At 71.4% G+C, this 56,574-nt stretch carries 52 protein-coding genes, 1 tRNA gene and 1 riboswitch (1 of these 54 only partly in view); of the genes, 28 read left to right on the top strand and 25 right to left on the bottom strand.

Features of this window, described 5'->3' with window-relative positions; translation table 11 throughout:
- Positions 1–1,078: the 3' portion of a tyrosine-protein phosphatase gene (locus KDL01_RS00260; RefSeq protein WP_212526200.1), read on the top strand. The gene continues 59 nt to the left of window position 1, outside the view; only the last 1,078 of its 1,137 coding nucleotides appear in the window; the start codon falls outside the window, past its left edge; its stop codon occupies positions 1,076–1,078.
- Between the two features lie 76 nt (positions 1,079–1,154).
- On the opposite strand, the gene KDL01_RS00255 is transcribed toward KDL01_RS00260, so the two are convergent.
- Positions 1,155–1,514: a YbjQ family protein gene (locus KDL01_RS00255; protein WP_212526199.1), complete on the bottom strand. Its 360-nt coding sequence runs from the start codon at positions 1,512–1,514 to the stop codon at positions 1,155–1,157.
- Between the two features lie 103 nt (positions 1,515–1,617).
- On the opposite strand from KDL01_RS00255, the gene KDL01_RS00250 reads away from it, so the two are divergent.
- The 3 genes from KDL01_RS00250 (at position 1,618) to KDL01_RS00240 (ending at position 4,495) form a co-directional block, all read left to right on the top strand.
- Entirely contained in the window at positions 1,618–2,520 is a 903-nt protein-coding gene (locus tag KDL01_RS00250) for a glycerophosphodiester phosphodiesterase (protein ID WP_212526198.1), read from the top strand.
- 330 nt (positions 2,521–2,850) lie between these two features.
- Entirely contained in the window at positions 2,851–3,474 is a 624-nt protein-coding gene (locus tag KDL01_RS00245; RefSeq protein WP_212526197.1) for an ATP-binding protein, read from the top strand.
- Between the two features lie 64 nt (positions 3,475–3,538).
- The gene (locus KDL01_RS00240) at positions 3,539–4,495 is read left to right on the top strand and encodes a DUF5926 family protein (protein WP_212526196.1); all 957 of its coding nucleotides are present in this window, start codon (positions 3,539–3,541) and stop codon (positions 4,493–4,495) included.
- 161 nt (positions 4,496–4,656) lie between these two features.
- Here KDL01_RS00240 and KDL01_RS00235 read toward each other — a convergent pair whose 3' ends face one another.
- Positions 4,657–5,274 (bottom strand): TetR/AcrR family transcriptional regulator, encoded by a 618-nt coding sequence (locus KDL01_RS00235; RefSeq protein WP_212526195.1) that lies wholly within the window; start codon positions 5,272–5,274, stop codon positions 4,657–4,659.
- A 122-nt stretch (positions 5,275–5,396) separates the two neighbouring features.
- Positions 5,397–6,023, bottom strand: coding sequence for a hypothetical protein (locus KDL01_RS00230; RefSeq protein ID WP_212526194.1), 627 nt, complete (start codon positions 6,021–6,023; stop codon positions 5,397–5,399).
- 263 nt (positions 6,024–6,286) lie between these two features.
- Between KDL01_RS00230 and KDL01_RS00225 the strand changes: the two genes are divergently transcribed.
- Positions 6,287–7,027, top strand: a complete 741-nt coding sequence (locus tag KDL01_RS00225) for a glycosyltransferase (RefSeq protein ID WP_212526193.1) — start codon at positions 6,287–6,289, stop codon at positions 7,025–7,027.
- 103 nt (positions 7,028–7,130) lie between these two features.
- Here KDL01_RS00225 and KDL01_RS00220 read toward each other — a convergent pair whose 3' ends face one another.
- Positions 7,131–7,469 (bottom strand): rhodanese-like domain-containing protein, encoded by a 339-nt coding sequence (locus tag KDL01_RS00220; protein WP_212526192.1) that lies wholly within the window; start codon positions 7,467–7,469, stop codon positions 7,131–7,133.
- 77 nt (positions 7,470–7,546) lie between these two features.
- On the opposite strand from KDL01_RS00220, the gene serS reads away from it, so the two are divergent.
- Positions 7,547–8,815 carry a serine--tRNA ligase gene (gene serS, locus KDL01_RS00215; protein ID WP_212526191.1) on the top strand — a complete coding sequence of 423 codons (1,269 nt, stop codon included), beginning with the start codon at positions 7,547–7,549 and terminating at the stop codon, positions 8,813–8,815.
- 124 nt (positions 8,816–8,939) lie between these two features.
- Positions 8,940–9,932, top strand: coding sequence for a phosphotransferase enzyme family protein (locus KDL01_RS00210; protein ID WP_212526190.1), 993 nt, complete (start codon positions 8,940–8,942; stop codon positions 9,930–9,932).
- 208 nt (positions 9,933–10,140) lie between these two features.
- Here the strand turns inward: KDL01_RS00210 and KDL01_RS00205 are convergent, their stop codons facing one another.
- From KDL01_RS00205 to KDL01_RS00180, 6 genes are read right to left on the bottom strand one after another with little or no spacing between them, the layout of a single operon-like run.
- Positions 10,141–10,698, bottom strand: coding sequence for a bacterial proteasome activator family protein (locus tag KDL01_RS00205; protein ID WP_281415152.1), 558 nt, complete (start codon positions 10,696–10,698; stop codon positions 10,141–10,143).
- A gap of 28 nt (positions 10,699–10,726) precedes the next feature.
- Positions 10,727–11,704: an NAD(P)H-quinone oxidoreductase gene (locus KDL01_RS00200; protein ID WP_212526189.1), complete on the bottom strand. Its 978-nt coding sequence runs from the start codon at positions 11,702–11,704 to the stop codon at positions 10,727–10,729.
- Between the two features lie 9 nt (positions 11,705–11,713).
- A complete protein-coding gene (locus tag KDL01_RS00195; RefSeq protein ID WP_307845988.1) occupies positions 11,714–12,760 on the bottom strand; it encodes a potassium channel family protein in 1,047 nt (348 codons plus the stop codon).
- A 40-nt stretch (positions 12,761–12,800) separates the two neighbouring features.
- On the bottom strand, positions 12,801–13,076 hold the full coding sequence (locus tag KDL01_RS00190; RefSeq protein WP_212526188.1) for a DUF6457 domain-containing protein: 276 nt from the start codon (positions 13,074–13,076) through the stop codon (positions 12,801–12,803).
- Entirely contained in the window at positions 13,009–13,662 is a 654-nt protein-coding gene (mobA, locus tag KDL01_RS00185; protein WP_212526187.1) for a molybdenum cofactor guanylyltransferase, read from the bottom strand. Before mobA ends, KDL01_RS00190 begins: the two co-directional genes overlap by 68 nt.
- 13 nt (positions 13,663–13,675) lie before the next feature.
- The gene (locus KDL01_RS00180; protein ID WP_212526186.1) at positions 13,676–14,131 is read right to left on the bottom strand and encodes an ATP-binding protein; all 456 of its coding nucleotides are present in this window, start codon (positions 14,129–14,131) and stop codon (positions 13,676–13,678) included.
- 224 nt (positions 14,132–14,355) lie between these two features.
- Between KDL01_RS00180 and KDL01_RS00175 the strand changes: the two genes are divergently transcribed.
- The 3 genes from KDL01_RS00175 (at position 14,356) to KDL01_RS00165 (ending at position 17,018) form a co-directional block, all read left to right on the top strand.
- Positions 14,356–15,027: an SCO family protein gene (locus KDL01_RS00175; RefSeq protein WP_212526185.1), complete on the top strand. Its 672-nt coding sequence runs from the start codon at positions 14,356–14,358 to the stop codon at positions 15,025–15,027.
- A gap of 64 nt (positions 15,028–15,091) precedes the next feature.
- The gene (gene pheA / locus KDL01_RS00170; protein WP_212526184.1) at positions 15,092–16,018 is read left to right on the top strand and encodes a prephenate dehydratase; all 927 of its coding nucleotides are present in this window, start codon (positions 15,092–15,094) and stop codon (positions 16,016–16,018) included.
- A gap of 208 nt (positions 16,019–16,226) precedes the next feature.
- On the top strand, positions 16,227–17,018 hold the full coding sequence (locus tag KDL01_RS00165) for a hypothetical protein (RefSeq protein ID WP_212526183.1): 792 nt from the start codon (positions 16,227–16,229) through the stop codon (positions 17,016–17,018).
- 150 nt (positions 17,019–17,168) lie between these two features.
- On the opposite strand, the gene KDL01_RS00160 is transcribed toward KDL01_RS00165, so the two are convergent.
- The gene (locus KDL01_RS00160; protein WP_212526182.1) at positions 17,169–17,990 is read right to left on the bottom strand and encodes a hypothetical protein; all 822 of its coding nucleotides are present in this window, start codon (positions 17,988–17,990) and stop codon (positions 17,169–17,171) included.
- Between the two features lie 243 nt (positions 17,991–18,233).
- Here KDL01_RS00160 and KDL01_RS00155 point away from each other — a divergent pair, with 243 nt between their 5' ends.
- Positions 18,234–18,509: a TfoX/Sxy family DNA transformation protein gene (locus KDL01_RS00155; protein WP_212526181.1), complete on the top strand. Its 276-nt coding sequence runs from the start codon at positions 18,234–18,236 to the stop codon at positions 18,507–18,509.
- A gap of 48 nt (positions 18,510–18,557) precedes the next feature.
- Here KDL01_RS00155 and KDL01_RS45010 read toward each other — a convergent pair whose 3' ends face one another.
- From KDL01_RS45010 to KDL01_RS00140, 3 genes are all read right to left on the bottom strand, one after another.
- The gene (locus KDL01_RS45010; RefSeq protein WP_212526180.1) at positions 18,558–19,595 is read right to left on the bottom strand and encodes a peptidoglycan-binding domain-containing protein; all 1,038 of its coding nucleotides are present in this window, start codon (positions 19,593–19,595) and stop codon (positions 18,558–18,560) included.
- A gap of 312 nt (positions 19,596–19,907) precedes the next feature.
- Complete coding sequence (locus KDL01_RS00145; protein WP_246575681.1) at positions 19,908–20,780, bottom strand: fructosamine kinase family protein; 873 nt, start codon at positions 20,778–20,780, stop codon at positions 19,908–19,910.
- A 216-nt stretch (positions 20,781–20,996) separates the two neighbouring features.
- Complete coding sequence (locus KDL01_RS00140) at positions 20,997–21,386, bottom strand: phage holin family protein (protein WP_212526179.1); 390 nt, start codon at positions 21,384–21,386, stop codon at positions 20,997–20,999.
- 160 nt (positions 21,387–21,546) lie between these two features.
- Here KDL01_RS00140 and KDL01_RS00135 point away from each other — a divergent pair, with 160 nt between their 5' ends.
- The 3 genes from KDL01_RS00135 (at position 21,547) to thiC (ending at position 24,552) form a co-directional block, all read left to right on the top strand.
- Positions 21,547–22,104 carry a MarR family winged helix-turn-helix transcriptional regulator gene (locus KDL01_RS00135; RefSeq protein ID WP_212526178.1) on the top strand — a complete coding sequence of 186 codons (558 nt, stop codon included), beginning with the start codon at positions 21,547–21,549 and terminating at the stop codon, positions 22,102–22,104.
- A 481-nt stretch (positions 22,105–22,585) separates the two neighbouring features.
- Entirely contained in the window at positions 22,586–22,798 is a 213-nt protein-coding gene (locus KDL01_RS00130) for a hypothetical protein (RefSeq protein ID WP_212526177.1), read from the top strand.
- A gap of 102 nt (positions 22,799–22,900) precedes the next feature.
- A riboswitch (TPP riboswitch) is annotated at positions 22,901–23,007 on the top strand.
- A 6-nt stretch (positions 23,008–23,013) separates the two neighbouring features.
- On the top strand, positions 23,014–24,552 hold the full coding sequence (gene thiC / locus KDL01_RS00125; protein WP_281415155.1) for a phosphomethylpyrimidine synthase ThiC: 1,539 nt from the start codon (positions 23,014–23,016) through the stop codon (positions 24,550–24,552).
- Positions 24,553–24,939: 387 nt separating this feature from the next.
- Here thiC and KDL01_RS00120 read toward each other — a convergent pair whose 3' ends face one another.
- Positions 24,940–25,953: a LuxR C-terminal-related transcriptional regulator gene (locus KDL01_RS00120; protein WP_212526176.1), complete on the bottom strand. Its 1,014-nt coding sequence runs from the start codon at positions 25,951–25,953 to the stop codon at positions 24,940–24,942.
- 319 nt (positions 25,954–26,272) lie between these two features.
- Between KDL01_RS00120 and KDL01_RS44340 the strand changes: the two genes are divergently transcribed.
- The 3 genes from KDL01_RS44340 (at position 26,273) to KDL01_RS00110 (ending at position 31,119) form a co-directional block, all read left to right on the top strand.
- Entirely contained in the window at positions 26,273–26,395 is a 123-nt protein-coding gene (locus tag KDL01_RS44340; protein ID WP_281415150.1) for a hypothetical protein, read from the top strand.
- A gap of 50 nt (positions 26,396–26,445) precedes the next feature.
- Complete coding sequence (locus tag KDL01_RS00115) at positions 26,446–29,031, top strand: MGH1-like glycoside hydrolase domain-containing protein (RefSeq protein WP_212526175.1); 2,586 nt, start codon at positions 26,446–26,448, stop codon at positions 29,029–29,031.
- Between the two features lie 210 nt (positions 29,032–29,241).
- Positions 29,242–31,119: a DUF262 domain-containing protein gene (locus tag KDL01_RS00110; RefSeq protein WP_212526174.1), complete on the top strand. Its 1,878-nt coding sequence runs from the start codon at positions 29,242–29,244 to the stop codon at positions 31,117–31,119.
- A 180-nt stretch (positions 31,120–31,299) separates the two neighbouring features.
- Here KDL01_RS00110 and KDL01_RS00105 read toward each other — a convergent pair whose 3' ends face one another.
- Entirely contained in the window at positions 31,300–32,130 is an 831-nt protein-coding gene (locus KDL01_RS00105; protein ID WP_212526173.1) for a metallophosphoesterase, read from the bottom strand.
- Positions 32,131–32,268: 138 nt separating this feature from the next.
- Here KDL01_RS00105 and KDL01_RS00100 point away from each other — a divergent pair, with 138 nt between their 5' ends.
- From KDL01_RS00100 to KDL01_RS00070, 7 genes are all read left to right on the top strand, one after another.
- Positions 32,269–33,048, top strand: a complete 780-nt coding sequence (locus KDL01_RS00100; RefSeq protein WP_212526172.1) for a nuclease-related domain-containing protein — start codon at positions 32,269–32,271, stop codon at positions 33,046–33,048.
- Positions 33,049–33,196: 148 nt separating this feature from the next.
- On the top strand, positions 33,197–34,291 hold the full coding sequence (gene hisC / locus KDL01_RS00095; RefSeq protein WP_307845984.1) for a histidinol-phosphate transaminase: 1,095 nt from the start codon (positions 33,197–33,199) through the stop codon (positions 34,289–34,291).
- A gap of 99 nt (positions 34,292–34,390) precedes the next feature.
- Complete coding sequence (gene pdhA, locus KDL01_RS00090; RefSeq protein ID WP_212526170.1) at positions 34,391–35,569, top strand: pyruvate dehydrogenase (acetyl-transferring) E1 component subunit alpha; 1,179 nt, start codon at positions 34,391–34,393, stop codon at positions 35,567–35,569.
- A 1-nt stretch (position 35,570) separates the two neighbouring features.
- Positions 35,571–36,551, top strand: coding sequence for an alpha-ketoacid dehydrogenase subunit beta (locus KDL01_RS00085; protein ID WP_212526169.1), 981 nt, complete (start codon positions 35,571–35,573; stop codon positions 36,549–36,551).
- 20 nt (positions 36,552–36,571) lie between these two features.
- Positions 36,572–37,942: a dihydrolipoamide acetyltransferase family protein gene (locus KDL01_RS00080; RefSeq protein ID WP_212526168.1), complete on the top strand. Its 1,371-nt coding sequence runs from the start codon at positions 36,572–36,574 to the stop codon at positions 37,940–37,942.
- Positions 37,943–37,949: 7 nt separating this feature from the next.
- Positions 37,950–38,768 (top strand): carbon-nitrogen family hydrolase, encoded by an 819-nt coding sequence (locus KDL01_RS00075; RefSeq protein ID WP_212526167.1) that lies wholly within the window; start codon positions 37,950–37,952, stop codon positions 38,766–38,768.
- Positions 38,769–38,798: 30 nt separating this feature from the next.
- Positions 38,799–40,550, top strand: a complete 1,752-nt coding sequence (locus KDL01_RS00070) for an NHL domain-containing thioredoxin family protein (RefSeq protein WP_212526166.1) — start codon at positions 38,799–38,801, stop codon at positions 40,548–40,550.
- A 27-nt stretch (positions 40,551–40,577) separates the two neighbouring features.
- On the opposite strand, the gene KDL01_RS00065 is transcribed toward KDL01_RS00070, so the two are convergent.
- Positions 40,578–41,012 (bottom strand): MarR family winged helix-turn-helix transcriptional regulator, encoded by a 435-nt coding sequence (locus KDL01_RS00065; protein ID WP_212526165.1) that lies wholly within the window; start codon positions 41,010–41,012, stop codon positions 40,578–40,580.
- A 138-nt stretch (positions 41,013–41,150) separates the two neighbouring features.
- Between KDL01_RS00065 and KDL01_RS00060 the strand changes: the two genes are divergently transcribed.
- On the top strand, positions 41,151–42,230 hold the full coding sequence (locus KDL01_RS00060) for a hypothetical protein (RefSeq protein ID WP_212526164.1): 1,080 nt from the start codon (positions 41,151–41,153) through the stop codon (positions 42,228–42,230).
- 72 nt (positions 42,231–42,302) lie between these two features.
- On the opposite strand, the gene KDL01_RS00055 is transcribed toward KDL01_RS00060, so the two are convergent.
- The 3 genes from KDL01_RS00055 to KDL01_RS00045 form a co-directional block, all read right to left on the bottom strand.
- The gene (locus KDL01_RS00055) at positions 42,303–43,598 is read right to left on the bottom strand and encodes a M18 family aminopeptidase (RefSeq protein WP_212526163.1); all 1,296 of its coding nucleotides are present in this window, start codon (positions 43,596–43,598) and stop codon (positions 42,303–42,305) included.
- A 95-nt stretch (positions 43,599–43,693) separates the two neighbouring features.
- Positions 43,694–45,415, bottom strand: coding sequence for a TIGR03767 family metallophosphoesterase (locus KDL01_RS00050; RefSeq protein WP_212526162.1), 1,722 nt, complete (start codon positions 45,413–45,415; stop codon positions 43,694–43,696).
- A 201-nt stretch (positions 45,416–45,616) separates the two neighbouring features.
- A complete protein-coding gene (locus tag KDL01_RS00045) occupies positions 45,617–47,446 on the bottom strand; it encodes an acyl-CoA dehydrogenase (RefSeq protein ID WP_212526161.1) in 1,830 nt (609 codons plus the stop codon).
- Positions 47,447–47,617: 171 nt separating this feature from the next.
- On the opposite strand from KDL01_RS00045, the gene KDL01_RS00040 reads away from it, so the two are divergent.
- The 3 genes from KDL01_RS00040 to KDL01_RS00030 all read left to right on the top strand — a co-directional run bounded on the left by KDL01_RS00040 (position 47,618) and on the right by KDL01_RS00030 (position 49,882).
- On the top strand, positions 47,618–48,019 hold the full coding sequence (locus KDL01_RS00040) for an SseB family protein (protein WP_212526160.1): 402 nt from the start codon (positions 47,618–47,620) through the stop codon (positions 48,017–48,019).
- 153 nt (positions 48,020–48,172) lie between these two features.
- Positions 48,173–48,916 carry a class I adenylate-forming enzyme family protein gene (locus KDL01_RS00035; protein WP_212526159.1) on the top strand — a complete coding sequence of 248 codons (744 nt, stop codon included), beginning with the start codon at positions 48,173–48,175 and terminating at the stop codon, positions 48,914–48,916.
- Positions 48,917–49,018: 102 nt separating this feature from the next.
- Entirely contained in the window at positions 49,019–49,882 is an 864-nt protein-coding gene (locus KDL01_RS00030; protein WP_212526158.1) for a glycoside hydrolase domain-containing protein, read from the top strand.
- A gap of 73 nt (positions 49,883–49,955) precedes the next feature.
- Here the strand turns inward: KDL01_RS00030 and KDL01_RS00025 are convergent, their stop codons facing one another.
- The 5 genes from KDL01_RS00025 to KDL01_RS00005 form a co-directional block, all read right to left on the bottom strand.
- The gene (locus KDL01_RS00025; protein ID WP_212526157.1) at positions 49,956–50,897 is read right to left on the bottom strand and encodes a hypothetical protein; all 942 of its coding nucleotides are present in this window, start codon (positions 50,895–50,897) and stop codon (positions 49,956–49,958) included.
- A gap of 256 nt (positions 50,898–51,153) precedes the next feature.
- Positions 51,154–54,051, bottom strand: coding sequence for a PAS domain-containing protein (locus KDL01_RS00020; protein WP_212526156.1), 2,898 nt, complete (start codon positions 54,049–54,051; stop codon positions 51,154–51,156).
- 315 nt (positions 54,052–54,366) lie between these two features.
- Positions 54,367–54,459: transfer RNA gene (locus tag KDL01_RS00015), tRNA-Ser, on the bottom strand.
- Positions 54,460–54,564: 105 nt separating this feature from the next.
- Positions 54,565–55,113 carry an NUDIX hydrolase gene (locus KDL01_RS00010; protein WP_212526155.1) on the bottom strand — a complete coding sequence of 183 codons (549 nt, stop codon included), beginning with the start codon at positions 55,111–55,113 and terminating at the stop codon, positions 54,565–54,567.
- A gap of 169 nt (positions 55,114–55,282) precedes the next feature.
- Positions 55,283–56,209, bottom strand: a complete 927-nt coding sequence (locus KDL01_RS00005) for an RIO1 family regulatory kinase/ATPase domain-containing protein (RefSeq protein ID WP_368861487.1) — start codon at positions 56,207–56,209, stop codon at positions 55,283–55,285.
- Between the last annotated feature and the right edge of the window lie 365 nt (positions 56,210–56,574).

The following is a 56,574-nucleotide window of genomic DNA, read 5'->3' as shown; positions in this document are numbered from 1 at the left end:
CGCCGGCGTGACCACCACCGCGGCCACGGCGGCTTCCGGGCCCGCCGCCCACCCCGCCGCCGCGTCGCGGGGGCTGAACTCCTTTGCGCGCGTCCCCTTCTCCTCCGCCACCGTGACCGCCGGCTCGAAGAGCGGCACGCTGACCGTCAGCTGGGCGGCCTCGAAGCTGCGCGGCGTGACCGTGTACGCCGGCTCGACCCAGTCCGCGCAGACGCACCGGGTCGCCACGGGCAAGAGCTCGGACACGGTCACCGTGACCGCCGCCTACGGCTCCTGGATCCGGCTGGTGCCGTCCGAGGGCGCCTCGCTCGTCCTGACCGTGCGCGACCTCGGCCTGGCCAGCGACCCGAACCTGCGCGACATCGGCGGGTACCGCACCACCGACGGCCAGTGGGTCAAGATGGGCGTGGTCTACCGCTCCCAGGCGCTCTCGCTCTCCGCCAATGACCTGGCCACGGTCGACCAGCTCGGCATCACCGCCGACTACGACCTGCGTACGACCGCTGAGATCGCGGCATCGCCGGACGTGGTGCCGGCTGGCGCGACCTACACCAACCTGAACGTGCTCGGGGACACCTCGGTGACCTCGATCTCCGGCGTGACCAGCGCGGCCGCGGCCGAGGCGTACATGCAGGAGGGCGAGCGCGACTTCGTCACCAACGCGACCGCCACGACCGCGTTCGGCGCGCTGCTGACCGGGATCGCCGACGGCAAGGGCGCGGCGCTCTACCACTGCTCCGCGGGCAAGGACCGCACCGGCTGGGCCACGGCCGTCATCCTCACCCTGCTCGGCGTGCCCGAGTCCACGGTGATGCAGGACTACCTGCTGAGCAACCAGTACTACTTCGACTCCGCCGCCGTGCAGGCCATGCTGAGCGCCATGCCCGCGGCCGAGGCGGCCGTCTACACGCCGTTCATGGAGGTCGAGTCCTCCTACCTGCAGGCCGGCTTCGACCAGGTCAAGTCGAGCTACGGGACGATGTACAACTACGCGGTCAAGGGCCTCGGCCTGAGCCCGCAGACGATCCAGAGGCTGCGTGCGAAGCTGCTCGTCAGCGGGTCTGCGGACCGCCACTAGGCAGCAGGACGGAGTGGGCCGCGGCCGGCGATCGGGCCGGCCGCGGCCTGAGGGTTGCGGACGCCTGGGACAGTCCCTAGGTGAGCGGGCTGATGAGCGCGGCGGTGCCGTAGGCGCAGATCTCGGTCCAGACGTTGCCCATCTCCGAGGTGTCGAAGCGCATCGCGATGATCGCGTTGGCGCCGCGGGACTGGGCCTCGGCCATCATCCGGCTCATCACCTCGTTGCGGCTGTCGACAAGGGCCTTGGTCATGCCGCGCAGCTCGCCGCCGAGCATCGACTTGAAGCCGGCACCCATCTGGCTGAACGCGTTGCGGGAACGCACGGTCACGCCGTAGACCTCGCCGAGCACCTGCTCGATGCGGAAGCCGGGCACATCGTTGGTCGTCACGACCAGAAACTGCGGTCCGGTCCAGCCGGATGCGTCGTGGGCCATCGTGGTTCGCTCCACTGATCGTCGCCGGAAGTTCGCGAGCATTTTCTACCCCGGGGGGCCCAAGCGTGGCGTCACACTCCGACGGAATTGAGAGCATGGGGTGATGGGCCACTCTTCTGTACGCATCGCCCCCGCCGCGCCGCAGATCGTCGCGCACCGCGGAGCCTCGACCGAGGCACCCGAGCACACGTACGCGGCGTACGTCGCCGCGCTCGAGGCGGGGGCGGACGCGCTCGAGTGCGATGTGCGGCTCACCGCGGACGGGCACCTGGTGTGCGTGCACGACGGCCGGGTGGACCGGACCTCGAACGGGCGCGGCCGGGTCTCCGCGCTGGAGCTGGCCCGGCTGGAGGAGCTGGACTTCGGTTCCTGGCACGCCCCGGCCGACGAGCCGGGCTTCGCGGGCGAGCAGGGGGACGCGCGGGACACCGAGGGCGCGGAGGCCGCGGGCGAGCCGGTGGAGCTGCCCGACCGGGACGCAAGCAGGGTCCTGACGCTGCGGCGGCTGCTTGACCTGGCGGCCGGGCATCCGAAGCGGGTGGAGTTGGCGATCGAGGTCAAGCACCCGACGCGCTATGCCGGACGGGTGGAACGTCGGCTGATCGAGATGCTGGACGAGTACGGCTGGGTGCCGCGGCCCGGGCAGGACGCGTCGGCCACGCCGGTACGGGTGATGAGCTTCTCCCGGGCTGCGCTTCGGCGGGTGCACCGGTTGGCGCCCGCCATGCCGACCGTGTTTCTGATGGAGCCGTTCATGTACCGCACCCTCGGCGGCGCGTTGCCGGCCGGGGCGGCGATCGCCGGGCCCTCGGTGGAGATCCTGCGCACCCGGCCCGAGTGTGTCGAGCGCTGGCACCGCGCCGGGCGGCCGGTGCACGTGTGGACCGTGGACGAGCCGGCCGACTTCGACCTCTGCCTCGACCTGGGCGTGGACGCCGTGATCACCAACCGGCCGCGCCGGATGCGGGCCGAGCTCGAGACCCGCTCGCATGGGAACGCCGAGTAAGCATCCTGTTACGCGTGCTTGTTTTCATGGAGCTTTCGCAAATATTTCGGGGCCCGACCGGTCCTTGAGCGGAACCCCGGGTGATCTCCCCGAGCTCCGATGTGCCGCGTCCACCTGCGCCGATCGCTTGTACCAGAGCCTTATTTCCGGCGAAAGGGGCGCTTAAGGCTGCCCGCGCGCCCCATGTGCACCGTCCGCGCGGGCAAGCCCGCCGTTTCCACCCTGTGGACGCAGGGCATCGAATCCCTTGTGAATGCAAGCGCGGAGGGATCGGTGCTCCGCCCGGTGGATTGCTTCTTCAGACGAAAAGTGGGGTCGATGGGGGTGATCATGCCCGCAGTCCGAGTAGCGCCTACCACTTACGAGGCTTACCTGCCACACTCGTCCGTCAGTGTCCGCCAGGCGCGGGCGAAACTCGCCCAGGATCTGAGCGAGCGCGACGTCCTGGGCACGGTGGTCGACGACGCCATCCTGATACTGTCCGAATTCGTCACCAACGCCCTGCGCCATGCGCGGGCTCTGACCAGCGACACGATCCGGGTCTCGTGGAACCTGACCGGGGACGGGCTGCTGCGGATCGAGGTGACCGACGGGGGCGGCACCACCCGCCCCGTGACCAAGCCGTACTCCATGTCCGTCTCGGCCCAGGCCGGGCGCGGACTCGAGATCGTGGACCGGCTCGCCGACCGCTGGGGCTCGCAGCGGGAGGAGAGCGGGGACGAGTACACGGTGTGGGCCGAACTGATCGTGCGCGCCCGACACGCCGGCCGGCGTACCCGGGGACGCGGCGTGCGGGCGAGCCAGCCCGGCGCGAGTACCGGCACCCTCACGGCGCTGCCCTCGCTCGCCGAACAGGGGCCGCAGAAGAACCCGCACAAGAACCCGCCGACCTCTACCTCATCCGCCTCGGCGCAGGTCATCCCGCTGCTGCCGACCTATCCCCATCGCGCCTGAAGCACCCCGTCTGCGGCACTATCCTTTTCCGGGTCACAGCAACGCACCGGACAAAGGGTGAGTCATGGGCAGGAAGCAGCATCCGGCAGCACGTCCGCGCCAGCTCGCGGAGGGAGAGGCCATCCCGGTGGTCGGCGGGCGCGAGCCGTGTCCGTGTGGATCCGGGCGCCGCTACAAGGCCTGCCACGGCCGGGAGCAGGCCGAGATCGTCCCGCTCAACCCGCGGCCGTTCGCCGAGTTCGCCGCCGAACTCGACCTGATCGCCCTGCACACCTTCGTTCCGGCCGCGACGACGCGGCTGACCCTCCTGGACGCCTCGGCCGGCCCCGCCACGCTCGCGACGGTGCTCCCGCTCGCGGTGCCGGCGCTGCGCCGGGCCGACGGTGAGGTGGTCGTGGCCGCGCAGACGCTCAACAGCTCGGGCGATCCGGCGCGGGACCTCGCGCACGCGCTCGAGCGGGCCCTGGCGGCCGCGCCCGGCGAGACCCTCGACTTCGAGGAGGCCCCGCCCTCCACGCCCCCGCTCGCCTCGCTGGTGGACCCGAAGGCCGCGCTGGAGCTGGATCTGCGCGACACCTTCGACTACTGGTTCGACCCGAGCGACACCTCCACCGCCGACCAGGCCATCTCGCTCGAGCGCGCCAACGCCGCGATCGAGCCGACCGTGCGGCTGAGCTCGGTCGAGTCGGCGTACTGGGTGCGCCGTTCTGCCGACCGCTGCCACCTGCGCTGGGTCATGCCACAGGACGAGGAGCCGCTGCTCGACGCGCTGGCCCGGCTGCACGCGGCCGACGCGCTGCGGCTCGGCGAGGGCAGCAAGTACGCCGGCTCGCTGCGCGCCTGCGGCCGGCTGATCGTGGTCTGGGACCTGGCGCTGGACAAGCCGGCCGCCGACTGGGAGGCGCCCGCCGCGTCGCTGGCGGAGCGGCTGGGCAACGCCTTCGCCACCGACGCGCCGCTGACCTCCGCCGAGCGGCGTTCCCGCTCGGGCCTGACCAACCGCCAGCTGACGCTGCGCTAGGGAGTGTCTTCAAAGGGGCGTCGGGTCAGGCCGCGGCGTCTGACGCGTGCGCTCGCAAGGCGCCGGGCCGTGCGCATACTCGGTCGTCTGTAAGCGGTCCGGCAACGCCGCGAGCGTGCGTGGCAGGCGTCGCGGCCCCGGCGAACCTTTGAAGACACGACCTAGCCGGCTGCCGACTGCGCGCCGGTTCCCGGTGCGCAGGGCCGCAGGTAGCCCTCGAGGATGAGGCTGAGCTCGGTGCGCAGGCGGTCGGCCGGCACCGGGCCGCTGGCGCTGGCGGAGACGATGAAGGACTGCACGGTGAGCACGATCGCGTGCGCCTGCACCGCCACCGAGCCGGCCCGGATCGAGCCGTCGCGGTGGCCGGCGTCGAGCCGGTGGGCCAGCAGGTCGATGGCGATCTGCTGGGTGGAGCCGAACTTGTTGAACAGATACGGCATCAGGATCTCCGGCTCGGCGTCCAGGACCTGCGACATCAGCGGGTCCTCCTGGAACGCCTCGACCACCGCGAGCACCGTCTCGACCAGCCGCTGCCGGGCCGGGCGCGGGTCCGGCGGCGCCTCGGGCGGGATCTGGGTGTGCTCGCGCAGGATCCGGGCGAACTCACGGCCGAGCAGTTCGCTGATGAGGGAGCCGACATCGCTGTAGCGCCGGTAGAGCGTCATCCGGCTCACCCCGGCCCGCCGGGCGATGTCGTTGAAGGTGGTCTCGTGCACGCCCGCGGCCAGCACGCAGGCGCGTGCCGCGTTGAGGATCTGCCGGTCGCCTACAGTGCTCACGCCCCCAGCGTACGCGGGAAGCTACTCGTTGGTAACTACCTTGGGCGCACGGATGGGAACACGGAGGTGAAAGCCGCGCGCCGACACCGGATCAGCGGTGTCGGCGCGGGAGGAAGCGGAACTCAGGCGGCCGGGGAGACGGACGGCGCGGCCGAGGTGGACGGGGCGGGGGCCGCGGTCGAGTCGGTCGGGGAGACCTGGCCGGACTCCACGTGCACCACGCCGTCGGCGAGCGGGGCGCCGACCTCGGCGGCCTCGGCGATCGCGTCGAAGGTGCCGGTGCCCGCGGTGTCCGCGAGCGCGTCGGTGGTGCACACGCCGCCGGTGTCGCCCGCCGCCACGGTGCAGGACATCTGCGCCTGCGGGCCGCCGGCGGTGGAGGAGACCAGGTTGATCACCACGGTCAGCTGCGAGCCGGTGCCGTTGCTGACGTAGACCGTGCCGGTGACCGAGCCGCCCTGGTCGTCCACGCAGGCCTGCGCGGAGACCTTGTTCTGGAAGCCGAACAGCTCGGTGCCGCAGTACTGCGGCAGCATCGCGCTGGCCGTGGCGGGCACGGCGGCGGCCGGGGTGCCGGTGGCAGAGGCCTGCTTCGTGGCGTGCGAGGGGTTGGCCTCGGCCGCGGCGATGGGGAGCACGACCACGCCGACCACGGCGGCCGCGAGCGCGACCGAACGCACATGACCGCGTCGCAGCGAGCTGACGGAGGCGGCGGGGGTCGGGGTGCGGTTCTCGTTCGTGCCCGGCATCAGCCTGGCCCTCCCACGGTGGTGACGGGTGCTACGGCAGGGGGTGGTACGGGCAGGGCCGACCGGGGAATCGATCAAGGCTCTGCGTCAAGAGGAGTGGCTTCGAGAGCGCGACACCCGAGAGCCGGCGACGTGGGCTGGATCTCGATCGCGCGTCAGGAGAATGCTAGTCCTATCGTGCGGTGAAGCGATACCCGGTTCATTCGTTTGGGCGTGTAGATTCACCGAATCGCGACAAGACCGTACCCGTACACTCGTCTGCCATGAGCGACACGGCAGTGGTGATCCCCGCCTACCTCGAGGCGGAGCGGATCGGCGCGACGGTGCGGGGGGCACGATCGCTGCCCGGAGTGGACCTGGTGATCGTGGTCGACGACGGGTCGCGCGACGAGGGGGCGACGGCGCGGATCGCCCGGGAGAACGGGGCGATCGTGGTGCGCCACAGCCGCAACCGGGGCAAGGGCGCGGCCCTGGAGACCGGGGCGGGCACGCTGGCCGCGATCGAGAGCCGGGACGGGCGCACCACGCCGCGGCACCTGCTGCTGCTCGACGCAGACCTCGAAGACTCGGCGGAGGCGGCCGGCGGGCTGATCGATCCGGTGCGCACGGGCGAGGTCGGGATGACGGTGGCGATCCTGCCGCCCTCGGACACCCCCGGCGGCGGACACGGGTTCGTGGTGAAGCTGGCCAGGGACGGCATCCGGCGCGCGGTCGGCTTCGAGGCGAGCGCCCCGCTCTCCGGCCAGCGCTGCCTGAGCCGGGAGGCGTTCGAGGCGGCGCTGCCGCTGGCCTACGGCTTCGGCGTGGAGACCGGGCTGACCATCGACGTGCTGCGCGCCGGTGTCAGGGTGCTGGAGGTGGAGGTGCCGCTGCGGCACCGGGTCACCGGCACCGACTTCGCCGCGCAGCTGCACCGCGGACGGCAGTACCGGGACGTGGCCATGGCCCTGGCCGCGCGCAGCATCCCGGCGAATCTGCGGCCGGAGACCTGGCGCGGGCGCTGAGCCGACGCGGCGGCGGCCGAGCGCCCCGTCAGCCGACGGACCTCGGCTCAGCCGACGGACCTCGGCTAGGCCGGCGCCCGCCGCCCGGCGCGGAACGAAGGAATCAGGCCACGAACGGTTCGGTGCCGGGTGCGGCCTGCATCGGCAGGCCCGCGGCCGCCCAGGCCAGCATCCCGCCGGCCACGTTCACCGTGTCCCGGCCCTGCGCGTTGAGGAACTGCACGGCCTGGGCCGAACGCCCGCCCACCTTGCAGATCACGTGCACCTCGCGGTCGGCCGGGACCTCGTCGAGGCGGGCGATCAGCTCGCTCAGGGGCAGGTGCACCGCGGCGGGGGCGTGGCCTGCCTCCCACTCGTCGTGCTCGCGCACGTCCAACAGGTACGCATCGGCCGACAGGGCGCCGACCTCGACCGTGGGGACGCCGGGACCGCGCTGGAACATGACCTGTTACTCCTCGCCGGTGGGAACCCGTGGAACGCATTACCGATCACCCCACCCTACCCGGTACCGTTTGCCCTGTGATCGACCTCCGTATCCTGCGCGAAGACCCGGACCGCGCCCGCGCTTCCCAGCGCGCCCGCGGCGAAGACCCCGCCCTGGTCGACCAGGTGCTGGCCGCCGACGAGTTGCGTCGATCGTCCGCCATGCACTTCGACGCCCTGCGCAATGAGCAGAGGGGTCTGGGCAAGCAGGTGGCCCAGGCGTCCAAGGACGAGAAGGAGGCGCTGCTCGTCCGCACCCGCGAGCTCGCCGCCGAGGTCAAGGCCGCCGACGCCGCCCAGAACGAGGCGGCCCAGGAAGCGCACCGGCTGCTGCTCGGCCTGTCCAACCTGGTCGAGCCCGGCGTGCCCGAGGGCGGCGAGGACGACTACGTCGTGCTCGAGGAGCACGGGCGCCCCCGCGACTTCGCCACCGAGGGCTTCGAGGCGCGCGACCACGTGGAGATCGGCCGCCTGCTCGGCGCCATCGACCTCGAGCGCGGCGCGAAGGTCGGCGGGGCCCGGCAGTACTACCTCACCGGCGTCGGCGCGCTGCTGGAGCTCGCGCTGTGCAACCTGGCCATGGCCCAGGCGGTGCGCTACGGGTTCACCCCGATGATCACCCCGTCGCTGGTCAAGCCGGAGGCGATGGCGGGCACCGGGTTCCTGGGCCAGGCCGCGGAGAACGTCTACCACCTCGCCGACGACGACTTGTACCTGGTCGGCACCTCCGAGGTGCCGCTGGCCGCGTACCACATGGACGAGATCCTGCCGGCCGACCGGCTGCCGATGCGCTACGCCGGCTACTCCTCCTGCTACCGGCGCGAGGCCGGCTCGTACGGCAAGGACACCCGCGGCATCATCCGGGTGCACCAGTTCGAGAAGGTGGAGATGTTCTCCTTCTGCGCGCCCGAGGACGCGGCCGCGGAGCACCAGCGGCTGCTCGGCTGGGAGAAGGAGTTCCTCGACGCGCTCGAGCTGCCCTACCGGGTGATCGACGTGGCCGCGGGCGACCTCGGCAGCTCGGCCGCGCGCAAGTACGACTGCGAGGCGTGGATCCCGACCCAGGGCAAGTACCGCGAGGTGACCTCCACCTCGAACTGCACCGAGTTCCAGGCGCGGCGCCTCGCGGTGCGCATGCGCGAGGAGTCCGGCGTGCGCCCGCTGGCCACCCTCAACGGCACGCTGTGCGCCATGCCGCGCATCATCGTGGCGATCCTGGAGAACCACCAGCTCGCCGACGGCTCGGTCACGGTGCCCGAGGCGCTGCGTCCTTACCTGGGCGTGGACCTGCTCAAGCCGGTCTGAGACTGGACCTTTCACTCCACCGGGCGCGGTGAAACCCGAGGTCCGGTGAAAGTCCTCTTCGAGTCCTTGCGTGGGGGCGCGCGACCGGGGTCGAGAGCGTACGCTGGCGCGTACTCTCAGCCCCATGGCGCGCCCCTTCGCAATGGCCGCGCTGCTGCTTCAGCGCTACGGGGTCACTGAAGTACAAGCGATCCGGCCTCTCACCGAAGGCCTGTTGAATCGGGCCTACACCGTCGAAACCGACAGCGGGAAGTTCTTCCTGAAGGACTATCTCAACCAGACCCCGGAGTTGATCCGGGCCCAACACCACATCACCCGCCGGCTGCACGATGCCGGCCTGCCGGTCTCCGCCCCGCTCGCCGACCTGGCGGGCGAGACCCTCCAGTGCGAGGGGGAGAGCATGTTGGCGCTCTACCCCTGGGTGGAGGGCCATCACCGGCGTGGCTCCAAGCTCGACCTGGCCGACTGCAGGGAGCTCGGCGCCCTGCTCGGCCGCCTGCACGACGCGCTCGACCGGCTGCACGGTCCGATCGCGCAACCGCTGTTCCTGCCCTGCGAAAGCGCGGAGCGGGCCAGCGAGACCGCCCACCGGCTGCTGGCCAGGATAGACCGGCTCAGCGTGCGCGAGGGTGTGGACGAGCTCGCGGAGTTCCGACTGCTCGAACGGATCGGACTGCTGCGCGAGCTCGCCGGACGCCGGCCCGGACCCGAGGTGAACCTCACCGTCGGGGCGGTCCACGGCGACTTCCACGACCTGAACATCATGTACGGCCCGCGCGGGGTGCGGGCGCTGGTCGACTTCGACCGGCTCTGCCTCGCGCCCAGCCTGGAGGAGCTCATCCGCTCGGCGTTGATCATCTTCGTCGAGTTCGGGCGGCTCGACCTCGGACTCGTGCGCGAATACGTGCACGGATACCTGGACCAGCGGCCGTGGCTGGCCGCCGAGATACCGGCGGCGCTGCACCGGCTGTGGTGGGAGCGGCTGACCGACTTCTGGATGCTCACCTGGCGCTACGACCTGCACGACGAGCGCCCGAGCGTCCAGTTCGCCGACCAGTCCGCGCTCATCGTCTGGTGGACGCACCACTACGACAAGATCCTGCACGCCCTGAGCTGACCCGCCGTCGGCGCCGCGCTCCCCGTGCCCGGTGCCGCCGCCCGCGTCCGCGTTCGTGTACGTACCCGCACCACCGGTCCCATCGCCTATCCATCCGCCCACGCCGCGGGGACGGGCCCTGATTCAAGGGTCCCGTCCCCGCGCACTCGTAGACGGGCGGGTCGGCGCCGGCGCGCTGCGTCCGGCGCTCCCGCGACGAACAGGGTTCTTACAGGTACGGCCCGGCCGCGCCCGACTTGCCCGGCTGGTACTCGCCCGCGTCCGCCGTACCGGGCGGCAGGGCCCGGCGGATCTGCTCGAGCTGCGCGCGGGCCGCCATCTGCTGGGCGAACAGCGCGGTCTGGATGCCGTGGAACAGGCCCTCGAGCCAGCCCACGAGCTGGGCCTGGGCGATCCGCAGCTCCGCCTCGCTGGGCACCTCGTGCTCGGCGAAGGGCAGCGAGAGCCGCTCGAGTTCGTTGATCAGCTCGGGCGCGAGGCCCTTCTCCAGCTCGGCGATCGAGGAGCGGTGGATCTCGGCCAGCCTGGCCCGGCTCGCCTCGTCCAGCGGCGCGGCGCGCACCTCCTCGAGCAGCTGCTTGATCATGGAGCCGATCCGCATGACCTTCGCCGGCTGCTCGACCATCTCGGCCACGCTGGTCGGGTCCTCGGCCTGGTCGTTCAATGGCTCCTGATCGTCCGGGCGGCCGTCCGGGCCTACCACGATGACGTTGTTCTCGCCGCGGAAAGGCGAGGGGGGTTGGGTGTTCGCTTCGATGTCCGCCATGAGTCCATCCTTTCCCACTCGTCGGCCACTACGCGACCAGGAGGACCTTGCCCACGTGGTCCGAGGCCTCCACCACGCGGTGCGCCTCGGCCGCCTCGGACAGCGGGATCCTGCGGTCCACGATCGGACGCAGCGTCCCATCGGCCACCAGCGGCCAGGCGTGCTCGCGCACGGCCGCCACGATGGCCGCCTTCTCCTCGGTCGGACGGGCCCGCAGCGTGGTGGAGATCACGGCGGCCCGCTTGGACATGAGCTTGCCGAAGTCGAGCTCGCCCCGGTTCCCGCCCTGCAGCCCGATGTTCGCCAGCCGCCCGTTGACCGCCAGCGCGTCGATGTTCCTGGCCAGGTACTTCGCGCCCATGTTGTCGAGGATCACATCGACCCCGCGGCCCTCGGTCAGCTCCGCCACCCTGGCCACGAAGTCCTCGGTCTTGTAGTCGATGGCCGCGTCGGCGCCGAGTTCGACGCAGCGGCGCGCCTTCGCCGCGGAGCCGACCGTCACCAGCACGCTCGCGCCGAACGCCTTGGCCAGCTGGATCGCGGTGGTGCCGATGCCGCCGGCGCCGCCGTGCACGAGCAGCCGCTCGCCCGGGCGCAGGTGGGCGGTCATGAAGACGTTCGACCACACGGTGCACACGGTCTCCGGCAGCCCGGCCGCGGCCTCGAGGTCCAGGCCCGCGGGCACCGGCAGCAGCTGCCCGGCCGGCACGACCACCCGTTCGGCGTAACCGCCGCCGCTGAGCAGCGCGCACACCTCGTCGCCCACGGACCAGCCGGTCACGCCCTCGCCGAGCCGGGCCACCCGGCCCGAGCACTCGAGCCCGAGCACGTCGCTGGCGCCGGCCGGGGGCGGGTAGAAACCGCGCCGCTGCATCAGGTCGGCCCGGTTCACGGCCGTCGCGACCACGCCCACGAGCACCTCGCCGGGGCCGGGCTCGGGATCGGGGACCTCGGCCCAGGTCAGCACCTCGGGTCCGCCCGGTTCACTGCACACGATCGCCTTCATTCAGCCAGCCTATGCCTCGGCGGGGGCGGCCGGGTCGCGCGGGCGCACCACGATCACCCGGTCCTCGGCCCGCACCGCGCCGATGGACGGGTCGTCGAACCGCAGCATCCGCCCGCCGCGGATGACCCCGAGCACCGGCAGGGCGCAGGAGCGCGGATCGCGGCCGATCTCCTCCGGTCCGGCCTGCTGCTCCACGATGTCCAGGCCCTGGCCGTAGGTGAGCAGGTCGGTCACCACCGCGCCCACCTCGGGGCTGAGCGTGGAGGCGCCGAGCAGGTTGCCGGTCATCTCCGAGGAGGTCACCACGGTGTCTGCGCCCGACTGGCGCACCAGCGGCGCGTTCTCCGCCTCGCGCACGGACGCGGCGATGAAGGCGTCAGGGGCGAGCTGGCGGGCGGTGAGGGTGCACAGCACGGCGGTGTCGTCGCGCTCGGTGGTGATCACGATCGTGCTCGCCCGCGCGGTCTCGGCCTTCGCCAGCACGCTGCTGCGGGTGGCGTCGCCCCAGACCGAGACGAGGCCCGCGGCGTTGGCCCGGGCCAGGGCCTGGCGCTGGTGGTCGATCACCACGATCCGCTCGGCCGCCACCCCGTGCTTGAGCAGGGTCTCGACCGCGGCGCTGCCCTTGGTGCCGTAGCCGACGACGACGATGTGATCCTGCATCCGGTTCCTCCAGCGCCGCTGGTCCCACTGCCTACGGGTGCCCTCGGCCAGGACCTCGAGCGTGGTGCCGACCAAGACGATCAGGAAGACCACTCGCAGCGGCGTGATCACCAGCGCGTTCACCAGCCGGGCGCCCTCGGTGGCGGGCACGATGTCGCCGTAGCCGGTGGTGGAGAGGGTGACCGTGGCGTAGTACAGGCAGTCCACGAACGACATCTGGCCGGTGGTCGCGTCCTTGTAGCCGTCCCGGTCCACGTAGACCAGGACCACCGTGAGCACGAGCGCGAACACCGAGAAGCCCACGCGCAGTCCGATCGAGCGCAGCGGCCGGACCGGCCCGCCGGGCAGGTGGACGTCCGGGTCCACCGCGGCCCGGCGCGCGCCGATGTTCACGGCCGGTGGCTACCCGCGTGAGGGCGCCGGGATGTGCGTACTACTCCGTTGGCGCCGCGTCGCCGGCGCTCGCGGCCGCGGCGTGGGCCTGCGCGGCCTCGCTCAGCCGCGCCACCAGCGCGGACAGGTCCTCGAGTCCGGCCCCGGCGCCGAGCGCGTAGCCGGCCAGGAAGGTGGTCAGCGGGGCGGCCGGCCTGGCCACGCCGTGCGCGGCCTCCCGGGCCAGGTCGAGCACCAGCGACTGCTGATCAGGAGTCAGATCCAGTTCCGGCCGCTCGCTGATCAGGGCGACCGTCTTCAACCAGTCTTCGAACATGACGCACATCCTCCCAGGTGTCGCAGTCGAAGCCGAGCCCGTCCGGATCCGGCACCCGGCTCAGTTCGAGGTCGGACAGCAGGGTCCTGAGAGAGGCGCCGGCCAGCGCGCCGCGTTCGGCCCGCAGCCGCTCCAGACCCACCGCGAGAGCGGCGTGCCGGTAGCACGCGGCCAGCCACTGGTCCCGGCCGTCCGCGTCGGTGAGCACGGCGCCGTCCGCCCCGTCGGCGGCCGCGCGCACCAGGGCGCGCACCACGACGGGGTCGAGGAAGGGCAGATCGGCGGCGAGTACGAGCACGAGTGGGGCCGCGACGTGGGCCAGCCCGGAGGCCAGCGCCGCCACCGGGCCGCCGCCGGCCGGGCTCTCCCTGGTCCAGCTCACCGGCCGTGCGGTCGGGCGCCGCGGCCCCACGCACACGGTCCGGTCCGCCTCGGCGCAGGCGGCCAGCACCCGGTCGAGCAGGGTGGCGCCGCCGATCTCGAGGGCCGGCTTGTCGGTGCCGTCGAGCCGGTGCGCCCCGCCCCCGGCGAGGACGACGGCGTCGAACGCGGGGTCGAGCGCGGGATCGGATCCGCCTGAGGTCACGGAGGCGATTGTGTCAGGCCGCGACCGGTTCGCGTGGCTTGAGGTCGCGCTCGAAGTGGATCATCGCGCCGCGCGCCGGATGGTTGCGGATGTCCACCCGGTCGCAGAGGGCTTCGATCAGCATCAGGCCGCGGCCGGACTCGGCCATGTCGGGCGCGGTGGCCACGGCCGCGGCCGGGCGCCGGCTTCCGCGCACCTCCACCAGCCGGCGCGGGGCGAACCCGACGCCGTTGTCGATGACGTCCACCCAACATCGGTCCGAGCTGATTCCCGCGGCCACCCAGTAACCCTCGGCCGGTCCGGAATGCTCGATCACGTTGGCACAGGCCTCGGTCAGCGCGACGCCGAGGTCGAAGGTGATGTCGGGATCCATGCCGACGAGGTCGGCGGTGTCCCTCAGCATGCGTCGTGCTTTGCCCACGCTCTGCGCTTCGCGCGGAAGCAGCAGGGTCCAGTTCACGTCCACCACGAGCTCTACCTCCCGCGTCTTCAGGACACGCAGATAGGTATTACCGGCTTCTCGGATCAATACGCCATCACTGCCCGCGAAAACTCCCGGGCGGGCCTCTCAAATTCGCCCGAATGGCCCCGAAACGGACTCCATCGCCCCGGGTGCGGCGAAGTTCTACGCAGCGTAGAGGGCCCGGGACCCCGGTGCCGGGCGGGCGCGGCGGGCATGACACCATCGAGCCTGTGAAACTCCTCCGCAACGGACGAATCGCCGCGCTCGCCGCGTTCGGCGGCGCGCTGGCCGCGGGGCTGGCCGGCTGCTCGTCGAGCGGCTCCACGCAGAGCCCCACCGCGCAGATCACCCAGATCGGGCCGACCTCGGCGTACTACGGTCCGGTGCTCACCAAGCCCTACGGGCTGCCGTCCGGGACCTTCAGCGCCACCAGCGGCGGCACCGAGAGCATCAAGGCGCCCGCGAAGGGCGACCTGACCCTGGTGTTCTACGGCTTCACCCACTGCGACGACGACTGCCCGACCACCATGGCGGACATCAGCGCGGCCTGGCGCGGACTGCCGAAGGCCGAGCAGAGCCGGATCACCGTCGACGTCGTCACCACCGACCCGTGGCGCGACACGGTGCCTGTGCTCTCCGCCTGGCTCGCCCGCTTCGACCTGCCGAGCTCCACCGGCCTGACCGCCTCCTGGGACGTCATCCACGACTCCGGCACCGCGGTCGGCGTGGACGTGGAGAAGCCCACCGTGATGTCCGGCGACTACCAGGTCACCCACGGCCTGCAGGTGCTCGGCTACACCTCCGACGGCAAGGCGCACATCGAGTGGCTGGTGGAGGACATCACCGTGCCGCAGCTGCGCGCCGACTTCGCCCGGATCCTGTCCGGCGCGCCGATCGAGTAGGGCGGCGGTGCCCGATGGCTGAGAAGGCCGTCGGGGCGCCGGGCCGGGGCGCTAGGTTGGCCACATGTCGCACACGCCGCGTTACGCCTTCCTGGGCCCGTCCGGGACGTTCACCGAGGCCGCGCTGCTCGCCCTGCCCGAGGGCGGCGAGGTCGAGGCCGTGCCCTACCCCTCGGTGCCCGCGGCCTTCGACGCGGTGCGCACCGGCGAGTGCGAGGCCGCGGTGGCCGCGATGGAGAGCTCGGTGGAGGGCGCGGTCACCGCGACCATAGACGAACTGGCCAACGGCGAGCCGCTGATGATCGTGCGGGAGCTGCTGCTGCCGGTCACCTTCGCGCTGCTGGTGCGCCCCGGCACGCCGATCGACCAGGTCAAGACCGTCGCCAGCCACCCGGTCGCGGAGCCGCAGTGCCGGCGCTGGCTCACCCGGCAGCTGCCGGACACGCGCTGGGAGACCGCGGCGTCCAACGCCGACGCGGCCAGGCAGGTGCGCGACGGGGTCTTCGACGGGGCGCTGGCCGGCGCGTTCACCGCGGCCAGGTACGGGCTCGAGGTGCTGGCCGACGACATCTCCGACACCGCGGCGCAGACCCGCTTCGTCGTGGTCACCCGCCCGGGCCGGCCCACCGCGCCCACCGGCGTGGACAAGACCTCGATCACCGTGGGCCTGCGCGACAACCACCCCGGCGAGCTGATGGAGATCCTCGAGGAGTTCGCCGGGCGCGGGGTGAACCTGTGCCGGATCGAGTCCCGGCCCACCGGCGAGGCCATGGGTAAGTACTACTTCTTCATCGACTGCGAGGGCCACGTCGAGGAGGAGCGGGTCGGCGAGGCGCTGCAGGGCCTGCGCCGCAACAGCGGCCGGCTGCGCTTCCTCGGCTCCTATCCGCGGGCGGACCGGCAGGCCCCGAGCATCCGCCCGGGCACCACCGACGCGGAGTTCGTCGAGGCGCGGGACTGGCTCGCGGACGTGCGCGGCGGTAACCGGTAGGTAACAACTTGTGCGTTTCGCCGCTCCGGCGCCGCCGTGCCCTCACCCGAGGTCGTGCTTCGGTTACGCTGGAGCTATACGATGATCTGACGCTCAGTCAGGACCGGCACGCGGCAGGTCCGACACGGTAAGACGGGGTCGACGAGACGGCGGGAGGGCTCCGCCGCGCCCGGCTCCGCAGCAACACACACCCCGAGGGGGGCCACGGATGGCGGTCATAGTCGTGGTGCCGGACCCGGACACCGATGCCGGGCTGCCCCGCATCGCCGCCGCCCTGGTCTCGTCACTGCGGGCGGTGCGCGGCCAGGTGCCCGCGGCCGACCGGATCACCGTGGTCGAGTTCGCCGACCTGCGCGCCCGGCCGGAGTCCGGCCCGATCCCGGTGGAGGGGCTCGCCCTGGAACGCTCGGTGCTCGAGGGCTGGTGGTCCGCCGCCGTGCGCACCGGCCAGGGCCGCGGCGAGGCGGTCCCGGACGCGGCCACCGCGCTGCGCGGCACGGCCCACTTCAGCCGGCAGCCCAAGCCGCCCGCGGGCGGCGCGGCCCAGCTGCGCCGCTACCTGACCGACCGCAAGTACCGGCACGAGCTGCGCGACCGCACCCAGGGCTGCATCGGCGCGGAGACGCAGGTCGTGGTCGGGCACGGGCTCGGCGGCCTGATCGCCTACGAGACCCTGTGCGCGGTGAGCGACTCGGTCGCGGTCACCCTGGTCACCCTCGGGCCCGCGCTGTGCGGACCCCGGGTGGTGTTCGACCTGCTCGAGCCGCCGCCGCGCAACAACCAGGGCGACTGGCCCGCCGCGGTGCGCCACTGGTTCAACATCGTGGCGCAGACCGACGTCACCGCGCTCAGCCGGCCGCAGCTGACCGCGCGCTTCGGGCCGGGGATCGAGGACCTGATGATCGAGCCGCGCTCGGTCACCGACAGCCTCAGCACCTACCTGCTCGACCGCTCCACCGGCCTGGCCGTGGCCACGGGCCTGTCCGCCGAGTTCCGGTAGCCGCCGCCGGGTTGGCGGGTGGGTTGCGGCCGCGGGGTCCGGCTTCGTGGGTCACGGGCAGGGTCAGGGGCATCGCGCGAGATTCCGCCGGACCCGTTGCCGCGGGCCGGGCGGCTTCCCGACGTTCTGACTTTTCGCCGGCCGCCTGTCCTACTGCGGCATCAGCAGCTGCTGGCGCAGCAGGTTGAGCGCCTGTTCCTTGCTGTTGATCTGCTCCCACAGCCGGCTCGAGAGCACCTCGAGGACGAGGGCCGCGCCGACTTCGAGCAGCAGCTGGCCGATCGGGCTGGACAGCAGCGTCTCGCGCTCCACCCTGGCCTCGGCGGTGCGCGCCTTGAGCCAGATCAGCCGCTGGCGCAGCCACATCTGGCGCACGGCCGGATCGGTCGGGCCGGTGTTGTTCACCACGGCCCACTCCTCGGCCAGCCGCTGCAGCTCGTAGAGGTCGAGCTTGCGGTAGGCCTCGTTGACCCGGGCTATGAACGCGCTGCGCCGCTCCTTGTCCACCGGGTCCTGCACCAGGTCGGGGTGGGCGCGGCGGGCGAGTTCGCGGTAGATGCGCTGGGCCACCTTGGCCGGGCTGATCTCCTCGGCCATCGCGACCTCGGGCTCGGTGAACCGCAGGGTGCTGGTGTACTCCGGGTCCACCGCGGGCGCGGCGACCGGGAGCGGGTCGGTCAGCGGGTCCGGCCCCGAGGGCCCGGTGCCGTAGAGCGCCTGGAGCCTGCGCAGGTCCTCCGGAGCGCCGGTGAGCGTGGCCCGCAGGCCGGCGATGTCCAGGTCGAGCTGGTCGAGCCGGTCGTAGAGCGGCCCGAGCTGGCTGTGCTGCTGCCGGGTCAGGTGGTCGAGCTGGGCCCGGGTGTGCTCGAGATCTATCTGAGCCTGGGCCAGGTCAGCCTCGGCGACCGTGACGGTGTCTTCCAACGTCACGGGCGTCGTCGGTGTCGAGACGCCTATTTGGGCGACGTCCATGACCCCTCCATTTCTGATTCGCACTGGTCACAGTAACGTGACCTGCGCGGACCATGAGCGTATCGGGTGGTTCTGACATGCGATCGATACAAAGTGAGCAGTGGGGGCTCCGGGTATGACGGGCCGTGACCCGCAAGGCCGATTCGGGTGGCCGTGACGCGATACCGGGGAGATGGTGGTTTCACCGTCACGGAATGTTTTCTCCAGCACGCGCGAGCGCGGATCGGGTAGAGGGTGAGCTCGGTGGGAACTGTCATCCACGGACTGTCGATAGATCGGGCCGTCAACATCGGGCCGGTGCTCTCGGCGCGGCTGCGCTCCGTAGGGATCGAGTCGCTCGAACAACTCAAGCGCCAGGGTGCGCTCGAAGTCTGGCAGCTGATCGCCGAACAGACTCCGCCGGAGGAGTGCGTGCACACTCTGCTGGCGCTCGAGGGTGCGATCCGCGCGACCCGCTGGACCGCGATCGACCAGGCCGAACGTGACCGCCTGGTCGCCGCGGCCGGGCTCGACGGCTGACATCCGCGGATCTCGGCCGTCGTCCCGCGTCCCGCCTCGCCGCGCGTCCTAAAGCGTCCCGCTCTGCAGTTTGGCCCAGGTCGCCGCGTCCACCTGGCCGGTCGGCATCAGCCCGACCGAGCTCTGGTAGCGCATCACCGCGGCCATCGTGGTGGCGTTGTAGCGGTTCGAGGCCGTGAGCTGCGTACCGAGCGCCTCGTTGAGTGCCTGGTCGAGCCGGCTCACGGCGCTCGAGTGGCTGCCGGCGCGCAGGGTCGGGGTGTCCCCGGCCGCGATCAGGGCCACCAGCGTGTGCTGGCCCACCGTGCTCGCGGCGTCACCGGTCACACCCGCGGCGCCCTGGAACTGCTGCACCGCCAAGGCGGTCGCCTGGTCGAAGCTCCCTGAGATCGAGCCGTGATAGTAGCCGAGCGCCTTGAGCCGCTCCTGCACGTACCGGACCAGGCTGCCCTGCGAACCCGGTCCCAGCGGCAGGGTGTCGCCGCTGAAGCCGCCCGCGGCGGTGGTGGACGGGGCGGTGCTCGGCGCCGCGCTGGTGGTCAGCTTGCCGCCGCTCTGGGTCGGCACCACGACCGCGCCCGAGCCGGCCGTGGAGGTCGCGCCCGCGCTCGGGGTCGCGCCCGCCGTACCGGTGCCGGACGCGTTGCCCACCGGGTTGTCACCGCCACCCAGGTAGAGCATGCCCAGGATGACCGCGGCGGCGAGCAGCACCGCGCCCAGCGTGCCGTACATCAGCAGGCGCTGGTGGCGTGCGTCCTGTTCGTCCTCGTCGTCCGGGAACTCCGGCGGCGTGGGCGGGACGCGGGAGCCGCCGGGCGGATCCATCCGGTAGTCGGCCTGGACCGGCGGCAGCAGTTGCGTGTGGGCGTGCGGCGAGGGCGAACCGTCCTCGGACCTGAAGAAGCCGTCGAACTCGCTCGGGGTGCCCGGATTCGGCTGGGCCACCGGAGCCTCGTAGAGCGGCTCGGCGTAGAACTGGGTCGAGTCGGCCTGGACGGCCTGAGCCTCGGCCACGGCAGGGCCGTAGCCGCCCGCGTAGCCCGCTCCCGTGACCGACGCCTGCACGGCCGCCTGAGCGGCTGCCACGGCCGTCGGTGCGCCGCACATGCGGCAGAAGCGCCCTTCTACCAGTTCACCGCATTGATTGCAGTACTCCATTGGGCAAGCTCCTCGTGATTCTCCCGGATCGCCTCGAACCGGCTCGAGCCCCACCGAGCGGCCACTCTAATCGGTGCTCGTCCACTCCCTGTACCGGCTATGACTCAGGTTTTGCCCGTCCGCGTCCGAATCGTGTCCTGATCGAGCTGCGGACGCAGTAGGGCGTACCGGGCGCAACCGGACCGTGGCGGCGTGCTACGGACCGCCGGGGCTGTGGATCGCCGACTGGAGGTTCGCCGGCTAGAGGTACTGCCGCGCGGCGGCCACGGCCTGCTCCCCGTAGGAGCCGCCGAACAAGGCCGCGTGCACCAGCAGCGGGTGCAGTTGGTGCAGGGCCACGCGCTCGCGCCAGCCGTCCTCGAGCGGATGCACCTCGTCGTACGCGGCGAGGGTCGTCTCCAGCAGCGGGGTCTCGAACAGGGCCATCATCGCCAGATCGGTCTCGCGGTGCCCGCCGTGCGCCGCCGGGTCGATCAGCCAGGCTCGACCTCTGACATCCCACTGGACGTTGCCGGCCCACAGATCCCCGTGCAGCCGGGCCGGCAGTTCCGGCGGTCCGGCCAGTTCCTCGATCCGCCCGCACACCCGCTCCACCAGCGAGGCCTGGTCCAGGTCCAGCGCGCCGCGGCGCACTGCCGCCCGCAGGTAGGGCAGTACCCGCCGTTCGGTGTAGAAGGCGGCCCAGTCGTCGGACTCCGTGTTGTCCATCGACAGGGCCCCGATATAACCCGGCCACGCGGCTCCGAAGGACTGCGCGCCGCGCGCGTGCATCGTGGCCAGTTCCCGGCCGAACGCCTCGGCCCCGGCCGGAGTGGGCCGTCCGGGCGTGATGAAGCCGGTGACCAGCAGATCCTCGCACTCGCCGAGCACCTCGGGCACCGGCGCCCCGTCGGCCTCGCGCAACCAGCGCAGGCCGGCGGCCTCCGCGGCGAGGAAGCCGGGTGCCTCGCCCTGGTAGGACTTGGCGAACACGGTCTCGCCGGACAGCAGGGAGACGCGGTAGACCCCGCTGCCCCCGGCCCCCGTGCCGAGCGCGGTCACCCCGGCCACCTTGGCGCCGAGCACGGCGGCCACCCGGTCCCCGATCATCACCGGGTGCCCCGGGCCCGGCATAGGGCCGAACGGACGCGCGTGGGGGCAGGCGTGCGCGCGGACGTCGGCGTCCTCGCTCCCGCGGATGTCACGTGGTTCCCTCGCTTCAGGCGTGCGTCGGTGTGGCCGTCAGGACCGGCACACTTCGAAGTCTGCCAGGCAACCGTAGTACGGATCCGACCGGCTCCGATCAGCGGCCCGCCGCTCGAGACCGCCGGATGGACGCTGTGGGCTTGCTCACTTCGCGTCGTCCGGCAGCACCGTGTGCAGCACCATCGAAACCGCGGTGATGATGAGCGAGCCGATGAGCGCGGCGACGAAGTTCTTCACGTGGAAGTGGACGGCCAAGTGCCCACAGATGGCAGAGGTCAACATCAGCATCAGAGCATTGATGACGAAGGTGATCAGGCCCACGGTGAGCACGATCAGGCCGAGGCTGAACAGCTTCACGATCGGGCGGATGAACGTGTTGACCAAGCCGAAGATGAGCGCCACGATGAGCACCGTCTCGACCAGTTGGACGTTGGACCCACCCGCTCGGTCGAAGGTGATGCCGGACTTCAGTATCAGCGAGGCCACCCAGAGTGCTACTGCGTTCACGCCGATCTTGATGACGAATTTCTTCATGGGCGAATGTTGCCCCAATCCGCACCCTGCGGTCGAGAACCTGTGGCAAGCTGTTGCACACAACCCGGGTGGCGCTCGCAGGGCGCTGTGTATCACCCGTACGCGTCAGGGCCCGACGCAAAAACGGGCATTTTGTGCGACACAGGATATGATCGACGCTATGACAGCAATGGATGACCGGCTCGGCCACGTGGTCAAGAGCCTTGAGCAAGAGCTCTCCGGAGCTAAGGACGCGGTGCTGCGACCCATGGGTCTGACAGTCCCGCAGTACTCGGCGCTGTTGGTGATCGCTGAGACGCCGGGCATCAGCGGGGCGGAGCTCGCCCGCCAATGCCTGGTCACTCCGCAGACGATGACCACGGTGCTCGGGAACCTCACGGTGAAGGGTCTGATCGAGCGCCGCACGGTGCCCGGTCAGGGCCGGGCGATGGAGACCACCATCACCCGCAGCGGCAAGAGCCTGCTCGCGCGCGCGGACAAGAAGGTCGAGGAGGTCGAGGGGCTGCTCGCCGGCCAGCTGTCCAAGACCGACCAGGCGACGCTGCGCAAGCTGCTGGAGAAGTGCCGCGCCGCGTTCGCGGACGGAAAGGCCTCCTTCGCCGAGGCGGAGGCTCCGGCCGCCCGCCCGGCTCGTAAGGCCCCTGCGAAGAAGGCGGTGACGCGTCCGGCCAAGAAGGCCGCGACGAAGAAGACCGCCTCGCGGGCCAAGAAGGCCTGAGTAGCACCCTTCACGCTTGTCCAGCCCGCCGGATCGTCGTTTTACGAGCCGGCGGGCTAAAGCGCATCCGGGGAGCCGTGTGGTGGGCACGGCTCCCTCGGGAGCGTTTTCCGAATGCCTTCGAACGCTTTCGAAGCGTTCTCGAGTGCTGAACGCTTTCGCCCGTCCGCGGGCCCGGGTGGGTTCTCCCCGTGCCTTTCGGGCGCCCTCGCGCACGTCGCGTGCTCCGCGTACGGCGCCGCGTGCCTCCTCGCCCTGCCCTCCGCGCGCCCTGCGCGCGCCGAATCCGGGCCGCGCCCCGGCGGCGCGTGCGGCTCCCGCGTCCCCGTTGCGCGCCTGCCCGCCGCCGCGCCCGGGGGGCCAGACTGCTGGCGCGAACCGCGAACGCGATATATCGTGGCTTGGGGAGGGAACGCCGGCGACCCGCCGCTCGTTCTCCCCATAGGACGTACACAGATTTCGAAGGGGTAGGGAAAGCGAGATGCCGTTCTGGTTGAAGGCGGTCATGGTGGTCGCCGGAGTGTTCATCGTCGGATCGATCGTGGTATCGGTCATCAGCTGGGCGCTGCACTCCCTGCTGTTCATCGCCCTCGGTGCGGTCGCGGTCGGCGCGCTTTACGTCGCCTACCACCGCTTCATGATGTCGATTCCGGCTTACCGCCGGCGGCAGCTGCAGAAGAAGCGCGACTTCTGACACGACCGCGCACCCGTGTCGAGCGCGCGCACGGGTGAGTGACGGGGAGCGCGCGGGCACCGTCGTGCCGCCAGGGGGGAGGCGCTACGCTGGCGGAGACAACCGAACAACCGCGGGAGCTCGGGGCGGATCCGGGCTGAGAGGGCGATACGCCGACCGCATGAACCTGTCCGGGTAATGCCGGCGTAGGGAGTGTGAGCGCAGCCGTGGCTGCTTTGTCTCCGAATGAAGTCCTCCGCAAGACCTACCTCACCGACGCGCACGACACCCTCAGGGTGCCGATGCGCGAGGTCGTCCTCAGCACGGGTGGCAGCATCCTGCTGTACGACACCTCCGGCCCGTACACGGACGAGAACCTGCGCACCGACGTACGGGCCGGTCTGCCCAAGCTGCGCGCCCCCTGGACGGCCGAACGGGCCGCCCGGGCCGGCGACGGCGCCCCCACCCAGCTCGGCTACGCCCGTCGCGGCGAGATCACCACCGAGATGGAGTTCATCGCGCTGCGCGAGGGCGTCAGCGCCCAGACGGTGCGCGAGGAGGTCGCCGCCGGCCGCGCGGTGATCCCGGCGAACGTCAACCACCCCGAGATCGAGCCGATGGTCATCGGCGAGGCCTTCCTGGTCAAGGTCAACGCCAACATCGGCAACTCCGCCGTCTCCTCCTCGATCGAGCACGAGGTGGAGAAGATGGTGTGGGCCACCCGGTGGGGTGCGGACACCATCATGGATCTGAGCACCGGCAAGGACATCCACCAGACCAGGGAGTGGATCCTGCGCAACAGCCCGGTCCCGGTCGGCACCGTGCCGATCTATCAGGCCTTGGAGAAGGTCGGCGGGCGGCCCGAGGACCTGACCTGGGAGGTGTACCGGGACACCGTGATCGAGCAGTGCGAGCAGGGTGTGGACTACATGACCGTGCACGCGGGCGTGCGGGCCGACTACGTGCCGCTCACCGCCCGCCGCAAGACCGGCATCGTCTCGCGCGGCGGCTCGATCCTGGCCGCCTGGTGCATGGCTCACCGCCGGGAGAACTTCCTCTACGAGCGCTTCGGCGAACTGACCGAGATCCTGCGCGCGTACGACGTGACCTACTCCCTCGGCGACGGCCTGCGCCCCGGTTCCATCTACGACGCCAACGACCGGGCCCAACTGGCCGAACTCGAGACCCTCGGCGAGCTCGGCCGGCTGGCCAGGGACATGGACGTGCAGGTGATGATCGAGGGTCCCGGCCACGTCCCGATGCACAAGATCAAGGAGAACGTGGCGCTGCAGAAGCGGCTGTGTGACGACGCGCCCTTCTACACGCTCGGCCCGCTCACCACCGACATCGCCCCCGGATACGACCACATCACCTCCGCCATCGGGGCGGCCATGATCGGCTGGTACGGCACCGCCATGCTCTGCTACGTCACGCCCAAGGAGCACCTCGGCCTGCCCGACCTCGAGGACGTCAAGCAGGGCATGATCGCCTACAAGATCGCCGCCCACGCCGCCGACCTGGCCAAGGGCCACCCCGGCGCCCAGGCGTGGGACGACGCCCTGTCCGACGCGCGCTTCGAGTTCCGCTGGGAGGACCAGTTCAACCTGGCCCTTGACCCGGCCACCGCCCGCGCCTATCACGACGAGACGCTGCCGGCCGCTCCGGCCAAGCAGGCCCACTTCTGCTCCATGTGCGGCCCGCACTTCTGCTCCATGAAGATCACCCACGAGATTCGCAGCCGCCACGGCGAGGACGCGGAGCCCGTCGCCGTCTAAAGGTGGGGCGGGCGGTGCCCGCCACCGTGTTCATTCGTGGCCGAAAGAAGCCCGGGACAAGCTCGAAGGCCCTTCACCGAGGTTGGTGAAGGGCCTTCGAGCGTGCTCCCGCCGACGTCAAAATTCTGCGAAAGTGCAGGTCATTACCGGGGTCTGGCAGCTTGCTGCCCGGCAGGGTCATGCCACTGTGAACCCCTTCAGACCGGCCTGCCGGGTAGGGCAGACTCAGTGTCACGAGCCGGATCCCCCACCAGATTCCCGGCCCTCGGCGCGGTATCGCGAAACCGCTGCCTGAACCCCTGTGGCGGGGCCACGGGCCCACACTGGCCCCGCCCCAGGGCGGCAGGCTCCCTTGGAGCCCGCCGCGCCCCCCGATCTCTCCACCTCTCAGAGCCAGCCCCGTTTTGTGGCCTTGTACCCCGCCTCGAACCGGCTCGTCGCTCCCAACCGCTCCATCAGGTCGGCCATCATCCGGCGCACGGTCCGCACGGAGATGCCCAGCTTCTTCGCGGCCGCCTCGTCGATGCTGCCGGCCGCGAGTAGCCGAAGCAGTGCCAGCTCCTGACTGGTCGGCAACGCGTCCGGTTCCGCCTCCCGCTCCGCCGCCTCGAACCTCTCCGCAGACGCCCAGACCAGCTCGCAGTACTCGTTGAGCGGGAACAGGATGCCGGTCTCGCGGATCAGGAAGAGCTCGTGCGGGTGCGGTTGCACGACGACCGCGGTCGTGCGGTCGATCATGATGAGGCGCATGGGAATCACCGGGGCGGTCCGGACCTCGGCGCCGATCTGCGTGAACCACTCCATGTACTCCCGCATGCCCCGGTCGCCGCGGACCGAGTTCTGGTACAGCGCGCGGACATGGACTCCACGCTCGATCGCCTCCCTGTCCCACGGGCGGGCGGCGTCCAGCGACGGCTTGGGCAGCGGGCCGCCCGGGAGCATCGAGTAGATGCTCTGCTGAGCCTGGACGAACAGGGCCTCGATCCGCGTCTGCATCGCCTCCCGCCCGATGATGACCTCGACGTCGATCTCCCGCAGGACGTCGGAGCGGACCGGACGCATCGAGAACAGCTCGTCCATGGCGGCCTGAAGCGTCCTGATCGCCTCGGTCTGTGCCGTGAGCTGGTCGGACTGCTGGCGAAGCAGGGTGTGCAAGGCGCGTTCGATCGAAACCGGGCGCAGGCGGTCGGCGGGGCTCAGGCCCGGGCGCAGGAGGGTGAGATCGGACAGCTCGTCGAGCGCGTCGACGACCTCGGAGACTTGGAGGTTGAGCTTGCCGGCGAGCTGTTCGGCGTCGGCGCCCGTGGTGGCGTGCATGGCGAGGTAAACCTGGACGCTCACGGGATCGAGACCCAGTGCGTGGAGAACCTGCTCCCCCATGTTGCTGGCTATGTCAGCCATCGCCCGCTTCGACTCCCTTGGTCAATCCTGCCTGCACGCCCTAGCTCACTGTCGTCGCCTTGGCTGCCGTCAGCCGTGGCAGGTAGCTCCGTGGCACGTACTTGCCAGGCCCACGGACTCGCCGCCACCTGCCGGGTGAAAGCATACTAAGTCTGGCTGGACTGCCAGCTAGAGAGCGTAATCCAAGGTGGACGAGTACGCTTTCCGCGGCCGCACATGACAAAGGCCGCACTCAAACGGCGTTGATCTGAGGGTGAAAATGTCCAAGTTCCGTACTGTTCGTTATCGAATAACGACACTGGCCATGCTCGGCCTACTGATGGGTGGAATCGCCACGACCACAGCTCACGCGTCGGCGTCCGGCTCGGACGTGGCCTGCGCGGCGTGCCTGGGCGGCGCCCCCACCACGTCGGAGGCCGCCTTCCAGGTCGTCTCGTTCTGACCCCTCGCTTTCCGCGAGCGGTTCGGCACGACCCACGGCACACTTGAGCCGTGGCTGAAACTTCCGAGCACCAGCGGTTGGCGGGGGCCGATGAGGGTACGGCTCCCTGGCGGGACTGGGGGCCGTACCTGTCCGAGCGGGCGTGGGGAACCGTTCGCGAGGACTACAGCGCGGATGGGGACGCGTGGTCGTACTTTCCATTCGACCATGCCCGCTCGCGCGTCTACCGGTGGAGCGAGGACGGCTTGGCCGGCCTGTGCAACCGGAACCAGGACTGGTGCTTCTCCCTTGCCTTCTGGAACGGGCACGACCCGATCCTGAAAGAGCGCGCCTTCGGACTCGTGAACGCCGAGGGCAATCACGGCGAGGACGCCAAGGACTACTGGTGGTACGAGGACGCCACACCCACCGGATCCTTCCTCTCCTGGCGCTACCACTACCCGCAGGCCGAATTCCCTTACGCACGGCTGCGTGAGGAGAACGCGGGGCGCTCCAAGCTGGAGCCGGAGTTCGAGCTCGTCGACACGGACGTGTTCGCCTCCGACCGCTACTTCGCCATTACAGCCGACTACGCCAAGGCCTCGCCGCATGCGTACGCCATCCGCGTGAGCGTCACCAACTGCGGGCCGGATCCCGCCACCCTGCACGTCCTTCCGCACCTGTGGCTGCGCAACATGTGGGCCTGGGGACGGGCCGCGGACATCGAGGACGCGGTGGACTCCGGGCTGGTCGGCGTGCTCGGGTCACCGGGACAGCTGACGGCCCGGCACCCGCACTTCGCCTCGCTCACGCTCACCGACGTCTCCTCGGCCACCGCGCCCACGCCGCTGCTGTGCGACAACGAGACCAACGCCGCGCTGCTCTACGGTTCGCAGAACACCTCCGCCTACCCGAAGGACGGCATCGGCGACCACGTCGTCACGGGCGCCGACACGGTCAATCCCGAGCTCTCGGGGACGAAGGGGGCGCTGCACTACGTCCTGTCGCTCGCTCCCGGCGAGACGCAGACGCTGCACCTGACCCTCACCGAGACCGTCGACGAGCTGCCCGACCTCGACGCCGCCACCGCGTGTCTCGCCGCGCGCGCCGCGGAGGCCGACGAGTTCTACGCCTCGGTCACCCCGCCCGGCGTCGACGCGACCGACGCGCGGATCCTGCGGCAGGCGTACGCCGGGCTCGTCTGGGCGCAGCAGTTCTACCACTACGACGTACACCGCTGGCTCGAGGGAGACCCGGCCCAGCCGCTCCCGCCCGCGCACCGGGCCCACGACCGCAACGCGACCTGGAGCCACCTGTGGGCGCGGGACGTGTTCATCATGCCGGACCCGTGGGAGTACCCCTGGTTCGCGGCCTGGGACCTGGCGTTCCACTGCGTCGCCGTCAGCGCGATCGACCCGGGGCTGGCCAAGGAGCAGCTCTACACCTTCATGTCCCAGCGCTACCAGCACGCCAACGGCCTGCTGCCGGCCTACGAGTGGGACTTCGACGACATGAACCCGCCCGTGCTGGCCTGGGCCTCACTCGCGGTCTACCGGGCCGCCGGGCAGGACGTGGACTTCCTGCGCGCCTGCTTCCACAAGCTGCTGCTCAACTTCACCTACTGGGTCAACCGGAAGGACGACGGGGAGAACAACATCTTCGAGGGCGGCTTCCTCGGCCTGGACAACATCGGCGCCTTCGACCGGTCCAAGCTGCCGGTGGGCGGGGTGCTCGAGCAGTCCGACGGGACCGGGTGGATGGGCTTCTACTGCCTGTCCATGCTGGAGATGTCCATCGAGCTCGCGCTGCGCGACCCCATCTACGAGGAGATGGCCTGCAAGTTCGCCGAGCACTACGCGTACATCGCGGCCGCCATCAACGACGGCGGGCTGTGGGACGAGGACGACGGGTTCTTCTACGACCGGCTGCGCTGCCCGGACGGGACCACCGTCACCATGCGGGTGCGCTCGATGGTCGGCCTCGTGCCGCTGCTGGCCATGCTCCCGGTCGCGCCGGAGACGCTGCGCCGGCTGCCGCGCTTCGCCCGGCACCTGGTCGAGTTCACCACCCGCCGGCCCGAGTACGTCCGCTCGGTCACCCGCTTCCGCGAGGACGGCGGGCTCATCTTCTCGCTGGTGGACGTGGACCAGGCCGAGCGGGTGCTCGCCCGGGTGGCCGACCCGGAGGAGTTCCGCTCGCCCTACGGCGTGCGCTCGCTCTCGCGCTATCACCGCGAGCACCCCTTCGAGGTGGACGTGGCCGGGATGCACGCGGGGGTGGACTACGAGCCCGGCGAATCCACCTCGGGGCTGTTCGGCGGCAACTCCAACTGGCGCGGGCCGATCTGGATGCCGATGAACTACCTGCTGATCGAGACGGTCGAGCGGGTGCTCGGGGCGCTCGACGGCCAGGTGGTGCTGCCCACGGACCGGCGCAAGCTGCCGGGGGAACTGCGCGAGGGGCTGCTCGATATCTTCCGGCCGGACCGGGACGGGCGCCGGCCGGTGCTGGGGGAGACAGAACTCTTTCAAACCGACCCGCGCTGGGGCGAGCGGCCCTGGTTCTACGAGTACTTCCACGCCGACACCGGCCGCGGCCTCGGCGCCTCCCACCAGACCGGTTGGACCGCACTGGTTGCCCGACTCATCCGCGGATGACACGAAACCGTGGCTTTCCGTTGGGTTTTCCAGCTTCCTGATCAGGGCACATGCCACTTGGACAGCGCGGACAAGGGGCGCACTGGGGCAGTAAGCGGGTCAATACAGCGCCTTCGGGCACGCGGCGGAGGATTCCGTGCGCCGCCGAAGCGCGCAGTCCTCGCGTGTCGGGGCCCGGCGCGCTCGGTCCTTCTCGGGGGACGGTACAAGGTGGCAAAGCAGGCGCAGGAGCGTATCGACGGTCGCGGGCATTCGGTCCGGGAACTGTTCACCGGCCGCCGCTACGGCCTTGAACACTATCAGCGCGAATACGACTGGACCCGCACGCACGTCACGGATCTCGTCGGTGACCTGGCCGGACGCTTCCTGGAGCAGTGGCATCCGGACCACGAGCGGGCGGACGTGGCCGACTACCGGCCCTACTTCCTCGGCCCCTTCGTCACCTATCCGGTGCCCGGGATGTCCTTCCTGGTGGACGGCCAGCAGCGGTTCACCACCCTGCTGCTCCTGCTGATCCGGCTGCGGCACCTGCTGACCGAGGCGGACGAGCACGCGGGCGCGGCCGTACTGGACCAGATGATCTGCACCGTGCAGTACGGCGTGCCCACCTTCACCGTGCACGTGGACGAACGCGAGCCGGCGCTGCGTCAGCTGCGGGCAGGGCGCGAATACCCGGTGACGGAGCAGACCCCGCTGGCGGTGCGCAACATCTGCCAGCGCTACCGGGACCTGGTCGAGGACCTGCCCGCCGGACTGCGCGGCCCGGCCCTGCCCTACTTCGTGGACTGGCTGCTCGAGCGGGTGTTCCTGGTGGAGATCTCGGCCAGGGACCGGGACCACGGCTGGGAGATCTTCGAGTCGATGAACGACCGCGGGGCCCGGCTGACGCCGCTGGACCTGCTCAAGTCCTTCCTGCTCTCGCGGGCCGACAAGGATCACAGTGCCCTGAACGCGGTGTGGCGCCGGACCATGTCGCTGCTCGCGGTCACCGACGACCAGGCGCCCGGCGAGTTCGTCAAAACCGTGCTGCGGGCGCGCTACGCCCCGACCGACCAGGCCACGGCCGAGCGCATCAACAAGGCCTTCCACGAGTGGGTGCGGCAGAACCCGGACGCGCTCGGGCTGGCCAGGGCGCGCGACTACCGGGTGTTCATCCGGGACACCATCAGGCCGCTGGCCGAGCGCTACCGCAGCCTGGTGGAGGCCAGCGCGGCGCCGGTGCGCGGATTCGAGCCGGTGTTCTACAACGCCGCCAACGGATTCGGCGCCCAGCTGGTGCTGATCATGGCCGCGATCGGGCCGAACGACACGGACGCGGCGTTCCGGGAGAAGTCCCGCCTGGTGGCGGCGTTCTGCGACCTGCTCATAGCCCGGCGCATGGCGAACTACGCGCCGCTGCAGTCCGGGGATCTGGCCGCGTCGATAAGCGGCCTGATCATGCCGCTGCGCGAGGCGGGCACGGTCGAGGAGGTCCGGACCCTGCTGACGCTGGAGATCGGCAAGATCGAACACGGATTCGCGGGCCTCGAGACCTTCGGGCTGCGCTCGGACAACCGCAAGCAGGTGCGCTACCTGCTGGCCCGGATGGCCGGATTCCTGGAGTCCGGCTGCGGCCAGCCGGACCTGATCGCCGACTACCTCGGCTTCGGGCCGACCGGCCGGCCGTACGAGATCGAGCACATCTGGGCGGACCACTTCGGGCCGTACGCCGAGGAGGTCGGCACGCCCGAGCGCTTCCGCGCGGTGCGCAACCGCTTCGGCGCGCTGCTGCTGCTGCCGAAGGAGATCAACGCGGCGTTCCGGGACGACCCGTTCTCGCTCAAGGCAGAGCACTACCGGGCGCAGAACCTGCTGGCCAAGTCGCTCCATCCGCTGTGCTACGAGCGCAACCCGGCGTTTCGCAGGTTCATGGTGCGGCACGGGCTGACCGAGCTGTTCCGCCCGTATCCGCACACCTTCGGCATCACGTCCATCACCGAGCGCCAGCGGCTCTACCGGGCGCTGTGCGAGCTCATCTGGGACCCCGTCAGGCTCGGCTTCGTCTGCCCGGAGCCCGCCGCGCCACGCGAGGCTCCCGCGGCCTCCTAGGGACCCCGCAGGGCCTCAGGCCGTGTCTTCACGCCAGCGCCGGGGCCGCGACGCCTGCCACGCACGCTCGCTGCGTTGCCGGACCGTTTACAGACGACCGAGTATGCGCGCGGCCCGGCGCCTTGCGAGCGCACGCGTCAGACGCCGCGGCCTGACCCGACGCCGGTGTGAAGACGCGGCCTATGAGGCCTGTCCCACCGGTGCCTCGCGCGGCACGGTCGGCAGCGGCGCGACGAAGCACGGGCCGCCCAGGAACGTGCCGGTGTCGAAGTTGGCCGCGTAGCCCCCGGCGTAGACCAGCGGGCCGGTCACCTCCCGCGGCTCCTTGCCCAGCAGCAGCGGCACCGGCGAGTGCCCGTGCACGATCTGCCGGCCGCCGAAGTCGCCGAGGAACTCGCGCGCGGCCTGGCCGTCGTCGGAGGCGAAGGCGAAGCGCTTGGTCATCATGTGGGTCAGCTCGTCGATCTGCGGCAGCTGCACCGGTTCGGTCAGTATCCCGGCCACCCGCGCGTTGACCTCGGCCACGCTCGAGCCGTAGCCGCGGTAGCCGAGCGTGTCGGCGTGCATGAGCAGGTGCTCGCCGATTCGGGCCATGGCCGGCAGCCGCGCGATCCACTCCAGGTGCGCGTCGGTGAGCCGGGCCGAGTCGCTCTCCTTGCCGCCGTTGCCGGTCCAGCGCTCCCAGAACAGCCGGCGCGCGGCCTCGGCCGAGGCGTGGCCGGACTCGGCGGCCGGCAGGTGCGCGGCGAGCAGCATCAGCTCGTGGTTGCCGAGCAGGCAGCCGACCTCGCCGCCGGCCTCGGCGGCCTGCTCCTGAAGCCCCATCACCAGTTCGATCACGCCGACCCCGTCCGGGCCGCGATCGGTCAGGTCGCCGAGGAACCACAACCGGGTGTTCCCGGCGATCCAACGGTCGTCCCCGTCCACGAACCCGCCGCGGGCCAAGGCGTCGCGCAGCGGCGCCAGACAGCCGTGGACGTCCCCGACCGCGTATGCCGACTGGTCAATCATGAATGCGAGGGTAACGGCAGGAAGCCGCGCAGCGGTATACCCGCCCCGAATCCCGGGTACCGCGATAGCGTGTTCCCGCCGCCCGTTCGGCCCTTCCACGCCGGTGTGTGAGCGGTATGAGCCGAGGAGGCGGGTGGCGTGCCGGGGCGAGCAGCGGGCGAGAGCAGGCCGAGGGCGGCCGGGGCGAGTCTGCGGTCCGAGTACGAGGACGGACGGCGGCAGTGGGCGGCGCGCCGGCGCCGCACCGTGTTCCTCTCCGCTCTCTGGTGGGCTCCGGCGGCGGTGGTCATCGGGCTGCTCGCGGGCATCGGCACGCACTACGCGGCGTTCGGGCTGCTGGTGACGGTGCTGGCCCTGGCCGGGGTGATGGACGTGGCGTTTCGGCGCCCGGAGTCGCTCGACCGGATCAAGGCGCGCGCGGACGCCGAGTCGAGCACCGCGCGCACCCTGTCCCTGCTGAAGGTGCGCGGGGGCGGGTTCGCCCTGCACGACCGGCTCTTCGGCTCCTCCGGCGAGCCCTTCGAGGTCGAGCACCTGGTGGTCAGCCCGCGCGGGGTGTTCCTGGTGGACTCGAAGGAGTGGCACGGCTTCGACGTGCGGCTGCTGGGCACCGAGCTCTACGTCAACCACGTCCACCAGGGGACCGCGCTCAAGGACATGGTCGCGCACGCCCAGGCCCTGGGCGAGGCGCTCACCGCGGCGGCCGGGGCGGACGAGGAGGTCGGCGTGGTCTCGGTCTCCTGCGTGCTGGCCGTGCACGCGGCCGGGCTGACCGGCACGCCGCGGGTGATGGGCGGGGTGATCGTGGTGCGTCCGGAGCAGCTGGTCGCGGTGCTGCGCTCGCCCGATCTGCGCTGGTCCCCGGGCGCCACCAAGCACGTTCTCGACGCGGCCGAGTACCTGCTCCCGCCGCGCTAGAAGCGCCGGAAGTCCCTCCGGACCAGCCGGATCGCCGCGTCCGGCCTGGCCCGGGCGCGGCCCGCGGCCGGTCCGGAGCATGATCCGCGATTTCCTCGACGGCCACGGCGCCGTACGCTGTGCCCGACAGGGCAGTGCAGCGGAGAGGGTGAACGACGTGGCCGACGTCAGGATTCGCGAGGCGATCGCCGGGTTGCCGGCGTACAAGGCGGGACGGGCGGCCGGCTCCTCGTTCGAGGGCACCGCGTTCAAGCTCTCCTCCAACGAGAACCCCTACCCGCCGCTGCCCGGCGTGCTCGAGACCGCCGTCGCCGCGGCCGCGCAGATCAACCGGTACCCGGACTTCGGCTCGAGCGAGCTGATCGCCGAGATCGCGAAGTTCGTCGGGGTCGGTCCTGAGCGGGTGGCCGTGGGCACCGGTTCGGTCGGCGTGCTCGGGCAGCTGATGCAGGCCACCTCCGGCCCGGGCGACGAGGTGGTCTACGCCTGGCGCTCCTTCGAGGCCTACCCGATCATCACCCAGGTCGTCGGGGCCACCGCGGTGCCGGTCCCGCTCAAGGCGGACGAGACGCACGACCTCGACGCCATGGCCGCGGCGATCACCGAGCGGACCCGGCTGATCCTGGTGTGCAACCCGAACAACCCGACCGGCGAGACGATCGGCCGCGCCGAGCTCGAGCGCTTCCTGGACCAGGTGCCGTCGGACGTGCTGGTCGTGCTGGACGAGGCCTACGTCGAGTTCGTCCGGGACGAGGACTTCCCCGACAGCGTGCAGATCTCGCTCGCCCGGAGCAATGTCTGCGTGTTGCGCACCTTCTCCAAGGCCTACGGCCTGGCCGGCCTGCGCGTCGGCTACGCGGTGGCCGACGAGCCGGTGGCCGAGGCCCTGCGCGCGTGCGCCGTCCCGTTCGGCATCAACCTGATCGCGCAGGCCGCCGCGGTGGAGTCGCTGCGTTCGCAGGACGCGCTCATGGAGCGGGTCGGGCAGCTCGTGGCCGAGCGCGAGCGGGTCTACGCGGAGCTGCGGGCCATGGATCTGCCCGGGCGCCTCGGCGTCGCCGTGGTGCCGAGCCAGGCGAACTTCTTCTGGCTGCGTCTCGGCGAGCGATCCGGCGCGTTCGCCGCCGCGTGTGAAGCCATGGGTGTCACGGTACGTCCGTACGCGCCGGACGGGGTCCGTGTGACAATTGGCGAGCAAGAGGCCAACGACCGGGTCCTGGACGTCCTGCGATCCGGCTTCTGAGCTACCGCGCCGGTCCCGGCCCTTCATAGTCCGGTGACCGCTGGGTAACGTGACCTCGGAATGACCCCCGTGGTCCTCGCCAACGATGAGGGAGACCGCATGACTGGGCGCAGGGCAGTGGAAAAATCCACCACCCCCACCCCCGCATCCGGGAGTACGAAGCGTGCCCCACAGGGCCGTGGTACCCGCCGGAACCCCGGGCTCGACGAAGAGCCCCAACTCATCCAGCTGCTCACCCCCGCCGGGGAACGGATCGATCATCCGGACTACCCGCTCGAGGTGACGCCGCAGGAAGCGCGCTCGCTCTACCGCGACCTGGTGCTGGTGCGCCGGGTCGACGCGGAGGGCACCGCGCTGCAACGGCAGGGCGAACTCGGCCTGTGGGCCTCGCTGCTCGGCCAGGAGGCCGCGCAGATCGGATCGGGGCGCGCCATGCGTCCCGACGACTTCGCCTTCCCGACCTACCGGGAGCACGGCGTCGCCTGGTGCAAGGGCGTGCCCCCGATCAACCTGCTCGGCATGTTCCGCGGCGTGAACAACGGCGGCTGGGACCCGAACGAGCACAACTTCAACCTCTACACGATCGTCATCGGCTCGCAGGCCCTGCACGCGGTCGGCTACGCCATGGGCGTGCAGCGCGACGGCGCGGACAGCGCGGTGATCGCCTACTTCGGCGACGGCGCCTCCTCGCAGGGCGACGTGCTCGAGTCCTTCGTCTTCGGCGCGTCCTACAACGCGCCGGTGGTGTTCTTCTGCCAGAACAACCAGTGGGCCATCTCCGAGCCGGTGGAGCGCCAGTTCCGGGTGCCGCTGTACAAGCGCGCGGCCGGCTTCGGCTTCCCGGGCGTGCGGGTGGACGGCAACGACGTGTTCGCCTGCCTCGCCGTGACCCGGGCCGCGCTCGCGCACGCCCGCTCCGGCCAGGGCCCGATGCTGGTGGAGGCCTACACCTACCGGATGGGCGCGCACACCACCTCGGACGACCCGACCAAGTACCGCGACGACGAGGAGGTCGAGGCCTGGCGCCAGAAGGACCCGATCCAGCGCCTGCGCGCCTACCTGGACAAGGAGGGGATCGGCGACGCCGAGTTCTACGCCTCCGTGGACAAGGAGGCGGACGAGCTGGCCGCGCAGATCCGCTCGGGCTGCCTGGCCCTGCCGGACCCGTCCCCGCTGACCATGTTCGACCACGTCTACGCGGACCCGCACGCCCAGATCACCGAGGACCGCGCCTTCCTGGCCGACTACCTCGCCGGCTTCGACGGACAGGAGGGCTGAGATGGCTCAGGTGACTCTCGCCAAGGCGATCAACGCGGGCCTGCGCCGGGCGATGGAGCAGGACCCGAAGGTCCTGCTCATGGGCGAGGACATCGGCAAGCTCGGCGGCGTGTTCCGGGTGACCGAGGGCCTGCAGAAGGACTTCGGCCCCGACCGGGTGATCGACACCCCGCTGGCCGAGTCCGGCATCATCGGCACCGCGCTGGGCCTTGCCCTGCGCGGGTTCCGGCCGGTGTGCGAGATCCAGTTCGACGGCTTCGTCTTCCCCGCTTTCGACCAGATCACCACGCAGGTGGCCAAGTACCGGGCCCGTTCGCTGGGCACCGTGAAGATGCCGCTGGTGATCCGGATCCCGTTCGGCGGCGGCATCGGCGCGGTCGAGCACCACTCGGAGTCCCCGGAGGCGCTGTTCGCGCACACCGCGGGCCTGCGCGTGATGACCTGCTCGAACCCGCTGGACGGCTACTGGATGATCCAGCAGGCCATCGCGAGCGACGACCCGGTGATCTTCTTCGAGCCCAAGCGGCGCTACTGGGAGAAGGCCGACCTTGAGCTGTCCGCGAGCGAGCCGGCCGCGCCGTCGGACCGGGCCCTGATCGTGCGCCAGGGCACCGACCTGACCCTGGCCGCGCACGGCCCGATGGTGCGCACCTGCCTGGACGCGGCCAAGGCGGCCGAGTCCGAGGGCCGCAGCATCGAGGTCGTGGACCTGCGCAGCATCTCTCCGCTGGACACCGACACGGTGGCCGAGTCGGTCGGTCGCACCGGCCGGCTCGTGGTCGTGCACGAGGCCCCGGTCTTCCTCGGACTCGGCGCCGAGCTCGCGGCACGGATCACCGAGCGCTGTTTCTACCGGCTCGAGGCCCCGGTGCTGCGGGTGGGCGGATTCCACGCGCCCTACCCGCCGTCCCGGATCGAGGAGATCTACCTCCCCGACCTCGACCGCGTGCTCGAAGCCGTCGACCGCGCGTTCGCGTTCTGAGTCCGAGAGGAGAGACAGCAATGGCGCTCAAGCACTTCCGCCTCCCGGACGTCGGCGAAGGCCTGACCGAGGCCGAGATCCTCGGCTGGTCGGTCGCCGTCGGGGAGAACGTGACGGTCAACCAGGTCCTGGTGGAGATCGAGACGGCCAAGGCGGCCGTCGAACTGCCCTCGCCCTTCGCGGGCGTGGTGCGGCAACTGCTGGTCGAGCCGGGCAGCACGGTGGACGTGGGTACCCCGATCATCAGCATCGAGACCGCGGACGCCGAGGGCGACGCCCCGGTGCCGGCCGCGTCCGGCGCGGGCGCGGCCGAGGCCAAGCGCGAGCCGGTGCTGGTCGGCTACGGCGTGTCCCAGGCCGCGACCACCCGCCGGGCCCGGCGTGCCGCGGGCGCGCCCGCGGCACTGGCCGCTCCGGCCCCCGTCGCGGCCGCACCCGCTCCGGCGGCTCCCGCGGCTCCGGCCCCGGTCGCCCCGGCACCGGCACCTGCTCCCACGGCAGCCGTCACCACGTCGCCGACGCACGTGCTGGCCAAGCCGCTGGTGCGCAAGCTCGCCAAGGACCTCGGCGTGGACCTGACCACGATCGTCCCGGCCCGTCCGGACGGCGTGATCACCCGCGAGGAGGTCGAGCGGGCCGCCGAGAGCCCGGCTCCGGCCGGCCTCGGCGCGCTCGCCCCGGCGCCGACGGCGCTGGCCCAGGACCGGCGGGTGCCGATCAAGGGCGTGCGCAAGGCCACCGCGGCCGCGATGGTGGCCTCGGCCTTCACCGCCCCGCACGTGACCGAGTTCCTCACTCTGGACGTGACCCGCACGGTCAAGCTGGTCGAGCGGCTGCGCGCGCAGCCGGACTTCGCCGGAGTGAAGGTCTCCCCGCTGCTGATCGCCGCGAAGGCGCTGATGCGCGCGGTGGCCAAGTACCCGGAGGTCAACGCGTCCTGGGACGAGGCGGCGCAGGAGATCGTGCTGCGCGGCTCGGTGAACCTCGGCATCGCCGCGGCCACCCCGCGCGGGCTGGTCGTGCCGAACGTCAAGGGCGCCGAGCGGCTGAGCCTGATCGAGCTGGCCCAGGCATTCGGCCGGCTCACGGCCACCGCCCGGGAGGGCAAGACCGCGCTGGCGGACCTGACCGGCGGCACCATCACGATCACCAATGTGGGCGTGTTCGGAGTCGACACCGGGACCCCGATCCTGAACCCGGGCGAGGCCGCGATCCTGGCCTTCGGCGCGATCAAGCAGCAGCCGTGGGTGCACAAGGGCAAGGTCAAACCGCGCTGGGTGACCACCCTCGCGCTCTCCTTCGACCACCGCCTGATCGACGGCGAGCTCGGCTCGAGGTTCCTGCGCGAGCTCGGACGCGGGCTGGAGGATCCGGCGGCCGTACTGCTGTAATGAGGGCATGAAGGTAGCTCTCGTACAGCTCGATGTGGACCTTGACCGCGACCTCGCCGCGACGCGGGAACTGGCCGTGGCCAAGGTCCACGAAGCCGCCGAGGACGGTGCCGAACTCGTCGTGTTGCCGGAACTGTGGCTGCACGGCGCGTTCGACCCCGAGCCCTGGGTGCAGACGGCCGAACCCCTGCACGGGGAGACCGCGCAGCTGCTGCGCGAGGCCGCGATGGACTGCGGCATCGTGCTGCACGGCGGCTCGATCGTCGAGCGCACCCCGGACGGCAGCCTCTACAACACCTCGCTCGTCTTCGACGCCGAGGGCGAACTGCTGGCCGGCTACCGCAAGATCTACCGCTTCGGCTTCGACCAGGGCGAGGCCGCGGTGATGTCCGCGGGCGAGCACCCGACCGTCTTCCCGCTGCTCGACATCGACGACAGCGTGCTGACCACGGTGGGCCTGGCCACCTGCTACGACCTGCGCTTCCCGGAACTGCACCGGCAGCTGCTGGACCAGGGCGCCGAGATGCTGGTGCTGGTCGCGGCGTGGCCGGAGCGCCGGCTCGAGCACTGGCGCACCCTGCTGCGGGCCCGCGCCATCGAGAACCAGATGTACGTCCTGGCCTGCGCCGCCACCGGAACCCAGGCGGGCCAGCGGATGACCGGGCACTCCGCGGTGATCGACCCGTGGGGCGAGGTGCTGGCCGAAGCCGACGCCGAGCCGACCACGCTCTTCGCCGAGCTCGACCTCTCCTCCGTGGCCAAGACCCGCGAGCGCTTCCCGGTGTTGCGCGATCGGCTTCGTCAGCCGGAGAACAGCGGGGAATGACTCCTCGGCCGGGTGGGGTTAGATAGACACATGGCTGCACATGCTCGCGTACGCGCTCCCCGGCTCGAGGGACGGGGCGGTTGGATCAACACCGGCGGCTCGGCCCCGGATCTGAGCGGCAAGATCGTCCTGCTCGACTTCTGGACCTTCTGCTGTGCCAACTGCCTGCACGTGCTCGACGAACTGCGCGAGCTCGAGGCCGAGTTCGCGGACGTGCTGGTCACCGTCGGCGTGCACTCGCCGAAGTTCGCGCACGAGGCCGACCACGATGCGCTGATCGCCGCCTGCGAGCGCTACGGCGTGCACCACCCCGTGCTCGACGACCCGGACCTGGCCACCTGGAAGGCCTTCGCGGTGCGCGCCTGGCCGACGCTGACCGTGATCGACCCGGCCGGGTACGTCGCGGCGCAGATGTCCGGCGAGGGCCACGTGCACGGGCTGCGCGCGCTGCTGCACGAGCTGGTGGCGCAGTTCGACGCGAAGGGGGCGCTGCGCCGCGGCGACTCGCCGTACGTAGCGCCGGAGCCGGAGCCGACCGAGCTGCGCTTCCCGGGCAAGCTGATCGCGCTGCCCGGCGGCGGTTACCTGGTCTCCGACACCAGCCACCACTCGATCGTGGAGCTCGCGGCGGACGCGGAGACCGTGCTGCGCCGCTTCGGCTCGGGCGAGCGCGGATTGCTCGACGGCGGCGCGGACAAGGCCGAGTTCAACGAGCCGCAGGGGCTGCTGCTGCTCGACGAGGGCACCGTCCTGGTCGCGGACACGGTCAACCACGCCCTGCGCGAGCTCGACCTCGCCACCGGCGACGTGCGAACCGCGGCCGACACGCGCGAGCGGGCCCAGGCCAGTCCGTGGGACCTGGCGTGGGACGGCGAGCGGGTCGTGGTGGCGATGGCCGGCATCCACCAGCTGTGGAGCTACCACCCGGCGAACGGCACGCTCGAGCCGTGGGCCGGCACGACCAACGAAGGACTCGTCGACGGCCCGGTCGCCGAGGCCTGGTTCTCCCAGCCGTCCGGGCTGGCCCGCGACGAGCGCGGCCGGTTCTGGATCGCCGATTCGGAGTCCTCGGCGCTGCGCTACATCGACCGCGCGGACGGCGCGGCCGTGGTGAAAACCGTGGTGGGCCAGGGGCTTTTCGACTTCGGCCTGCGCGACGGGGCGGCCGAGCAGGCGCTGCTGCAGCACCCGCTGGGCGTCACCGCGCTGCCGGACGGCTCCATCGCGGTCAGCGACACGTACAACGGCGCGGTGCGCCGCTACAACCCTGCGGACGGCCAGGTCACGACCCTGATCACCGGACTGAAGGAGCCCTCTGACGCCTTGGTGACGGCGGAGGGCGACCTGCTCGTGGTCGAGTCCGCGGCGCACCGGCTGACCCGGGTCCGGCTGCCGGAGGAGGCGCTGAGCGTCGAGGCCACCGCGTACCGCACCCAGCGTCCGGCCACCGAGGTGGGCCCGGGCGAGCTCGAGCTCGAGGTGGTCTTCGAGCCGCCGCCGGGCGAGAAGATGGACGACCGCTACGGCCCGTCGACCTACGTGAAGATCTCCTCGACCCCGGCGCAGCTGCTGCTCGACGGCCCGGTGGCGGGAGTCGAGACGGCGCACACGCTGCGGCTGAACCCGGAGATCACCGAGGGCGTGCTGCACGTCGCGGCCAAGGCGGCGTCGTGCGACGACGGCGAGTTCCCGGCCTGCCACCTGCACCAGCAGGACTGGGGCATCCCGCTGCGCATCGTGGCCGGGGGGCCCGGACGGCTGCCGCTGATCCTGCGCGGCTGAGCCGGATCCGAATTCTCAGCACGTTCCTCAGGCCGTCGGTGCTTCGCCGGCGGCCTGCGCGTTGAACCGCTCCAGGTAGCCGGCGAAGCGCTCGAGGTCCTCGTTGCTCCAGTTCGCCAGGCGGGTGGTGACCGCCCCGCGCATCGAGTCGTTCGCGGCGGCCAGCGTCTGCTCCCCCTTCGGGGTCAGCACGATGTCCTGACCCGCGCGCCCGCCGCCCTCACGGATGATCATGCCGAGCTCTTCGAGGGCGGCCAGCTGGCGGCTGACGGTGGACTTGTCCAGGTTGTAGTGGCGGGCCAGGTCGGTGGCGCGCACCCCGGGCCCGGTCGTGATGTGCGCGAGCAGGGTGTACGCGACCAGGGACAGGTCCGGGTGCACCTGGCTGCCCACGGCTCGCGCCCGCCGCGAGAACACGGCCAGCTCCCGGTAGACCGCTGCGGCCCGTTCCTGTCGGTTCACGACGACTCCCATCTCGACTGCTGCCAGCCTACGGGCGGGCCCCCCGCTCCCTCGGTTCCACGGGGAACCTTCTCGAGTTGCAGTCTACAACTCACCGGAGTAAGTTGTAGTTTGCAATACGAAAAGGAGAGAAGCCGTATGCAGCGTCACGACGCCCCGGAGCGGGCCGCGGCCGCACCCCACGCGGGGGTCGGGCACCTGCTCAAGAACCTGTGGATACCCCTGTACATGGCCCTCGCCATGTCGCTCGCCTACATCGGCGGCTTCCACCAGGCCGAACCGCACCACATCCCGGTGGCCGTGGTCGCCACCAGCTCGAGCGAGCGGGCACTGGCCCAGAAGATCCAGGCCGCCGCCGGGGACGCGCTCGACGTGCGCACCGTCGCCGGCAGCGCGCAGGGGCAGGCCGAGGTGGCCTCGGGCCAGGTCAGCGGCTCCTTCAGTCTGAGCGCCACCGGCGCCGACCCGCGCCTGGTGATCGACACCGCGGCCTCGCCCACCACCGCGCAGGCCGTGACCACCGCCTTCGACCAGGTCGCCGCCCAGCAGGACGTGCGCCTCGACGTGGTCGACCTCGGCCCGCTGCCGAGCTACGACTCGCTCGGCCAGAACGTCTTCTTCCTGCTCGTCGCCGTCACCGTCGGCTCCTACACGCTGGCCGCCACCCTCGGCGCCGCCGGGGCGGGCGTGCGGCCGTGGCGCCGGGCCGGGATCGGTGTGCTGGGCGCGGGCGTCATCTCGGCCATCGCGGTGGCCGTGGCCGACCCGCTGATCGGCGCCGTACGCGGGCACGCCTGGGAACTGTTCGGCATGTCCTGGCTCTACGCCGCGGCCGTGGTGCTGATCGGCGCCGGGCTGCACACCTTCCTCAAGAAGGCCAACACACCCGCGCTCGTCACGATCTTCGTGGCGCTGAACTTCACCACCTCGGGCGGCGTCTTCGCGCCGATCCTGCAGGCCGGCTTCTTCCGGGCGCTCTCCCACGTCTGGATCGGCGCCGGGTACGTCAGCGGCGGGCAGTCGATGCTCTACCGCGGCGGCGCCGGGTTCGGCGCGGACCTGCTGCGGATCGCGTTGTGGTTCGCCGCGGGCGTCGTGGTGATGGGCGCCGCCGCCGTCACCGAACACCGCCGCAGCCGGCCCGCGGCTCCGGTCTGCGCGACCGAGGAAGAGCTCGAAGTCGAGCAGGAGCAGGAGCTCGAGGCCATCGCGGCCTGATCGCAGAGCGCAGATCGGCCCCGGCACACACGACGGTGTGCCGGGGCCGATCTGCGCCGCGGCGCTTCGTTCTCAGCCCTCGAGGAAGGCCTTGAGCGCAGCCGCGAGCCGCCACGGGTCGTCCGCGCCGCACAGCTCGCGGGCGGAGTGCATGGACAGGCTCGGCACGCCCACGTCGAAGGTCTCGATGCCCAGGCGGGTGGCCGTGATCGGACCGATGGTGGTGCCGCAGGGCAGGTCGTTGCGGGAGACGAAGGACTGCGTCGGGATGCCCGCGGCCGCGCAGGCGCGCGCCCACACCGCCTGGGTGCGGCCGTTGGTCGCATAGCGCTGATTCACGTTCATCTTCAGCGCGGGGCCGCCGTTCACCCGCGGGCGGTGGCCCGGCTCGTGCTTCTCCGGGTAGTTCGGGTGCACCGCGTGGGCCATGTCCGCCGAGGCCACGAACGAGCCCGCGTACGCCCGGGCCCTGGCCTCCGCGCGGCCGCCGCGCGCCTCGAGCAGCCGGTCGAGCACGGTCTCGAGGAACGGTCCGCCGGCCCCGTAGGCCGAGTCGGAGCCGGTCTCCTCGTGGTCCATCGCGGCCAGCACCGGGATCGGGCCCTGCGGGTCGAGGCCGTCGGCGACCGCCGCGGTCAGGGCGGCCACGCTCGCGTGCACCGACATCAGGTTGTCCAGCCGGCCGCTCGCGACCAGGTCGGCGTCACGGCCCAGATACGCCGGGGCGGTGACGTCGTAGGTCATCAGGTCCCAGCCCAGCACGTCCTCGGCGCGCAGGTTGTGCTCCGCGGCCACGAACGCGATCAGGTCCCCGTCGTGCGACTCGCCGACGCCCCAGATCGGGCGCAGGTGCTGCTGCGGGTTGAGCTTGAGGCCGTCCCCGTTCACGCCGCGGTCCAGGTGCACCGCGAGCTGGGGCACCCGCAGCAGCGGACGGTCGATGTTCACCAGGTGCTCGGAGCCGTCGCGCAGCACAAGGCGCCCGGCCAGGCCGAGGTCCCGGTCCAGCCAGGAGTTGAACAGCGGACCGCCGTAGACCTCCACCGCCACCTGCCGCCAGCCCTCGGTGGTCACGTCCGGCGCCGGCTTGACCCGCAGGTTCGGCGAGTCGGTGTGCGAGCCGAGGATGCGCAGCGGCCGCTCGGCCGGGGCGTCGGCCGGCAGGTACCAGGCGACCAGCGCGCCCGACCGGATCACGTACCGGGCGCCGTGCACCGCGTCGGTCCAGGACTCCGCCTCGGACAGGGGCGTGAAGCCCGCCCGCTCCAGTCGCGCCGCGGCCTCGGCCACCGCGTGGAACGGGGTCGGGGCGGCGCGCAGGAACGCCAGCAGGTCATCGGTGTGGGTGCGGTCGAAAGTCGTCGCCATGCGCTCAGCTTAATCTGCCGGTACAGAGATCGCCGGGCTCGGACCACTTACCCGCGCAGGTGCCCGAAGCCTGCCCCGCGCGCCGGTCCCGCGGCTCAGAACGGCGCCGGCAGCAGCAGCTCCACGTTCCGGTCCACCGCGGCCCCGCGCCGGCCGTCCGAGCCCGGCTCCGGCCTGGCCCGCTGCTGCCAGTCGTTGATGCCCAGCACCCGGGAGAGCGAGGCGAGTTCCACCGGCGTGGACAGGTCCCAGGACGGCTGCTCCGGCCCGGCGTGGTCGATGATCGTGCCGAACACAGAGAGCGTGCCGTCGCCGTTGTCCGCCAGCTCGATCAGCCTGGCCTGTTGCGGCCAGTCGATGTGCGAGGCCGTATTCACCTCCCAGAACCCGCCGGGCACCGGCGCCTGCGGGTGCCGGGCGAACGGGGTGACGCCGTTGACGTGCGTGTGCCCGTTCACCCACAGCACCACGTTGGGGTAGCGCAGCAGCAGATCCCTGACCTTGGTGCCGAGCACCCGGTGCTTGTCCGGGTCCGTGTCGGTCAGCCAGTTGTCCATGGTCTCGACGGTGTGGTGGCTGAAGAGCACGATCAGCCGGTCCCGGCCGGGCCCGGTGACCAGCCGCCCGTTCTCGTCCAGGAAGCGCGAGGAGGCGTTGTAGAGCTCTGCCTCGAGCCAGTGGAACTGGCGCTCGTCCAGCGAGCCGTTGGCCCCGCCCGACGGGTTCACCGTGTCCAGCACGACGCAGCGCACGCTCGAGCCGTCCACCGCCTCGGCGTCGAAGGCGTAGTACGCGGTGCCCTCGGCCCGGTTCTGCTCGGTGAAGCCGTGCCCGACCGGGGAGCCGAGGGTGTGGAAGTGTTCCGCGACCGCCTCGGCCCGCCGCAGCGGCCTGCGGTCCGGATCCGGGGTGACCCGGCGGAAGTCGCCCGCGACCAGTTCCCTTATGGCGTGCGGCGAGACCCGCAGCAGATCGAGGGCGAGCCGGAACAGGCTGATGCCGGTGGGCAGCTCTACCGCCTTGTGGTCCCCGGTCGCGTAGTCGGTGCTGCCCCAGATGTGCGGCAGGTTGCCCTGCAGCAGCGCGTCGTGGTTGCCGTACGCCGAGTACCACGGCATCCGCAGGCCCTCGGCCGTGAACGGGGCCAGCGCCTTCTCCAGCAGACCGCTGATCAGCGGGAAGCCGTGCAGTGCGCTCGGCCGGTCGGCCAGGGCGCCGTCCGGCGTGCCCTCGGGATGCCAGTAGTGCACGTCGTAGTGCACCCAGTCCATCACGCCCTCGTACCGGCCGAGCTCTCCGGAGTCCGGGTGCAGCGGACCGCCGTCGAGCACGTCCACGAACCAGCGGAACTCGTTGTACTGGCTGTTGTCCGCGTTGTCCCCGGTGCTCACCGTGAACGCCAGCGGCGCGCCGAACGCCGGGCCGACCCCGATCTCGTTGATCCGCCGCACCATCGCGTCCACCACCTGCACCGAGAGCATCTCGTTGGGGCGGTAGGAGCCGGTGACGTTGGCCAGCCCGGCGAAGCGCGAGCCCTGGTCGTTGTACCGGTCCAGGAACTCCACCCGGGCCGGGGACTGGTGGTCGACGATGTGCACGTCGGTCAGCTGGGCGAAGGCGAGCAGCGGCCGGGGCGCGGCCGGACCCGCGGGCGAGGGCCGCGCGGCCAGCTCGGTGCGCAGGATGTACGGCTCGCCGGGCCCGGCGGCGATCGGGCGGAATCCCCCCGCCCCCGCGGCGCCCGCCACCAGCGTGCGCTCGATCGTGGTCCCCCGTGGTGCCACCGGCACCTGAGTACTGAACACTGATTCAGTCACGACGGCAACATACCCCCCTCGTCAACTTCCATACAGCCCTGAATCGGCCCCCGCCAAGGCTTTTGCCAGGGCGGACGCCGATTTTGATGCCGAATCAGGGCTTGGATCAAACCACCGCGCCGAGTGGTTTAGGCCGAGCGGGTCGGGCCGTGCGCCGGGAGGCGCGGGCCCGGCCCGGCCGGTGTCGGGGGGAGCGAGGGCTTAGAAGGCCGCCTCGTCCAGGTCCATCAGCGACAGGTCGGTGCCCTCCACCACGGTCCGGGTCGCGGCCAGGTGCGGCAGCACGTTCGCGGCGAACCACTTGGCCGCGGCGATCTTGCCGGAGTAGAAGGCCACGTCCTTGTCCGACGCGCCGGCGGCCAGCTTCCCCTGGGCTATCGCGGCCTGGCGCAGCAGCAGCCACGCGCAGATCAGGTCGCCGACGGCGTAGAGGAACGCGGTGGTGGACTGGGCCGCGACGTGTATCTGGCGCGGGTCCTCCATCGCCTTGGACGCCTGGGTGAACAGGGTGTTGAGGATCGCCTCCACGTCGCCCACGCCCGCCGCGAGCCGCTCGCGCGCCGCTGCCAGGCTCTCGCCGCCCGGAGCCGCCTCGAGGAACTCGTCGATCTGGCCCTTGACGTGGGTCAGCGCCCGGCCCTGGTCCTTGACGATCTTGCGGAAGAACAGGTCGAGGCCCTGGATCGCGGTGGTGCCCTCGTACAGGGTGTCGATCTTGGCGTCGCGGATGTACTGCTCGATCGGGTAGTCCTGCAGGAAGCCGGAACCGCCGAGGGTCTGGAGCGAGCGGGCGAGCTGCTCGTAGGACTTCTCCGAGCCGTAGCCCTTCACGATCGGCAGCAGGAAGTCGTTGACCCGCTCGGCCGTCTCGTTCTGCTCGCCGCGGTTGCGCGCGGCCCAGGCCTGGTCCTGCCAGGAGGCGGTGTAGAACACCAGGGCCCGCATGCCCTCGACGTAGGCCTTCTGCTGCATCAGCTCGCGGCGCACGTCGGCGTGGTGGGTCACGGTCACCCGGGGCGCGGCCTTGTTGCCCGACTCGGCCAGGTCGGCGCCCTGCACCCGGTTCTTGGCGTAGTCGAGCGCGTTGAGGTAGCCGGTGGACAGGGTGGCGATGGCCTTGGTGCCGACCATCATCCGGGCCATCTCGATGACCTGGAACATCTGCGCGATGCCGTTGTGCACCTCGCCGACCAGCCAGCCCTTGGCCGGGTGCTTCTCACCGAAGGTCACCTCGCAGGTGTTGGAGACCTTCAGGCCCATCTTGTGCTCGACGTTGGTGACGTAGACGCCGTTGCGCGCGCCGAGCTCGCCGGAGTCCCAGTCGAACTCGTGCTTGGGCACGATGAACAGCGAAAGGCCCTTGGTGCCGGGCTTGGCACCCTCGGGCCGGGCCAGCACCAGGTGGATGATGTTGTCGGACAGGTCGTGCTCACCCGAGGTGATGAAGCGCTTCACGCCGGTGATGTGCCAGGTGCCGTCCTGCTGCCGCACGGCCCTGGTGCGCCCGGCGCCCACGTCCGAGCCCGCGTCCGGCTCGGTCAGCACCATGGTCGAGCCCCAGCCGTTCTCCACCATCCGCTGCGCCACCTTGCGCTGCTCCTCGGTGCCGACGGACCAGATGACCCGGGCGAACGGGGCGGTGCAGCCGTACATCCAGATGGCCGGGTTCGCGCCCAGCACGAGCTCGCCGATGGCCCAGTTGAGCGAGGCCGGAGCCAGCGTGCCGCCGAGACCCTCGGGCAGGCCCAGTCGCCAGAACTCGGTGTCCATGTAAGCCTTGTAGGAGCGCTTGAACGCCTCGGGCAGCGGGGCGGTGCCACTGGTCGGATCGAAGATGGGCGGGTGGCGGTCCGACTCGGTGAAGGACTCGGCCAGCTCCGTCACGGCCAGACGCTCGGTCTGCGCCAGCACGTCGCGCGCGGTTTCGACGTCCACGTCGGGAAAGTCCGCGGAGCCGAAGGTCTCCGCGCCGCCGAACACCTCGAACAGGTTGAACTCGATATCCCGAAGGTTCGCCTTGTAGTGGCCCATGGGCTGGTCCTTTGCGCTGTCGGCCGGTCCGGCCGGAAAACTGACCCGTCAGTAACCCATGATGCTACCCGCTGGTAACTTCACGCAAGACGGCGGCCCCCACCAGCAGCGCGATCGCGCCGCCGAGACGGCCGTAGAACGGTGGGCCCCCGTGCGGATACCCTCGGAGACGTGTACGGCTACCCGGGAGAAGAAAACGGCGGCGCGCAGATCCTGCAGCCCTCCTTGGCCGACGCCATCCGCGCCTTCGCGACCGGCGCCATCGGCCCCGAGGACTTCCACGCGGTGTTCACCGTGTCGAAGATCTACTGTCCGCGCGGGGAGCGCCCCGGCTTCCTCGCGCTGCACGACACCCCCCAGCCGGTGATCCCGATGTTCTCCTCGACCACCGAGCTCGAGCGCTACTCCGGCGAGAAGGCCAGGCACTTCACCGTCACCGGGGCCGAGGTGCTCGACCTGCTGCCGGCCGGCTACGGGATGATCCTGGACATCGAGGGCGAGCACCGGGTGGTGTTCGACTCGCAGACGGTCGAGCAGATGATCGACTACACCATGAAGCGGATGTACGGCTGAGCCCGTTCGCATCCGGATGATCGTCGGCGAACGGACGGTCGCGCAGTGTAGCCAACCGGGGGGCGCGGGGGCTACCTTTACTGTCACCGTGGATACGGCTCTGACGGACATTGCGCACGGCGGCCGATTCCGGCCACAGTCAAGGGGGCACGGATGTCGACGCACACCGGCACGCCCGGGTTCGGCCTGATCGGCGATCTGGTCAAGCTTCAGCTCGGCCGCAACCCGCATGCCACCGCGCTGCAATTCGGCCAGCACAAACTCACCTGGCGCAAGCTGGACTCGCACATCCGCCGCGCGGCCACCGGGCTGCGCGCGGCCATGGTCCGCCCCGGCGACCGGATCGGGGTGCTCTCGCCCAACCACCCGGCCTGCATCGAGGCCGTGTTCGCCGCGGCGCTGACCGGGACCACCGTGATGCTGGTGAACTGGTGGCTGCCGGAGGAGCAGATCGCCGCGCTGCTGCGCGAGGCCGAGGTCAAGGTGATGTTCGTGGCCACCGAGCTGGCCGAGATGTTCGAGCGGATCCGGCCCGAGCTCGAGGACCTGGACTCGGTGGTCATCATCGGCCGCCCGGCCGGCGACCCGTACGCCACCGACGACTACGAGCTCTGGCTCGAGACGCACGAGACCGGCGAGGGCATGTACGAGGCCGCCCAGTTCCACCCCAGCGCGGACGACCCGGTGGTCCAGGTGCACGAGCGGGACGGCAAGAACCTGGCCCTGAGCCACCGCACCCTGCAGCTGACCATCGCGGCCGAGCCCCCGGCGGTCGGCGAGAGCAAGATAGTCTCCGAGCCGCTGTTCCGGGTGCAGGGCATCAGCGCCGCGCTGCACGGGCTGCGCGAGGGCATGCACACGATCCTGGTGCACTCGGAGCCCGCGCCGGGCGCGTGAGCGGATCCAACCGGGCGAACCAATAGTCTGGTCAAGTGATCAGTAGACGACACGCGTGCGGAATGTCCGAATCGCGCACATCATCGCTTTAGTGTGCTGAGTGTGGATACTCCTCGCCGCCTCCGTCCGCTCTTCGCCCGCTGCCTCGCGCTCTCCACGATGCTGCTCTGCGCGGCCGTGCTGGCCGGCCCGGCGCAGGCCGCCGCGCGCGCCGCGGGGACACACCGCCCCGTCGCGGGCCCGCTCGGCGGTCCGGTGCTCAACGCCCTCGGCTTCGACACCTGCACCGCGCCGAGCGTCCACGACATGGCGGCCTGGCAGAAATCCTCGCCCTACCAGGCCATCGGCATCTACGTGGGCGGATCCAACCGGGCCTGCGGCATCGGGAACCTCAGCACGAGCTGGGTGCGCGCCGTCGACGACCAGGGCTGGAGCCTGATCCCGATCTACGTCGGGCTCCAGGCGCCTTGCGTGAAGGGCAGGGGCATGAGCCTGATGTCCGCGGCCAAGGCGGCGCAGCAGGGCACGGCGGAGGCGAACGGCGCCGCGTCGGCCGCGGCCAGGCTGTCCATCGCGCCCGACAGCCCGGTCTACTTCGACCTCGAGGCCTTCAACGAGAACGACCAGGGCTGCGTGCGCACCGTGACGGCCTTCCTGAACGCCTGGACCACGCAGCTGCACACCCACGGCTACCTCTCCGGGGTCTACGGCTCGGCCGACTCCGGCATGACGACGCTGGTCGGCATCGTGCGCTCCCAGCACGGCTTCGCGGCCCCGGACGCGATCTGGATCGCGCACTGGGACCGGCTGGCCAAGACCGCCGACGCGTCCGTGCCCGACACGATGTGGGTCTACCAGCAGCGGATCAAGCAGTATCAGGGCGGCCACAAGGAGACGCACGGCGGCGTGTCCATCGTCATCGACACCGACTACCTCGACGGTCCGGTGGCCCGGGTCGGCCCCTAGAAGACGGTCCGGGCCCGGCCGATCCGACGCCGACTCGGCGCCGGGCCGCCCGGGCCCGTCTGCGTGTACTGACCTACCAGGCGCTGCCCGGCTCCGGACGCGCGCTCGGGCGCGTCGGCGGACGGCCGGCCAGATCGCCGCCGCGGTAGGGCTCTTCCTCGTACCGGTCCGCCGGGCGCGGCATCGGCCGGCCCTGCTGCGGACGCCCGCCGCCCTGCTGCGGCTGCGGGTAGCGCCCGCCCTGCTGGGGACGGATCGGCTGCCCGGACAGCGGCGCCGGGCGCTGCGGATACCCGCCGCTGCCCAGGGGAGGCTGGCCCGGACCGCCGGGGCCGCCGCCCATGCCCGCCCCGCGCGGCGGGACCGCCGGACCGCGCGGAGCCGGGGGCATGCCGTAACCGTCCGCCGGGATCGACGGAAGCACCGTGGTCGCCGCCGCGGAGGCCGGCATCTGCGGAACGCCGGGCGCCGGGTACGGAGCGGCGTAGGGATCGTTCGTACCCTGGTACGCCGGGGCGGCGGCGTAAGAACCCGAATCGTAGGAGGGCGCGGGGGCCGGGGCGCCCGCGGCGGCGAACGAGCCGGAGGCGTAGCCGCCGGTCGCGGCCGCCGTCTGGTAGCCGCCGCCCTGGGACAGCCCGAGCAGGCTGCTCGCGCCGGAGGAGCCGGACGAAGAGCCGAGGCCGTCGAGGGACATGCCCAGCGGGTCGTCCTCGATCGCCTTGCGGGCCAGTTCGCCCACCGTCAGCGCCAGCTCCGTGGCCAGGTCGAGGGCGCGCGAGGTGCGCGCGTTCTCCCGCATCCACCAGCAGGCGATCTGTACGATCGAGCCGGCCGCGTGCGGGCACAGGATGATGGCGGAGCGCAGCGGAACCGGACGCGGGGCACCGGAGTTGACCCGGAACCAGACTCCGTCACGGAACCCCAGAGCCGCCTGTCCCACCGAGTCGGGCAGTACGACCTGGTACTGGCGCTCGAGGTCGCGGATCGACTGGTCGTACGGCGGCAGGCTCATGGCGCCGCCGGATCGGAAGACTGTGGGTGCTTCATGACGCCGCCTCAGGCTAGCCGCTTGTCAGGGTGTCCCGTCGTGGAATGGGTGCACGCACGGTTTCTGGTCCGAAGGTACTCAACAAGTGCGGTTTCCAACAGTCCCCCCACACCCGCAGTTGTGCCGCCGCTCGGCCCGGGGCCGGAACAATGCGGTGAAAGCGGACGTGCCGGGTACCGCCGGCCCGGGCGGGCGGCCGAAGCTCGGCGCCCGACCGGACTCAGGGGGCTATCTTCGCCAGCAGATCGCCGATGCGACCGGCCGGTTCGGCGTCGGTGGCGCGCTCGGTCAGGTACAGCGAGGCGAAGCCGCCGGCGTCGGTGCCCTCGGCCGTGTAGACCACCAGCGGGGTGCGGGCGAGCAGGCCGCGATCGCGCAGCCAGTCCACCACGCCCACCCGGCGCCGCCGGATCTGCATCAGGTCGAGCACCACCAGGTCGGGCGGGCAGGCCACCGCGGACTCGCGGCTCTCCGCGTCCGTGGTCGCGTGCGCCACCTGCATGCCCTGACGTTCCAACAGATCGCTGAGCGCGTCGGCGAGATCCGCCCGGGCCTCGACCAGCAGCACCCGCGGCATCCGGACGCCGTCCGGACACAGCGCGGTCAGCAGCAGCGAGGGGTCGGGGCCGAGATCGCGCGCGTCGTCGGTGCAGCCGATGCCGGCGGTGACCAGCAGCGGCAGCTCGGCCCTGGCCGCGGCCAGCCGCAGCTCGCGCAGCCCGCGCCGGGTGATCGGCGCCGCGATCGGATCGACGAACACGGCGAACGGCGGCTCGCCGCCGCTCCCGTTCGCGGCGAACACCGGCAGCTTCTCCGGCTGTCCGAGCGCGACCGGGCGGTAGCCCCGGGAACGCAGCAGCTCGTTGGTGTCCTCGTCCGGGTCCGGCCACAGCAGCAGCTGCGGTCCGTCGTCGTACGTGGGCACGGGTTCCGGCTCGGGCCGCCGCTCGGGCCGTCGCTCGGGTTCCGGCTCGGGTTCGGGCTCTGGCACGGTCTCGACGAACTGGGGCTCGTCCTCGTGCGCCGCGCGACGCCGGCCCCGCGGCACGGATTCGGTGCCGTACGGGCTCTGCGTACCGCGTGCGGGGGGCGCGGAGGGCGTGGGCGGCTCGGGTTCCGGCTCAGGCTCGGCGCGCCACGGGCGGTGCTCCTCGCGCGTCGGCTCGGCCCGGTCCTCGGAGTCCGTCGGCGCTTCGCTCTCGCCGTAGCGCCCGGTGCCGGCGGGCGGGGGCTCGGAGGTGAGCGAACGGTCCGGCTTGGACCACACGTCGCCGGTCGGCATCGGCTTGGACGGCCGCAGATCGGCGATCGAGCCGATCGAGCCGGACAGGGTGGAGCGCGACTGCGCCGGGATCCGTGCCTGCACCTCGGGCGTGACCCGGCGGCGGCGCTCGGCCGCGTGCCCGGTGTGGTGGCCGTTGACCTTCGGGATCTGGCCGGTCGACTCGCGCGTGTCCTGTTCCTGCGGCTCGGGCGTGGCCTGCGGAGCGTGCTGCCCGTGCGCGGCGTTCGGCGTGCTCTGCGAAGACGATTCGTCGGCGATCTCGCGCGGTCCGGATCCGTAGGTGCGTCCGAGGGAGCGCGGGGCCGGCTTCGCGGTGCTCCTACCGTTCGCCGCCCCAGCCGCGCCGGAGCCGACGGACCCCTTCGCCCGGGCCGGCTGCGTCACCGGAACCTCGATCACGTGCGTGTTGCCCTTGCCGGCGATCCGGTGCGTGGTCACGGTGCCGCTGTGCCGGGTGGCGATGGCCTGCGCGATCGGCAGGTGCAGCGGACCCCCGCCGGTGTGCGGCCCGCGGATCTCGATCCGGGCCAGTGCGCCGCGCCGGGCCGCGGTGACCACGATCTTCCCACCCACCGGGGAGACCGAGACCATGTCGGCGAGCAGGTGCACCAGCAGTTTGACGAACAGTGTGGGGTCGAGTTCGACCTCGACCTCGGCGCAGTGGGCCGCGATCTCCACGCCGACGGCGCCGGCGGCGGGTTCGGCCGCGGCCACCGCCTCCTCGACCAGATCGGCCAGCTCGACCGTCTCCGGTTCGAAGTCGGGGGTGCCGAGCACGGACTGCTGGAAGTCGATGACGTCGGAGGAGAGCAGGGAGAGCCGGCTCAGGTCGACCTCGAGCTCTTCGAGCGCGGCCAGCGCGGCGCCGTCGAAGGGCATCGTCTGGTACCCGGAGTTCGCGTAGGCGAGCACGCTGCGCTCGAGCAGTTCGTGCACCCGTACGCCGAGGTCGGCGAGGCCGCCGCGCAGCTCCTGGTCGAGTACCTCGGCGAGCTCGGCGGCCTGCCGGGCCGCCGCGCGCGAGGCGGTGTTGTCCACGAAGGTCATCACCGCGCCGATGATGTTCTCGCCCTCGTACACCGGAGCCGTCGTCAGATCCACGTAGACCGGGCCGCCGTCGCTGCGCCACAGCACGCTGTCCTCGGCCCTGTGCTTGGCGCCGGTGCGCACGCTGTCGAGCAGCGCGCACTCGTCCTCGGGCAGCGGGGTGCCGTCGGCGCGGGAGTGGGCGAGCAGCTCGTGCGCGTCCTGGCCGCCGAGATCGGCCGCACGGTAGCGCAGGATCTTCGCGCCGGCCGGGTTGACCAGCACGATCCGACCCTCGTGATCGACTCCGATGATGCCTTCGGAGGCCGCGCGCAGGATCAGCTCGATCTGGCGCTGCTGCCGGCGCAGCTCCGCCTCCACGTCGAGCACCCCGGACAGGTCCCGCACCACCAGCAGGGTCAGCCCGGCGTCGTCGTCCTCGGCCAGCTCGGCCATGGTCACCTCGGCCGGGAACATCCCGCCGTCGGTGCGCCGCGCGGCCATCCGCTCCGGCGGCCGGCGGGCCGGGCCGGTCGCGGTGGTGCCCGCGGCGGAAGGGCCGGCCGTCAGCGCGGCCGGAGCCGAGCCGGTGGTGGCCAGGGTGCGTCCGATACCGGGCAGAACGAGCGCGATCTGCTTGCCCAGCAGGCGTTCCGCGCTCTCTCCCTCGAACAGGTTCAGCGCCGCGGCGTTCGCGTTGACGATCGCTCCCGAGCCGTCCACCAGCAACAGCGCGTCGGGTAAGGCGTCGAGTATCGCGGCGAGCCTGGCGGCGCCCCGGACCGGGGTTCGGTTTGTCGGGCCCACCGGGACGTCCCTCCACTCGCTTTCGTGCGTGCCGCCGTGGGTCCGACTATCCCATATGTCGGCCGTCGGCGGGAGAATCTCCGTTGAGAGTGGACGAGTCGCCGTTGCCGCCCAGTTGCTTCTGAGCGGGCAGGCTACACGGTCAAGATCACCGTGTGAACCCCCGAACGCGATCCACCGGTTCGAACGCCCGCCGAACGCGGACGCGTGTTCGCCCGGGTACGGGGCGCAGCCGAGCTGGTCGGCGGCGCCCTCGACCCGGGCGGACCCCGTCCGCTCCGGAAAGCCGAAACGCCCGCCGAAGCGGGCGTTTACTGGCGGAGGCTGAGGGATTTGAACCCTCGATGGGCTTGAGACCCAAACCGCATTAGCAGTGCGGCGCCATAGACCGGACTAGGCGAAGCCTCCCTGCCGCACAGCATACCCGGCGCCCCGGTCTCGGACCAAAATCTTTCTGCGGCCGGATTCGCCGCGGCGCCCGCGGACGCGATCGGGCCGGTCAGCGCCCTGGGGTCAGCGCCGCGGCAGGTCGTGGTCGGCGAAGTCGACCGGGGCCAGCTCGGTGTACGGCAGCCAGCGCAGCTCGCTGGACTCGCCGTTGAGCATCACGGCGATCCCGGGCACGGCGCGGTAGGCGAAGCGGAAGTCGAAATGATGGTGCAACGGCTCGTTGCGGCCCTCGTGCGCCGGGATGGTGTGCACGGCGATGTGCAGCGGCAGCGCGTCCTCGCCGCCCACCGGCTCGATGTCCTCGGCGCCCACCCCGCACTCCTCCGCGAGCTCCCGCAGCGCCGCGCCGACCAGGGACTTGTCCTCCGGCTCGCAGTGCCCGCCCGGGGTGAGCCAGCGGCCCAGCACCGTGTGCTTGATCTGCAGCACCCGGTCCTGGTCGTCGAGCAGCACTATCCCCGCCGTGACGTGCGCCGGATAGCGTCGGCGCGAGGTGAAGTCGAAACCTTTGGCCAACGTGTCGAGCACCGGCACCAGAACCGTGCTCTCGGACGGATAGCGGTCCAGGTAACTACGGACCGTGGTTCCGATCTGCTCCAGGGCGATAGTCATCGTTGTCCGTCCCACGTGCTCGGCTGCCAGGGGGAAGTGCTCGGTCTTATGGCAGCCCAGCTTACGGTCTGACTGCGCATCACGGAGGTTTCATCGGGAATCCGGTCGGGAAGGTGTCCTGATCCGCCGCTGACGCACAGTCAGACCGCCGCAGCCCTCTGGCCGCGTCTCAGACCAGCCGCGCCTCGTAGCGCAGGGTGGTGAGCAGCTCCTCGGTCCGGCGCTCGCCGTCCGGCAGCCCGCGCGCGGCGAACCAGGTGGCCACGTTGCGCACGTCCCGGGTGAGGTACTCGTCCCCGCGCGGATTGGCGGTGAGGTCCACGATCTGCGGCAGGTCGATCAGCACCAGCCGCCCCTCGTGCACCAGCACGTTCCAGGGTGAGAGGTCCCCGTGGGTGTAGCCGGCCCGCGCCACGATCTGCAGCGCCGCGCACAGCTGACCCCACAGGTCGGCCAGCTCGTCCGGATCCGGCCGCAGCGCCGCCAGCCTCGGTGCGGCGGACCCGTCCGCGTCCCCGATGAACTCAAGCAGCAGCTCGGTGCCGACGCGCTGGACCGGGTAGGGCACCGGAGCCCCGGCCGCCCACAGCGCGCCCAGCGCGGCGAACTCGGCCACGGCCCACTGGTCGGCGATGATCTTCAGGCCGAACCTGGTCCGGTTGGCCACGGCCCGGTCCATCCGCGACTCGCGGGTGCGGCGCCCGTCCACGTACGCGGCATCCCGGTGGAAGTTGCGGTGCTCGTTGCTGCGGTAGATCTTCTCCGCCAGCAGGCAGCTGGCCGCGACCGACGCGCCGTCCTCGGCCGGGATCCAGCGCTCGACCAGGTGGACGTCGGCCTCCTTGCCGGTCTTGACCACGCCGAGCCGGCTGTCCACCGCCCCGTCCGCGACCACCAGCCACTCCGGCCGCGGCTCGGGTCCGAGGTCTCCCTCCCCCCAGGTGGACCAGCGGTCGGCCCCGTCCGGCAGCGGCGGCGCGTAGAGCTCGTCCTCCCGCGCCTCGCGCCGCGAGGCCAGCCGCTCCCGTTCGCGGTCGGTCAGTCGGCCGCGGCGCAGCAGCAGCCGCTCCTGCTTCTGCTCCTGCTCGCTGAGCAGGCTCCGTCCCCGGACGCGCTCCGAGGCCTCGAAGGAGTCGGTGAGGTGTTCGTCGTGCTCGTCGTAAGGCTCGAAAGCCTCCTCGTCAGCCTCGGTCGAGGGGTTCGAGTCGGCGGGTGAGGGTGAAGGTGAGACGGGGGAAATGTGCGAGTGCGTAGGCACAAGGGTTCCTTCGGGTCGATCCGTGGAGGTGGTGATACCGGTGAAGCGGTTCCATGACCGCGACCGCGTTTCCCATGACGCACCTCCTGTGGATCGACCTGCGCCTGACCGGCGCGGCGAGCGGGCCCTCGCCAAGCGGCGAGTATGCACTCCCCGTGCTCGCCCCGCAACGCGTTTTCCGCGCCCGCCGCCCACCCGGTTCC

The sequence above is a fragment of the Actinospica durhamensis genome, assembly GCF_018139695.1.
Lineage (GTDB): Bacteria > Actinomycetota > Actinomycetes > Streptomycetales > Catenulisporaceae > Actinospica > Actinospica durhamensis.
This window is presented reverse-complemented; position numbering and strand designations above follow the sequence as displayed.

Coding starts and splice junctions, on each gene's coding strand:
- KDL01_RS00255 (WP_212526199.1), bottom strand. CDS start 1,514: ATGGCCCACGACGCATCCGGCTGGACCGGACCGCAGTTTCTGGTCGTG.
- KDL01_RS00250 (WP_212526198.1), top strand. CDS start 1,618: ATGGGCCACTCTTCTGTACGCATCGCCCCCGCCGCGCCGCAGATCGTC.
- KDL01_RS00245 (WP_212526197.1), top strand. CDS start 2,851: ATGCCCGCAGTCCGAGTAGCGCCTACCACTTACGAGGCTTACCTGCCA.
- KDL01_RS00240 (WP_212526196.1), top strand. CDS start 3,539: ATGGGCAGGAAGCAGCATCCGGCAGCACGTCCGCGCCAGCTCGCGGAG.
- KDL01_RS00230 (WP_212526194.1), bottom strand. CDS start 6,023: ATGCCGGGCACGAACGAGAACCGCACCCCGACCCCCGCCGCCTCCGTC.
- KDL01_RS00225 (WP_212526193.1), top strand. CDS start 6,287: ATGAGCGACACGGCAGTGGTGATCCCCGCCTACCTCGAGGCGGAGCGG.
- KDL01_RS00220 (WP_212526192.1), bottom strand. CDS start 7,469: ATGTTCCAGCGCGGTCCCGGCGTCCCCACGGTCGAGGTCGGCGCCCTG.
- KDL01_RS00210 (WP_212526190.1), top strand. CDS start 8,940: ATGGCGCGCCCCTTCGCAATGGCCGCGCTGCTGCTTCAGCGCTACGGG.
- KDL01_RS00205 (WP_281415152.1), bottom strand. CDS start 10,698: ATGGCGGACATCGAAGCGAACACCCAACCCCCCTCGCCTTTCCGCGGC.
- KDL01_RS00200 (WP_212526189.1), bottom strand. CDS start 11,704: ATGAAGGCGATCGTGTGCAGTGAACCGGGCGGACCCGAGGTGCTGACC.
- KDL01_RS00190 (WP_212526188.1), bottom strand. CDS start 13,076: ATGTTCGAAGACTGGTTGAAGACGGTCGCCCTGATCAGCGAGCGGCCG.
- pheA (WP_212526184.1), top strand. CDS start 15,092: ATGTCGCACACGCCGCGTTACGCCTTCCTGGGCCCGTCCGGGACGTTC.
- KDL01_RS00165 (WP_212526183.1), top strand. CDS start 16,227: ATGGCGGTCATAGTCGTGGTGCCGGACCCGGACACCGATGCCGGGCTG.
- KDL01_RS00160 (WP_212526182.1), bottom strand. CDS start 17,990: ATGGACGTCGCCCAAATAGGCGTCTCGACACCGACGACGCCCGTGACG.
- KDL01_RS00145 (WP_246575681.1), bottom strand. CDS start 20,780: ATGCCGGGCCCGGGGCACCCGGTGATGATCGGGGACCGGGTGGCCGCC.
- KDL01_RS00140 (WP_212526179.1), bottom strand. CDS start 21,386: ATGAAGAAATTCGTCATCAAGATCGGCGTGAACGCAGTAGCACTCTGG.
- KDL01_RS00135 (WP_212526178.1), top strand. CDS start 21,547: ATGACAGCAATGGATGACCGGCTCGGCCACGTGGTCAAGAGCCTTGAG.
- KDL01_RS00130 (WP_212526177.1), top strand. CDS start 22,586: ATGCCGTTCTGGTTGAAGGCGGTCATGGTGGTCGCCGGAGTGTTCATC.
- KDL01_RS00120 (WP_212526176.1), bottom strand. CDS start 25,953: ATGGCTGACATAGCCAGCAACATGGGGGAGCAGGTTCTCCACGCACTG.
- KDL01_RS44340 (WP_281415150.1), top strand. CDS start 26,273: ATGGGTGGAATCGCCACGACCACAGCTCACGCGTCGGCGTCCGGCTCG.
- KDL01_RS00105 (WP_212526173.1), bottom strand. CDS start 32,130: ATGATTGACCAGTCGGCATACGCGGTCGGGGACGTCCACGGCTGTCTG.
- pdhA (WP_212526170.1), top strand. CDS start 34,391: ATGACTGGGCGCAGGGCAGTGGAAAAATCCACCACCCCCACCCCCGCA.
- KDL01_RS00085 (WP_212526169.1), top strand. CDS start 35,571: ATGGCTCAGGTGACTCTCGCCAAGGCGATCAACGCGGGCCTGCGCCGG.
- KDL01_RS00080 (WP_212526168.1), top strand. CDS start 36,572: ATGGCGCTCAAGCACTTCCGCCTCCCGGACGTCGGCGAAGGCCTGACC.
- KDL01_RS00075 (WP_212526167.1), top strand. CDS start 37,950: ATGAAGGTAGCTCTCGTACAGCTCGATGTGGACCTTGACCGCGACCTC.
- KDL01_RS00070 (WP_212526166.1), top strand. CDS start 38,799: ATGGCTGCACATGCTCGCGTACGCGCTCCCCGGCTCGAGGGACGGGGC.
- KDL01_RS00060 (WP_212526164.1), top strand. CDS start 41,151: ATGCAGCGTCACGACGCCCCGGAGCGGGCCGCGGCCGCACCCCACGCG.
- KDL01_RS00055 (WP_212526163.1), bottom strand. CDS start 43,598: ATGGCGACGACTTTCGACCGCACCCACACCGATGACCTGCTGGCGTTC.
- KDL01_RS00045 (WP_212526161.1), bottom strand. CDS start 47,446: ATGGGCCACTACAAGGCGAACCTTCGGGATATCGAGTTCAACCTGTTC.
- KDL01_RS00035 (WP_212526159.1), top strand. CDS start 48,173: ATGTCGACGCACACCGGCACGCCCGGGTTCGGCCTGATCGGCGATCTG.
- KDL01_RS00025 (WP_212526157.1), bottom strand. CDS start 50,897: ATGAGCCTGCCGCCGTACGACCAGTCGATCCGCGACCTCGAGCGCCAG.
- KDL01_RS00010 (WP_212526155.1), bottom strand. CDS start 55,113: ATGACTATCGCCCTGGAGCAGATCGGAACCACGGTCCGTAGTTACCTG.